Source organism: Neisseria zalophi, assembly GCF_008807015.1.
In the GTDB taxonomy this organism is placed as follows: Bacteria; Pseudomonadota; Gammaproteobacteria; order Burkholderiales; family Neisseriaceae; genus Neisseria; species Neisseria zalophi.
Genome location: NZ_CP031700.1, coordinates 2,248,401 through 2,306,071 on the forward strand (window position 1 = coordinate 2,248,401; position 57,671 = coordinate 2,306,071).

The 57,671-nt window shown below is 45.1% G+C and carries 56 protein-coding genes and 2 tRNA genes (1 of these 58 only partly in view); 22 read left to right on the forward strand and 36 right to left on the reverse strand.

The window, feature by feature from the left end; all coding sequences use genetic code 11:
- Positions 1-170: 170 nt before the first annotated feature.
- From D0T92_RS11775 to tfpZ, 3 genes are all read left to right on the forward strand, one after another.
- Positions 171-719, forward strand: coding sequence for a pilin (locus D0T92_RS11775; protein WP_151052629.1), 549 nt, complete (start codon positions 171-173; stop codon positions 717-719).
- Between the two features lie 88 nt (positions 720-807).
- Positions 808-1,368, forward strand: coding sequence for a pilin (locus D0T92_RS11780; RefSeq protein ID WP_318527721.1), 561 nt, complete (start codon positions 808-810; stop codon positions 1,366-1,368).
- 19 nt (positions 1,369-1,387) lie between these two features.
- On the forward strand, positions 1,388-2,161 hold the full coding sequence (gene tfpZ, locus D0T92_RS10405; RefSeq protein ID WP_318527722.1) for a TfpX/TfpZ family type IV pilin accessory protein: 774 nt from the start codon (positions 1,388-1,390) through the stop codon (positions 2,159-2,161).
- A 52-nt stretch (positions 2,162-2,213) separates the two neighbouring features.
- Here tfpZ and D0T92_RS10410 read toward each other — a convergent pair whose 3' ends face one another.
- Both D0T92_RS10410 and D0T92_RS10415 read right to left on the reverse strand, forming a co-directional pair.
- A complete protein-coding gene (locus D0T92_RS10410) occupies positions 2,214-2,657 on the reverse strand; it encodes a hypothetical protein (protein WP_151052633.1) in 444 nt (147 codons plus the stop codon).
- Positions 2,658-3,458 (reverse strand): NUDIX domain-containing protein, encoded by an 801-nt coding sequence (locus tag D0T92_RS10415; protein ID WP_151052635.1) that lies wholly within the window; start codon positions 3,456-3,458, stop codon positions 2,658-2,660. It lies immediately after the preceding gene.
- A 378-nt stretch (positions 3,459-3,836) separates the two neighbouring features.
- On the opposite strand from D0T92_RS10415, the gene D0T92_RS10420 reads away from it, so the two are divergent.
- Positions 3,837-5,666, forward strand: a complete 1,830-nt coding sequence (locus D0T92_RS10420) for a BCCT family transporter (RefSeq protein WP_225315111.1) — start codon at positions 3,837-3,839, stop codon at positions 5,664-5,666.
- Positions 5,667-5,885: 219 nt separating this feature from the next.
- Here D0T92_RS10420 and D0T92_RS10425 read toward each other — a convergent pair whose 3' ends face one another.
- From D0T92_RS10425 to D0T92_RS10445, 5 genes are all read right to left on the reverse strand, one after another.
- The gene (locus D0T92_RS10425; protein ID WP_151052637.1) at positions 5,886-6,893 is read right to left on the reverse strand and encodes an IS5 family transposase; all 1,008 of its coding nucleotides are present in this window, start codon (positions 6,891-6,893) and stop codon (positions 5,886-5,888) included.
- Between the two features lie 545 nt (positions 6,894-7,438).
- On the reverse strand, positions 7,439-7,651 hold the full coding sequence (locus D0T92_RS10430) for a cold-shock protein (protein WP_151052639.1): 213 nt from the start codon (positions 7,649-7,651) through the stop codon (positions 7,439-7,441).
- Between the two features lie 310 nt (positions 7,652-7,961).
- Positions 7,962-8,038 (reverse strand) — tRNA-Pro (locus D0T92_RS10435).
- 53 nt (positions 8,039-8,091) lie between these two features.
- Positions 8,092-8,802 carry an SAM-dependent methyltransferase gene (locus D0T92_RS10440; RefSeq protein WP_151053063.1) on the reverse strand — a complete coding sequence of 237 codons (711 nt, stop codon included), beginning with the start codon at positions 8,800-8,802 and terminating at the stop codon, positions 8,092-8,094.
- A 98-nt stretch (positions 8,803-8,900) separates the two neighbouring features.
- Positions 8,901-9,491: a Maf family protein gene (locus D0T92_RS10445; RefSeq protein ID WP_151052641.1), complete on the reverse strand. Its 591-nt coding sequence runs from the start codon at positions 9,489-9,491 to the stop codon at positions 8,901-8,903.
- Positions 9,492-9,542: 51 nt separating this feature from the next.
- On the opposite strand from D0T92_RS10445, the gene D0T92_RS10450 reads away from it, so the two are divergent.
- The 4 genes from D0T92_RS10450 (at position 9,543) to plsX (ending at position 12,301) form a co-directional block, all read left to right on the forward strand.
- A complete protein-coding gene (locus tag D0T92_RS10450; protein ID WP_151052643.1) occupies positions 9,543-10,046 on the forward strand; it encodes a YceD family protein in 504 nt (167 codons plus the stop codon).
- A gap of 42 nt (positions 10,047-10,088) precedes the next feature.
- Positions 10,089-10,268, forward strand: a complete 180-nt coding sequence (rpmF, locus tag D0T92_RS10455) for a 50S ribosomal protein L32 (protein ID WP_151052645.1) — start codon at positions 10,089-10,091, stop codon at positions 10,266-10,268.
- A 153-nt stretch (positions 10,269-10,421) separates the two neighbouring features.
- On the forward strand, positions 10,422-10,952 hold the full coding sequence (locus D0T92_RS10460; protein WP_151052647.1) for a phosphoribosyltransferase: 531 nt from the start codon (positions 10,422-10,424) through the stop codon (positions 10,950-10,952).
- 287 nt (positions 10,953-11,239) lie between these two features.
- Positions 11,240-12,301 carry a phosphate acyltransferase PlsX gene (gene plsX, locus D0T92_RS10465; RefSeq protein WP_151053064.1) on the forward strand — a complete coding sequence of 354 codons (1,062 nt, stop codon included), beginning with the start codon at positions 11,240-11,242 and terminating at the stop codon, positions 12,299-12,301.
- 178 nt (positions 12,302-12,479) lie between these two features.
- Here plsX and rpoH read toward each other — a convergent pair whose 3' ends face one another.
- The 4 genes from rpoH to D0T92_RS10485 form a co-directional block, all read right to left on the reverse strand.
- Complete coding sequence (gene rpoH / locus D0T92_RS10470) at positions 12,480-13,343, reverse strand: RNA polymerase sigma factor RpoH (RefSeq protein WP_404821652.1); 864 nt, start codon at positions 13,341-13,343, stop codon at positions 12,480-12,482.
- A gap of 347 nt (positions 13,344-13,690) precedes the next feature.
- Complete coding sequence (gene lnt / locus D0T92_RS10475) at positions 13,691-15,238, reverse strand: apolipoprotein N-acyltransferase (protein ID WP_151052649.1); 1,548 nt, start codon at positions 15,236-15,238, stop codon at positions 13,691-13,693.
- A 64-nt stretch (positions 15,239-15,302) separates the two neighbouring features.
- Positions 15,303-16,181 (reverse strand): DUF808 domain-containing protein, encoded by an 879-nt coding sequence (locus D0T92_RS10480; protein ID WP_151052651.1) that lies wholly within the window; start codon positions 16,179-16,181, stop codon positions 15,303-15,305.
- 179 nt (positions 16,182-16,360) lie between these two features.
- Positions 16,361-17,224 (reverse strand): DsbC family protein, encoded by an 864-nt coding sequence (locus D0T92_RS10485; RefSeq protein ID WP_151052654.1) that lies wholly within the window; start codon positions 17,222-17,224, stop codon positions 16,361-16,363.
- A 286-nt stretch (positions 17,225-17,510) separates the two neighbouring features.
- Here D0T92_RS10485 and D0T92_RS10490 point away from each other — a divergent pair, with 286 nt between their 5' ends.
- From D0T92_RS10490 to D0T92_RS10500, 3 genes are all read left to right on the forward strand, one after another.
- Positions 17,511-18,305 (forward strand): 3'-5' exonuclease, encoded by a 795-nt coding sequence (locus D0T92_RS10490; RefSeq protein ID WP_151052656.1) that lies wholly within the window; start codon positions 17,511-17,513, stop codon positions 18,303-18,305.
- A gap of 78 nt (positions 18,306-18,383) precedes the next feature.
- Complete coding sequence (locus D0T92_RS10495) at positions 18,384-19,160, forward strand: Rossmann-fold NAD(P)-binding domain-containing protein (RefSeq protein WP_191963643.1); 777 nt, start codon at positions 18,384-18,386, stop codon at positions 19,158-19,160.
- Between the two features lie 66 nt (positions 19,161-19,226).
- Positions 19,227-19,826 carry a ubiquinone biosynthesis accessory factor UbiJ gene (locus D0T92_RS10500; protein ID WP_151052658.1) on the forward strand — a complete coding sequence of 200 codons (600 nt, stop codon included), beginning with the start codon at positions 19,227-19,229 and terminating at the stop codon, positions 19,824-19,826.
- A gap of 103 nt (positions 19,827-19,929) precedes the next feature.
- On the opposite strand, the gene D0T92_RS10505 is transcribed toward D0T92_RS10500, so the two are convergent.
- Together D0T92_RS10505 and D0T92_RS10510 are read right to left on the reverse strand one after the other, a co-directional pair.
- A complete protein-coding gene (locus tag D0T92_RS10505) occupies positions 19,930-20,544 on the reverse strand; it encodes a riboflavin synthase subunit alpha (protein WP_151052660.1) in 615 nt (204 codons plus the stop codon).
- A 35-nt stretch (positions 20,545-20,579) separates the two neighbouring features.
- Entirely contained in the window at positions 20,580-21,857 is a 1,278-nt protein-coding gene (locus D0T92_RS10510) for a NupC/NupG family nucleoside CNT transporter (RefSeq protein ID WP_151052662.1), read from the reverse strand.
- 201 nt (positions 21,858-22,058) lie between these two features.
- On the opposite strand from D0T92_RS10510, the gene D0T92_RS10515 reads away from it, so the two are divergent.
- From D0T92_RS10515 to xerD, 4 genes are read left to right on the forward strand one after another with little or no spacing between them, the layout of a single operon-like run.
- Entirely contained in the window at positions 22,059-22,496 is a 438-nt protein-coding gene (locus D0T92_RS10515; RefSeq protein ID WP_151052664.1) for a peroxiredoxin, read from the forward strand.
- Positions 22,497-22,532: 36 nt separating this feature from the next.
- The gene (locus D0T92_RS10520; protein WP_151052666.1) at positions 22,533-23,120 is read left to right on the forward strand and encodes a GNAT family N-acetyltransferase; all 588 of its coding nucleotides are present in this window, start codon (positions 22,533-22,535) and stop codon (positions 23,118-23,120) included.
- A 14-nt stretch (positions 23,121-23,134) separates the two neighbouring features.
- Entirely contained in the window at positions 23,135-23,596 is a 462-nt protein-coding gene (locus D0T92_RS10525; RefSeq protein WP_225315112.1) for a methylated-DNA--[protein]-cysteine S-methyltransferase, read from the forward strand.
- A 20-nt stretch (positions 23,597-23,616) separates the two neighbouring features.
- Positions 23,617-24,492, forward strand: a complete 876-nt coding sequence (gene xerD / locus D0T92_RS10530; protein ID WP_151052668.1) for a site-specific tyrosine recombinase XerD — start codon at positions 23,617-23,619, stop codon at positions 24,490-24,492.
- Positions 24,493-24,598: 106 nt separating this feature from the next.
- Here the strand turns inward: xerD and D0T92_RS10535 are convergent, their stop codons facing one another.
- From D0T92_RS10535 to D0T92_RS10550, 4 genes are all read right to left on the reverse strand, one after another.
- Positions 24,599-25,654 carry an NAD(P)H-dependent flavin oxidoreductase gene (locus D0T92_RS10535; protein WP_151052670.1) on the reverse strand — a complete coding sequence of 352 codons (1,056 nt, stop codon included), beginning with the start codon at positions 25,652-25,654 and terminating at the stop codon, positions 24,599-24,601.
- Positions 25,655-25,907: 253 nt separating this feature from the next.
- A complete protein-coding gene (locus D0T92_RS10540; protein ID WP_151052672.1) occupies positions 25,908-26,789 on the reverse strand; it encodes an ABC transporter permease subunit in 882 nt (293 codons plus the stop codon).
- Complete coding sequence (locus D0T92_RS10545; protein ID WP_151052674.1) at positions 26,789-27,766, reverse strand: ABC transporter permease subunit; 978 nt, start codon at positions 27,764-27,766, stop codon at positions 26,789-26,791. The genes D0T92_RS10540 and D0T92_RS10545 overlap by 1 nt, the downstream gene beginning before the upstream one ends.
- Positions 27,767-27,783: 17 nt before the next feature.
- Complete coding sequence (locus D0T92_RS10550; protein ID WP_151053068.1) at positions 27,784-28,908, reverse strand: ABC transporter ATP-binding protein; 1,125 nt, start codon at positions 28,906-28,908, stop codon at positions 27,784-27,786.
- A gap of 582 nt (positions 28,909-29,490) precedes the next feature.
- Between D0T92_RS10550 and D0T92_RS10555 the strand changes: the two genes are divergently transcribed.
- Positions 29,491-30,444, forward strand: coding sequence for an MBL fold metallo-hydrolase (locus D0T92_RS10555; RefSeq protein WP_151052676.1), 954 nt, complete (start codon positions 29,491-29,493; stop codon positions 30,442-30,444).
- An 85-nt stretch (positions 30,445-30,529) separates the two neighbouring features.
- On the opposite strand, the gene yjgA is transcribed toward D0T92_RS10555, so the two are convergent.
- Complete coding sequence (gene yjgA, locus D0T92_RS10560) at positions 30,530-31,054, reverse strand: ribosome biogenesis factor YjgA (RefSeq protein WP_151052678.1); 525 nt, start codon at positions 31,052-31,054, stop codon at positions 30,530-30,532.
- Positions 31,055-31,182: 128 nt separating this feature from the next.
- Between yjgA and pmbA the strand changes: the two genes are divergently transcribed.
- The 3 genes from pmbA (at position 31,183) to D0T92_RS10575 (ending at position 35,488) form a co-directional block, all read left to right on the forward strand.
- Positions 31,183-32,511, forward strand: coding sequence for a metalloprotease PmbA (gene pmbA / locus D0T92_RS10565; RefSeq protein ID WP_151052680.1), 1,329 nt, complete (start codon positions 31,183-31,185; stop codon positions 32,509-32,511).
- A 534-nt stretch (positions 32,512-33,045) separates the two neighbouring features.
- Positions 33,046-33,714: an isochorismatase family protein gene (locus D0T92_RS10570; RefSeq protein WP_151052682.1), complete on the forward strand. Its 669-nt coding sequence runs from the start codon at positions 33,046-33,048 to the stop codon at positions 33,712-33,714.
- A 340-nt stretch (positions 33,715-34,054) separates the two neighbouring features.
- Entirely contained in the window at positions 34,055-35,488 is a 1,434-nt protein-coding gene (locus D0T92_RS10575) for an NAD-dependent succinate-semialdehyde dehydrogenase (protein WP_151052684.1), read from the forward strand.
- A 75-nt stretch (positions 35,489-35,563) separates the two neighbouring features.
- Here D0T92_RS10575 and D0T92_RS10580 read toward each other — a convergent pair whose 3' ends face one another.
- Entirely contained in the window at positions 35,564-36,367 is an 804-nt protein-coding gene (locus D0T92_RS10580) for a c-type cytochrome (protein ID WP_151052685.1), read from the reverse strand.
- A gap of 431 nt (positions 36,368-36,798) precedes the next feature.
- Between D0T92_RS10580 and D0T92_RS10585 the strand changes: the two genes are divergently transcribed.
- Positions 36,799-36,874: transfer RNA gene (locus D0T92_RS10585), tRNA-Arg, on the forward strand.
- A gap of 276 nt (positions 36,875-37,150) precedes the next feature.
- Here the strand turns inward: D0T92_RS10585 and D0T92_RS10590 are convergent.
- The 7 genes from D0T92_RS10590 to D0T92_RS10620 all read right to left on the reverse strand — a co-directional run bounded on the left by D0T92_RS10590 (position 37,151) and on the right by D0T92_RS10620 (position 44,106).
- Positions 37,151-39,976 carry a valine--tRNA ligase gene (locus tag D0T92_RS10590; RefSeq protein ID WP_151052687.1) on the reverse strand — a complete coding sequence of 942 codons (2,826 nt, stop codon included), beginning with the start codon at positions 39,974-39,976 and terminating at the stop codon, positions 37,151-37,153.
- Positions 39,977-40,234: 258 nt separating this feature from the next.
- On the reverse strand, positions 40,235-40,531 hold the full coding sequence (locus D0T92_RS10595; RefSeq protein WP_151052689.1) for a helix-turn-helix domain-containing protein: 297 nt from the start codon (positions 40,529-40,531) through the stop codon (positions 40,235-40,237).
- Positions 40,532-40,812: 281 nt separating this feature from the next.
- Positions 40,813-41,589 carry a type I methionyl aminopeptidase gene (gene map / locus D0T92_RS10600; protein ID WP_404821653.1) on the reverse strand — a complete coding sequence of 259 codons (777 nt, stop codon included), beginning with the start codon at positions 41,587-41,589 and terminating at the stop codon, positions 40,813-40,815.
- 97 nt (positions 41,590-41,686) lie between these two features.
- A complete protein-coding gene (locus D0T92_RS10605; protein WP_151052693.1) occupies positions 41,687-42,373 on the reverse strand; it encodes a hypothetical protein in 687 nt (228 codons plus the stop codon).
- A 97-nt stretch (positions 42,374-42,470) separates the two neighbouring features.
- A complete protein-coding gene (locus D0T92_RS10610) occupies positions 42,471-43,088 on the reverse strand; it encodes a BON domain-containing protein (RefSeq protein WP_151052700.1) in 618 nt (205 codons plus the stop codon).
- A gap of 73 nt (positions 43,089-43,161) precedes the next feature.
- Positions 43,162-43,755, reverse strand: coding sequence for a phosphoheptose isomerase (locus D0T92_RS10615; RefSeq protein WP_151052702.1), 594 nt, complete (start codon positions 43,753-43,755; stop codon positions 43,162-43,164).
- Between the two features lie 3 nt (positions 43,756-43,758).
- Positions 43,759-44,106, reverse strand: coding sequence for a YraN family protein (locus D0T92_RS10620; protein WP_151052704.1), 348 nt, complete (start codon positions 44,104-44,106; stop codon positions 43,759-43,761).
- A 50-nt stretch (positions 44,107-44,156) separates the two neighbouring features.
- Here D0T92_RS10620 and rsmI point away from each other — a divergent pair, with 50 nt between their 5' ends.
- Positions 44,157-45,026, forward strand: a complete 870-nt coding sequence (gene rsmI, locus D0T92_RS10625; protein ID WP_151052706.1) for a 16S rRNA (cytidine(1402)-2'-O)-methyltransferase — start codon at positions 44,157-44,159, stop codon at positions 45,024-45,026.
- A gap of 60 nt (positions 45,027-45,086) precedes the next feature.
- Here the strand turns inward: rsmI and D0T92_RS10630 are convergent, their stop codons facing one another.
- The 8 genes from D0T92_RS10630 to D0T92_RS10665 all read right to left on the reverse strand — a co-directional run bounded on the left by D0T92_RS10630 (position 45,087) and on the right by D0T92_RS10665 (position 53,977).
- Positions 45,087-46,499 carry an efflux transporter outer membrane subunit gene (locus tag D0T92_RS10630; protein WP_151052708.1) on the reverse strand — a complete coding sequence of 471 codons (1,413 nt, stop codon included), beginning with the start codon at positions 46,497-46,499 and terminating at the stop codon, positions 45,087-45,089.
- A gap of 50 nt (positions 46,500-46,549) precedes the next feature.
- The gene (locus tag D0T92_RS10635) at positions 46,550-47,041 is read right to left on the reverse strand and encodes a MarR family winged helix-turn-helix transcriptional regulator (RefSeq protein ID WP_151052710.1); all 492 of its coding nucleotides are present in this window, start codon (positions 47,039-47,041) and stop codon (positions 46,550-46,552) included.
- A gap of 699 nt (positions 47,042-47,740) precedes the next feature.
- Entirely contained in the window at positions 47,741-48,961 is a 1,221-nt protein-coding gene (gene argJ, locus D0T92_RS10640) for a bifunctional glutamate N-acetyltransferase/amino-acid acetyltransferase ArgJ (RefSeq protein WP_151052712.1), read from the reverse strand.
- On the reverse strand, positions 48,962-50,353 hold the full coding sequence (locus D0T92_RS10645) for a chloride channel protein (RefSeq protein WP_151052714.1): 1,392 nt from the start codon (positions 50,351-50,353) through the stop codon (positions 48,962-48,964).
- A 379-nt stretch (positions 50,354-50,732) separates the two neighbouring features.
- The gene (locus tag D0T92_RS10650) at positions 50,733-51,395 is read right to left on the reverse strand and encodes a hypothetical protein (RefSeq protein ID WP_225315113.1); all 663 of its coding nucleotides are present in this window, start codon (positions 51,393-51,395) and stop codon (positions 50,733-50,735) included.
- A gap of 432 nt (positions 51,396-51,827) precedes the next feature.
- Positions 51,828-52,166: an iron-sulfur cluster insertion protein ErpA gene (gene erpA, locus D0T92_RS10655; protein WP_151053070.1), complete on the reverse strand. Its 339-nt coding sequence runs from the start codon at positions 52,164-52,166 to the stop codon at positions 51,828-51,830.
- Between the two features lie 278 nt (positions 52,167-52,444).
- Positions 52,445-53,464, reverse strand: a complete 1,020-nt coding sequence (hemH, locus tag D0T92_RS10660; RefSeq protein WP_151052716.1) for a ferrochelatase — start codon at positions 53,462-53,464, stop codon at positions 52,445-52,447.
- Positions 53,465-53,566: 102 nt separating this feature from the next.
- Positions 53,567-53,977: a YqaA family protein gene (locus D0T92_RS10665; protein ID WP_151052719.1), complete on the reverse strand. Its 411-nt coding sequence runs from the start codon at positions 53,975-53,977 to the stop codon at positions 53,567-53,569.
- 1,022 nt (positions 53,978-54,999) lie between these two features.
- On the opposite strand from D0T92_RS10665, the gene D0T92_RS10675 reads away from it, so the two are divergent.
- Complete coding sequence (locus D0T92_RS10675) at positions 55,000-55,446, forward strand: hypothetical protein (RefSeq protein WP_151052723.1); 447 nt, start codon at positions 55,000-55,002, stop codon at positions 55,444-55,446.
- A gap of 71 nt (positions 55,447-55,517) precedes the next feature.
- Here the strand turns inward: D0T92_RS10675 and nfsA are convergent, their stop codons facing one another.
- Together nfsA and recG are read right to left on the reverse strand one after the other, a co-directional pair.
- Positions 55,518-56,249, reverse strand: a complete 732-nt coding sequence (nfsA, locus tag D0T92_RS10680) for an oxygen-insensitive NADPH nitroreductase (RefSeq protein WP_151052725.1) — start codon at positions 56,247-56,249, stop codon at positions 55,518-55,520.
- Positions 56,250-56,427: 178 nt separating this feature from the next.
- Positions 56,428-57,671: the 3' portion of an ATP-dependent DNA helicase RecG gene (gene recG / locus D0T92_RS10685; RefSeq protein ID WP_191963699.1), read on the reverse strand. Its footprint extends 799 nt past the window's final position; 1,244 of the gene's 2,043 nt are visible here — the last part of the coding sequence; its start codon lies off the right edge, out of view; it ends in the stop codon at positions 56,428-56,430.

The window sequence follows — 57,671 nt, forward strand, 5'->3', positions numbered from 1 at the left end:
TTAATACTTAGCAACCGCAACAGGCAACGCAACAGCAACGCTGAAAACGGTAAGCAGTATTCCTCTTCTTTTGATTAAAGCAGTACCCGCAGTAACAACGTGCCAAGCACATTACGGTTTACATAATACAAACATAATACTTTTTAAATTTTTTAACTGGAGTTTTAAACATGAAAGCAATGCAAAAAGGTTTTACATTAATCGAGTTGATGATCGTAGTAGCGATTATCGGTATTTTGGCAGCCATCGCCCTGCCGGCCTACCAAGACTACACCGTTCGCGCCAAAGTTTCCGAAGCTTTGCTAGCAGGATCTTCGCCTAAATCTGTTTTATCTGAAGCATTCCAAACAGACGGTATTTCAGGTATGACTGCTGCCGCTAAATCTTTCAATAAATCAGGTGGTACAAATGGTGCTAGCTATAACTCCAAATATGTTAATGCAGTTGAAATTGCTGAAGCAACTCCTTGGAAAATTACTGTATCATTAAAAGCTACCGAAGCAAACGGTATTCCGACTGGGTTAAATAATAAAAAATTATATTTGTATCCTCTTGTAAACAATGTAGCTCCAACAGCAACCTCTACTGGTTCTATTGACTGGGCATGTACCTCTGCTGCAGCTGAAACCGCAACAAAACGTTTTGGTTCTGGAGCCAAAGTAGCGGCTGATGCTACAAATGGGTTACCAGCTAAATATGCTCCGTCTGAGTGCAAATAATCTAAACTTTCTACCTTTATAAATATAAATAAAAGTTTACCCAAGAACTGTAGCATTGGTTCTTGGGTATTTATCTAAGGGAAACATAATGAATACAATATCTCCCCCTATGATCCCAACTAAATATAAAAATAGCCTAAACGGCTTTACTTTAATTGAGTTGATGATTGTGGTAGCCATAATCGGTATTTTAGCAGCCATTGCCATTCCTGCTTATAGCCAATATACCGTTAGGGCAAAACTGACGGAGGGAATTATTGCAGCTTCCCATTTAAAAACCTCAGTCATCGAATCTTATGTAAAAGGGGGCATGGTTGAAGTAAGCTCATTAGCCAAAGGACATAATGCCATACCGGCAGAAGAAAAAGGTTCCAAATATATTGCAGGCACATTTATTGATGAGAAAACAGGTGCCATTACGGTTCAACTATCTTCAGAAGATAAAGCCTCGTTACCGGGAGATGCACAAGGGCGTACATTGGTTTTTACACCATTTATGAACAAACAACCTTTATCTAATGCAATTGCCTATTCGGGTGTAGACTGGGCTTGTGCGTCTGATTCAGCAGAAACAGCCCAAAGCCGTGGTTTTACCAATATGAAAATGGGCACATTACCTGGAAAATACGCCCCTTCTGAATGCCGTTAAATCATACGGAATTTTTATCATGAACAATATAACTATAAGCCGCCGACATTTTGCCACTAAAGCATTTTTTACCCATTTAAGTATTAGCTTATTAATTGCCCTACTAATCAGTTTAATAGTATTTCAAATATGGTATCCCAACCCCTACTATAAAATGATTGGCAGCCTGAAGCTAATGGGACTGATAATGCTTGTAGATTTAGTATGCGGCCCCCTACTGACGCTAATTGTGGCAAACCCTGCCAAACCCAAAAAAGAACTCATTCGCGACTTCGGTTTAATCGGTATCATCCAATTGGCTGCATTATGCTACGGACTGTATGCTTTAGCACAATCCCGTCCGGTGGCATTGGCTTTTGATAAAGACCGTTTTTATGTTGCTACCGCCGTAGAAATCGAACCCGATCGCTTGGCCAAAGCCCCCGAAGCATTCCGCTCGCTACCCTTATTTGGCATATATCAGGTCGGCACACGGAATCCAACAAATCAAGAAGAATTTTTGGAGGGTATAAATCTCTCCATGGCAGGCATTCCCCCTGCCGCCCGCCCCGATTGGTGGATACCCCGTGCGCAAGTGGAAAAAAATATTACTAATGCCAGAATTCCGCTCAAAACACTGCTTGATCAATATCCCGACCGGGCAGCGGTTATCCGCCAATATTTAAGCAACACAGCAAAAACCGATAATTTGTATTACCTACCGCTCACATCGGAAAAAACACTGGATTGGATAATGGTATTCAACGATAAAAATGAAGCCGTTGCCTATGTTCCGGTAGATGGGTTTCAATAGCCAATAGGGCGGATAATTATATCCGCCCTATTTCAATAAAAACCTTGCTATCTCACGCCATTACAACCATCTGAAACACTTCCCCGCCGATATGAATATCGGCCAGATAGTCCCTACGGTCTTGTGTGCATATAGGCAGGCGGATATTCTTGGCTGCCCATTCGCCCCCCTCTTGGCGCACCAATTTATAGCGGTTAAAACCCATATCCATATCACGCATAGAAAAACTCACATAAACTTCTTGCGTTTCAGGCGGCACATTGTTTATCACAATATCAAACGGTGTTTGTGTCGAAACCTGTCCGACAAATTCAACCTCCGCACCATTGGGCAAATGGCAGCCTTTTTGAACATTACATTCGGCTTCTGCCATTACGCGGACATCGGGCTGGCTGTTTTTCCACCACAGCAGCCCGCCGATTTTCACTGCGGCAAAAAGCAGCAATAAAACAGCAATAAGAATTTTTTGTTTATTCGAACCAAGATTAACAGCCATTCAGACGGCCTCCGTTTCATCATCAATCAATACGGCATGCGCACCTGCTGCCAGCCATAATTTTTGATATTGCCGCACCAAACCGCTATCGGCCAACACCACCAGCGGCACCGCAACACCTTTTTCCAATAATGCACACACGGCCTCGGCAGCGGCCTGATGCCCAACCTGCCAAACCACCACATCAGCATCTTGCACACGCGGCCATTGGGCGGCATCGGAAATCACTACCCAAACGCTTTCGGCTTCAGGCATTTTACCGCGTTTGGCTAAGGCTTCTTCGCTAATCAAAATATTTTGATGCTGCGGTTCGGCCAACTCAAACGGTACAACACGGTATTCGCCCATATTATTTTCACCGTAGAATCCTGTTTTCAGACGGCCTTTTAATGTAGTCGGCACCGCCAATGCGGCCAACAATGGCCCGTTCGCCGGCAACATGGGGGATACATCGAAATCACCTGCCCGCTGCCAAGACCATGCCTGCCCTTCCCGCGCCTGAAGTTCGCCCGACCAATCGCCAGCTTCAACACGGTAAAATCTTAAATGCACGCGGGCGTGTTCATAATCGTGAATTTTGGTCAGCCACGGGCGGGCGCGGTGTATGTGAATACCCAATTCTTCTTCAAACTCGCGTTGCAAAGCCTGAAATTCGGTTTCCCCCGCTTCAACCTTGCCGCCGGCAAATTCCCAATAGCCTGCATAAGGCTTGCCCTCAGGCCGCGAACTGAGCAGATAACGGCCTTGCGCATCTAAAACCACACCCGCTACCACGCGGACTAAGGGTCGTGAAACATCCATAGTGTTAACTCTCTGATTTTTGTTAGCCGGAATATACAGAAACGAACCCTTACCGTCACCTCGACAACCGACAACCCTTCATCTAAAGGAACATATTTTGAAAGCGGAATTATATATCTAGCAATATAGAACTTAAATAAGGCTTACCTTATCAAAATATATTTGAACTTGTTCTAAACAATCGCCAAGGCCATCTGAAAATAAATTTCATTACATTAATAATATTAATATTTATTGTTAAAAATCATGAAAATACAAATATGCTATAATGTCGGGTGTTTATTTTTAATTACAAATTCTTTTCTTATTTGACATTATCTGACGAAATACAGTAAAAAATTTCATAACATACAAAAAAATTCATTCAAGGAGTTTACTTTGTCCAATCCAAAACAACCTGATAAAAATAAAAAAACAATCAGTTTCCGCTACAAACCTGCCCAAACCCGGTATTCATACCGCCACTTGGGCATGTTTGATTCCGATAAAAACTTCCAGCCCCGCAGTACTTCGGCAATACCGGATACCCGCATTGATAAATTTACTTTTTTCGGTGTGTTGGTAATTTTACTGGTTGTTACCTTGCCGTTGGTTGCCTTCCCTGAACAAGGTTCGGAATGGGTGGCTACTACCAAAGCTTTTGTTACCGATAAATTCGGTGTCGGCTATCTGGCTTTCGGTGTACTTGCCTTTATTTTTGTCATATACATTTCTTTTTCAGATATCGGCAGCATTAAATTAGGCAAACCGGAAGATGAAATAGAATTTAAAACCGGATCATGGGCTGCCATGATGTTTTGCGGCGGTATCGGTGCCAGTATTCTTTACTGGGGCACTTTAGAGTGGGTTTATTATTATCAAGGCCCACCTTTTGCTCTTGAACCCGGCTCTACCGCTGCCATTCAATGGGCCAGCACTTACGGCTTGTTTCACTGGGGGCCGATTGCATGGGCGATTTATTTGGTTCCGGCGATTGCCATTGCCTATTTTGCCCACGTGCGTAATTCGCCCGTATTAAAGGTAAGCCAAAGCCTGATGCCGCTTACCGGTGAAAAATTCGCCAAAAGCAACTGGGGGCGGACAATCGATATTTTCTTCGTTTTCGGTATGATTGGTGGTGGTGCCACTACTTTAGGCTTGGCTTCTCCACTAATTACCCACGGTTTATACGAACTTTTCGGCACCCCAAACAGCATCTATATGCAACTTGGCGTACTGTTGGTTACTACCATGATTTTCGCATATAGTGCTTATCAGGGTTTAAAAGGTGGTATTCAGTTTTTATCGAATATCAACTTTTATATGGCTATCGCATTCTTAATTTTTGTATTAGTTGCAGGCCCGACCGTGTTTATTTTAAATACCGGACTGGAAAGCCTCGGCCGCTCGCTCACACAAATGTTCACCATGATGACATGGACGGAATCCTTCGGCCAATTTGAACAGCACGGCTTTAAAAATACCGGTTTCCCCAAAGACTGGACTATTTTCTATTGGGCATGGTGGTTGGTATTCGCCCCCACTATCGGCTTGTTTATTGCCAAAATTTCTAAAGGCCGTACTATTCGTCAAATGGCGATTGGTTCGTTATTTTTCGGCTCTTTGGGCTGTGCCGTATTCTTTATCGTGTTAGGTAACTATGGCCTGTATCTGCAATTATCAGATACCTTGGATGTAGTGGCCGTATTAAGTGATAAAGGTGCAACAGCTACGATTTTTGCTATTCTGAACACGCTGCCTTTTGCCAAACTGGCGATCGCTGTATACACCGTTTTGGCCGTTATCTTTACCGCAACCACATTCGACAGTATTTCCTATATTCTTTCTTCTGTGGTGCAAAAAGAAGTGGATGGCGAACCTCATCGTTGGAACCGTTTATTCTGGGCGTTTACCTTGTGCTTTATGCCGGCCACATTGATGTTTATCGGCGGCTTGGATACCCTTCAAACGGCCTCTATTTTTGCCGGTGCACCATTGCTGATTATTATGAGTATGATGATGCTCTCTGTGATTAAAGCGGCAAAATACGACTTGTATTACCAGCCCGACTATTCGCTGAACACGATTCATATCGAAGAAATACCTTCCAATGCACCGTGGGAGCATGGCGAAACCTCGCAAGCACCGGAAGGTTCGGTATGGGCGCAACAAGCCGAATATGAAGAGATGCGCCATAGCAGCGACAGTGATACCGATACACAATCATAACGCATCAAACATAATAGGCTAAAAAGCCGTCTAACTTGCTATAAAAGGCCGTCTGAATACTATCTTTCAGACGGCCTTATCAATTAATAATTAGAGACCTTTGCGAAATAGCCCTTCACCCGACAGCCGAACTCCAAACACAGGATTTCGGCTGTTTTTGACTGCAATATCCCCTTTATTACTCCTCAGATGCCTAATTAATAGGCATCCGGCTGCCTTTTAGGCAGCAATAGGCGCACGTAGCCTGTTGGCCGCCTTCAACAGGTTCAGACATATCGCTTTCAGATGGCTTTGCGCCGCTACTTTATCCAGCCCGAAGTAGGCTGCCCGCGCATAGCGGAATTTACGGTGCAGCGTACCGAAACTCTGTTCCACTACATAACGGGTTTTCGATAAATGTTTGTTGCGGCGGGTTTGCGCTTCCGTCAGCGGACGGTTGCGATGGGATTTACTCATAATGCCGTCTTTCAGTTTATATTCTTCCAGATGCTTTCTGTTTTCCGCACTGTCGTAACCCTTATCCGCATAGACGGTGGTCTCTTTGGCAATGCCTGCCAATAAAGGCAACAGATGTTTGCACTCATGGGCATTGGCCGCTGTAATATGCAGCTTCTCAATGTAACCTTCCGCATCGGTACGGGTATGCTGCTTATAGCCTAATTGATGGTGACCGTTTTTCTTCACCCAATGGGCATCTTTGTCTTTGCTCGGTGTGGTTTGACCGGTTACCTCTCCTTCGCCATCAACCTCTATGGACTGACGTTGCTTACTGCCGGCCGTCTGAATAATCGTCGCATCAATAACGGCAGCCTGCGCCTTCTCTACTTTTAAGCCTTTCTCAGTCAGTTGGTGGTTAATCAAATCCAACAGTTCGGCCAAGGTATTGTCTTGTGCCAGCCAGTTGCGGTAACGGCAAAGGGTACTGTGATCGGGAATATTCATCTCGTCAAAATGACAAAACAGGTTGAAATCAATACGGGTAATAAGACTGTGTTCGAGTTCGGGGTCGGAAAGGCTATGCCATTGGCCGAGTAAAACGGCTTTAAACATAGCCAATAAGGGATAGGCGGGACGACCGCGGTGGTCTCTGATATAACGGGTTTTCTGACGATTCAGATACTGCTCTACCGGCTGCCAATCAATTACCTGTTCGAGCTTTAATAAAGGAAAGCGGTCAATGTGTTTGGCAATCATGGCTTGGGCGGTTTGCTGAAAGAACGTACTCATGAGAAATCCCTTAAATATCTTTGGTGGAGAATTTAAGGGATTTTTGGGGTTTTTGCAAAGGTCTCAATTAGTGTAAGTTGACCTCGCGAATACGACATTGATACATCATCACAATGATGAAACATTTCCATCATATCAACCGTTTTGTCAAATACAGGTATCCGACCTAAGCCTGCTAATAAAAAGCATTGGTAGCGACTGTGTCACTAACCCGTCGGCCAGCAACAACAAATACAATTAATCAAGCGTATTGCAGGCCTCATCAATCAATAACCAGTGTAGGTCGGTCGGACTTTCAAATCCGACATTAACACATTACCCTAATGATGAAACATTTCCATCATATCAACCGTTTTATAGGATATTTATCTTTTTAGCACCACTCTCTTTCATGCAGCACACCAAACAAAACCGCCTGTCCGATTATCTCGAACAGGCGGCTTACTTATCTTGTCCAACCATCACCTAAACAGGTTTGTTGGTTTCTTCTTTAAGTTTTTGCAACATATAGAATATACGGGTGCGTCTGCGTGATGCACTCATTCTTAGGCTGCTTTAACATTCAGTGCTTGCGGGCCTTTAGGGCCGTCACCTGAAGTGTAGCTGACACGTTGGTTTTCAGCTAAAGTGCGGAATCCGTCAGACTCAATGGCAGAGAAATGTACAAACAAATCTTTACCGCCTTCTTCCGGTGTAATAAAACCGAAACCTTTGCTCTCGTTAAACCATTTTACTGAACCAAATTGTTGGGTATTCATAATATATTTCCTTAAATAAAAATTAAACATAGCCAGAACTAAAGCCGGGGAACTGAAAACTAAGGAAACACAAATGAAATACTTATTAAGAATATCAAACGGAACGCAGAGAACTACAGAAACCTAAAATTAATACTAACCAAGCGATGCAGTATGGACGGCTTTATCGGCCGAGTCAAGCATTTTCTTTTTTAATTTACTCGGATTTTAAAAATATATTGCCGAAATCAAGCCGCCGCATCAGGGGAATGTGCCTGTCATCAAAATACAAAACAGGCAGCTTGGTAAACCAAAGCTGCCTGAATATATTTGGTCGGAATGAGAGGATTCGAACCTCCGACCCCTTCGTCCCGAACGAAGTGCGCTACCGGGCTGCGCTACATTCCGAAATTTAAGTGGCGTATTATAGGCGCAAGCCTCCTAATTTGGCAAGCAGCAAATCAAGCGGCATGCACCACAAAAATGGCCGGCCTTTTTTTCAAGTTGGGCAGTTCAGGCAGCTTGCGCCAATCCGCTACGGTTTTGCTGATAATCGTTTGTGTCGGCAGGGTTAAATCACAGGCAACACATAAACGCACCGCAGGGGAAAGCGTTGCCACCGCATCGGCCAGCAAAGCATCATTGCGATACGGCGTTTCGATAAAAATTTGGGTTTCATTTTGCCGTTGCGAATGCTGTTCCAATAATTTCAGCGCTTGGATACGTTCAGCCTTATCGGTTGGCAGATAGCCTTTAAAGGCAAAGCTCTGCCCGTTTGCACCCGAAGCCATTAATGCCAACAACACGCTGGACGGTCCCACAAGCGGACGCACTTCAAATCCGTGTTGATGTGCCAAGGCAACTAGGTTTGCACCCGGATCTGCCACCGCAGGGCAACCTGCTTCACTGAGAATGCCCATACTGCGCCCTTCTTTTAAAGGCTTAAGCAATTCCGCAATGGTTTTCGGGTCGGTATGCTCGTTAAGCGTTTGCAGGTTAAGCTCGCGAATCGGCGTGGTTACGCCCAAATGCTTTAAATGGGCGCGGGCGGTTTTTTCCGCTTCCACCACAAAGTCGGTCAGCCCGACAATCTGTTGTTGTTCGTGCGGCAACAAACAAGGCGTATCGGGTGCACCGAGCGGTGTGGGAATAAGATAAAGAATGGCCGGCATCATATTTTCCGTATTAAATAATGAAAAAGTTATATTGGCCGTCTGAAAAGCTTATCTTCAGACGGCCTGATGGTTTTACTTTCAGCAGCTTGTACCATTTAAAGCACTGCAACGCCTTCAAGCATTAGAAAATCAACCAGCCTGAAAATCGGTAAACCGATTAAGGCATTCGGGTCGCTGCTGTCAATCCGCTCTAATAATGCCGCCCCCAATCCTTCGCTTTTGGCGGCGCCGGCACAATAAACGGCATCCGGCTCGCGTGCCAGATACTGGCGGATTTGCTCGGGCATAAGCCTGCGCATGGTGACAACGGTTTTATCCACATGGGTATGCAGGCCGTCTGAAACCGTATTCAATAAGCAAACGGCGCTATAAAATTCAATCTGCTGTCCGCTTAATTCGGCAAGCATTTGTTGCGCTTTGGCTACGTTCATCGGTTTGCCGAGTTGACGCCCATTGCACCATGCCACTTGGTCGGCACCAATAATCAACGCCTGCGGAAATTTAGACGCCAATGAGCGTGCTTTGCCGACGGCAAGGCGTAGCGCGGTTTGTTCGGCGGTTTCATCCGGCTGCGGGGTTTCGTCATAATCGGGAGAGGCCGTCTGAAAAGGCAAGCCCAACCGTTGCAATTGTGCTTGGCGGAATACCGAACTAGAACCTAAAATAAGCGGCAAAGTGGTTTTCATACATGTAAAAACATTGACGTTAAACTGTTAAAATTATATCATACCCCGTTTATGTCAGACCTTAATTTGATTGATCCCGTCGCTTTCGCCACCGAAAAGCAAAGTCTGCAAGGCAGATTTTTGCTAAGCCAATTGGACGAACGCGTTTGGTCGCACGAATATTTTGCCGACAAACAAGCCGAAGTATCGTTTACACTGCAAAGCGGAACCGATAACTTACAGCGTTTGTTTTTAGATTTGAGCGTAAAAGGAACCCTAACGCTGGTTTGCCAGCGCTGCATGCTTCCCCTGCCGTTTGAATTAAACGAAACAAGCCGCATCGTTTTGTTTGAAGATGAAAAAAGCCTTGACGCTGCCATGCTCTCCGATGATGAATTGGAAGGGATGCTGATTGAAAAAGAGCTGGATGTGCGCACTTTGGTAGAAGACCAAATCTTGATGGCATTGCCGTTTTCACCCCGCCACGAAAATTGCGACAATGCGGTGCTGGAAAAAGCAAATCAAGACAAACCCAATCCGTTTGCCGTTTTGGCTGGGCTGAAAAGCAACCGCTAACCGGTTTTATAGTTTTACAGTTTTATATTTTAGGAGCTTGAAATGGCCGTTCAACAAAACAAAAAATCCACCTCTAAACGCGGTATGCACCGTTCACACGATGCCCTGACTGCGCCTTCTCTGTCTGTTGACAGCGCAACCGGCGAAGTACACCGCCCGCACCACATTTCCCCCAACGGTATGTACCGTGGTCGTAAAGTGGTTAAAGCCAAAGACGAGTAATTCACGTTTTATCAGATGAAAGCCAGAAGATTGCCTATTTAATGCAACTACTGGCTTTTTTGCATGATAATAACAGCCTCCTAAATTAAACCGAGGCCGTCTGAATCACGCCATGCTGGGTATGATTTTTCGGCCTTTTCCGGCACTAAAATCATGAAAAAGAAAATTTGGTATACCTATGATGACATACACCGTGTTATCAAACAGCTATCTATAAAAATCAAAAATTCCGGTGTTCACTATGACGCCATGATTGCCATCGGCGGTGGTGGGTTTATTCCGGCACGTATTCTGCGTTGCTTCTTAAATATCCCTATTTATGCCGTTACCACCGCTTATTATGATAATGATCATGCCGGACAAGTTACCGATAGCGTGAAAAAAATCCAATGGCTGGATCCGTTGCCGGAATCTTTACGCGGCAAAAATGTTTTGGTGGTTGATGAAGTAGACGACAGCCGGGTTACCCTTGAATTTTGTTTGAACGAATTAGCAAAAGAAGATTTTGCCAGTATCGGCGTAGCAGTCTTGCATGAAAAAATCAAAGAAAAAGCCGGGAAAATACCGGAAAATATGCCCTACTTCAGCGGCATTACCGTGCCGGACTGGTGGATTAATTATCCTTGGGATGCCGAAGATATTGATGAACACAATAGCTTGGCGGCACAATCCAAAATTGACTAATCTTACCGACTATAATACATAAACACCTGTACCGGCGGTTTACCGACAGTCCGTCTGAAAATATACCCAACGCCTGTATTCCGCCGATTTATTCTGATAATTTCTATTTATCCGGCCAAGTATGTCCAGCAGCCAAGGTGGCAGTAAATATCTATACGAATGTAAGACACACCAAATCTTAATGCCCGCATAAAGCAATCCTATATAAACTGTGCTGCAAACAAAACAAACCGGTATTTCAGACAGCCTTATACTGCTGAAATACAGATAGCAATATGGAGAAAACCATGATTACATTGGCAGTAGATGCCATGGGCGGCGACGCCGGCTTAAAAATAACCGTTCCCGGTGCCGTAGCCTTTCTCAAGCAACAAAGCAATGTGCATTTGATAATGGTTGGTGATGAAACACTGTTAAAAACCGCCCTCACCGAAGCTCATGCCCCCATGGATCGTATTACCATCCAACATTCCACTCAAATAGTGGAAATGGATGAAGCGCCGCAATTGGCATTAAAAAACAAAAAAGACTCCTCCCTGCGCGTGGCCATCAACCAAGTAAAAGAAGGTTTAGCGCAAGCCGCCGTATCGGCAGGCAATACCGGTGCCCTGATGGCAACGGCACGATTTGTATTGAAAACCATCCCGGGCATCGAACGGCCGGCGATTGCCAAGTTTATTCCTTCTGCCAATAACCACATGACTTTAATGTTGGATTTGGGTGCCAATGTCGATTGCACACCCGAACAATTGGCTCAGTTTGCCATTATCGGCAGCGAGCTTTATCAGGCACTGTATCCGGATAATGCCCCGCCCCGTGTCGGCTTATTGAATGTCGGCACCGAAGATATCAAAGGTACGGAAACCGTCAAACAGACTTTTAAATTATTAAAACAAACCCAATTGAATTTTATCGGCAATGTGGAAGGCACCAATATTTTCACCGGTACGGTTGATGTGATTGTGGCCGATGGTTTTGTTGGCAATATTGTCTTAAAAACCATGGAAGGCGTAGCCAAATTTATGGGCGGTGCCATTAAAGACGAGTTTAGCGCCAATCTGTTTACCAAAGCGGCCGCTTTGGTTGCCATGCCTGCTTTAAAAGGCTTTAAAGGCAAATTCGACCCCCGCCGTTTCAATGGCGCCATTTTCCTCGGTTTACGCGGTGTCGTGGTTAAAAGCCACGGCGGTACCGATGCACTCGGCTTTGCCTATGCATTGGAAGAGGCCTATCACGAAGCCCATGCCGACAGCTTGGCTAAAATCGAACAAGGTGTCGCCACACAGCTGGCGGTTTTGGCCGAAAACCAAATCGCCAACGAATCAGCGATAGCCGACAATATCGGCTAAAAGCCCCACCCCTAGACGGATTCATCTGCCTAGGGGATAACTTTTTCCATTATCGGCAGTTTTTTAATCAAAACCGTATCCGCTTAAATCATAAACAAATCATAAATAGGCACAACGAAAAAGCCGTCTGAAAATTTTCAGACGGCTTTTTGTTTCATGCATGATTCAAACTAAAAGCTTATACGGCATCAGCTTCCTCTGCCAAGAATCCACGCAGTTTTTGCATGGCTTTGGCTTCAATCTGACGGATACGCTCGGCAGATACGCCATACTCGGCAGCCAAATCATGCAGTGTCAGACCACCGTCATCTTGCAACCAACGGCTTTCGACAATGCGGCGGCTGCGGTCGTCCAATTGTGCCAATGCGTTTTGCAGGCCTTCTGTTTGCAATGCATAATGGGCTTTTTGGGCAATCTGACTGGTCGGCTCGGTATCGTTGTCGGCCAACCAATCAATCGGCGCAAAACTGTCTTCATTGTCGTTATTATCAGCCATAATACCGATATCGCGACCGGTCATACGCTGTTCCATTTCCATCACTTCCGAAAGTTTTACCCCCAAATCATCGGCAATCGATTGTGCTTCTTTGGGTGATAAAGCATTCAGATTTTTACGCATGCTGCGCAGATTGAAAAACAGTTTGCGTTGCGGTTTAGTGGTGGCAACACGAACCAAGCGCCAGTTGCGTAAAATAAATTCGTGGATTTCGGCTTTAATCCAATGCACGGCAAACGAAAACAAGCGTGCGCCACGGGTCGGCTCGAAGCGTTTCACCGCTTTCATCAGGCCGATATTGCCTTCTTGAATCAAGTCGGCTTGGTTCAAACCGTAGCCGTCATAACCGCGGGCAATCGATACGACCACGCGTAAATGTGAAAGAATCAGTTTTTTAGCGGCTTCTAAATCGCCTTTTTGTTGGCGTTCCGCCAGAGAAGTTTCTTCTTCGGCAGAAAGCATGGGAATATTGTTTACAGTATGAATGTATTGTTCCAAGCTACCATGACCGCTGGGGACGGGTAATGCAATGGCGTTCATTTTCATCTGTTGGCTTTCCTTATGTTTATGTGTTGAACTGTCGTTTATTAAGTATGACAGCCTTTGATTAAATATTATCAATATCGAATCTCTACTATATTAGACAAAAATTTTATGTATATTTTCTATACATGATAGGTAAATTTTTGTATTTTTAAGTTTTCGATTGATTTTAAATATTTGAGTGTTTTTATCAGGATTAGTTGCATTATAGCAAAGAATATATCCCTTGTGCTTTACCCACAGGAAAGACTCTATCATTATACGGTTAAGGTTCTATTTTACGCTTTATCTACCAAAACAATATTTTTTCAGACGGCCACTATGATTCATATCAAAGGCCGTCTGAAACATTATCTTCTGCGCCTGCCCGATAACCACAATGCGGCAGCTACAAAGGTTAATAATATCACCAACGGCCACGAGCCGCCCAATTTCATATAAGGGGTTTCCCCTTCATAGCCTTCGATAGTGCCTTCTAATACGGCATCAATATCCGGCTCTATGCTATCTACAACCCGCCCTTTGGGGTCGACAATGGCTGTTGCGCCGGTATTGGTGGCGCGCACCATATAACGCCCCAACTCCAATGCGCGCGCTTGTGATTGCTGCAAATGTTGAAACATCGCATTCGATTCGCCATACCAAGCCATATTGCTGGCATTGGCCAATAAGCTGGCCTGTTTGGCAGAAGCAATCAATTCGTCGCCGAAGCCGTCTTCATAGCAAATATTAAACGCCACTTTCTGATTGGCCATCTGAAATGGCTTTTGCGCACTGCCGCCACGTTGAAAATCGGATAACGGCATATTCATTAAGCGGTATAGCGGCTCGGTCAGCCACGGCAGCGGTTTGTATTCGCCAAACGGTACCAGATGGTTTTTCGCATAATAAGGCACATCATCGGGCGCGGCCGGATTGTATTCGGCCAGATTAATTACGGCGTTTTCATAGTTTTGGCCGTCTGAAGTATATTGGCTGATACCGACGGCCAGCGCGCTGCCGTTCAGCCGTGCCTGTGCGGCAAACTGGTCTATCAGCCCTAGCGGTAAATCCTGCCGCATCAGCGGAATGGCGGTTTCCGGCAAAATCACGATATCCGCCTGAGTCGCGGCAATTTGCCCGTAGTAGCGGTTAACCGTCGGGTAGAACTGTTCGGGACTCCATTTTAACGCTTGCGGAATATTGCCCTGAGCCAATGCCACGGTAGCGGTGCTGCCGTCCGGCCGGGTAAAGTCGGTTTGCCGTGCCACATAGCCGACTGCGAACAATACGATTAGGGCGACTGCGGCGGTGATACGTTCTTTCAGACGGCCTTGCGGTTGATCCGCCAACAACACCAGCCAAGCGCCGGCAAAAGCCGTTGCCAAGGTAACCAGATGAATGCCGCCCAAGGGCGCGAAGCCTGCCAACGGGCTGCTATCGGCAATCTGCGAATAACCGAGCGCACCCCATGCGAAACCGGTTAGCAGCCGTTCGCGGGCAAATTCGGTTAATGTCCATAATATCGGCAGTGCCAAACCGATACGCCAAGCGCGTGACAAAGTAAATTTTTTCAACAGCCAAAATGCGGCGGCAGGATACAGGGCAAGGAAAGCAGGCAATAGGAAGGTGAGCGGAACGGCATAAAGATTGGGCAAACCCGATACGGTATGCAAGGCGGTATAAATCCAATAAAACTGCGTGGTATAAGCAATTAGGCCGAACAAATAAGCCGTGCGGACGGTATATTGCGGGCGCAGTTCGGTAAGGCGGATAAGTGCGCCGAACAATAACGGCATCAGCCAAAAATGATAATACGGCGCGAATGTCAGCGGTGTGGCGGCGGCAATCACCACCACCAGCGGCCAATAAAACAACGGCTTTTGAAAAAGCGATTCGGTTTTCTGTATCAGATTCATAAATTAATCGTCCGCACCCGTAGGGTTAAGAGAGGCCGTCTGAAAACGGCCGGGGGTTCAATGATTAATGCGCCGCGTTCTTGCCCATCAGTTTCATAAGCGGCAATACCACGGCACATACCAACGCGCCGGACAACACGCCCACCACCAAATTGGCAATATGGCTGCGGATACCGGTATCCCAATGCAGCATATGCAAGAAGTGGTGCACAAAATCCAAATTGTGCACAATAATACCGCCCCCCACCAAAAACATCGCCAACATACCGATAACACTCAAAGCACGCATAAACCACGGCATAAACAAAATCATACCCTTGCCCAACGCCTGCACGGCAGCACTCGGTTTTTTCATCAACCACATACCGAAATCATCGGTTTTCACGATAACGGCTACCACGCCATATACCAGCACGGTCATGGCAATACCTATAATCGCCAACACCACTGCCTGACTGGCCACGCCATAATTCTCAACCACGCCCAAAGCAATAATAATGATTTCGGCGGAAAGAATAAAATCGGTACGAATCGCACCTTTGACTTTGGTTTTCTCATCAGTGAGTTCATCGCCGACGGCATGACGGGGTTCTTCGGCAGTCTCGCGGTTTAAATATTGGTGCAATAATTTTTCCACGCCTTCAAAGCAAAGAAAAGCACCACCCAACAATAACAACGGCTTAATCAATATCGGTATAAATACAGACAGCAATATGGCAACGGGCACTAAAATCGCCTTATTCACCAGCGAGCCTTTAGCCACCGCCCACACAATCGGCAATTCCCTATCGGCTTTCACGCCGGTAACCTGATTGGCATTCAAGGCTAAATCATCGCCCACCACGCCCGCGGTTTTCTTAGCGGCCATTTTGGTCATTAAGGCTACGTCGTCCAACACCGAAACAATATCATCGAGTAATGTAAATAAAGAGGCAAAAGCCATATTGCTTTCCTAAATAATTTATTTATCCAACCGCGTATTATAGCGGATTTCAGATGTACGCATGCTCTTTCAGACGGCCTGTCATAGGGATAAACCACTTCTATGATTCGATAGTGCCACCGAACACAAAGGCCGTCTGAAAAGTTTTCAGACGGCCTGTTTCATTCTGCCGACACCAATTATTGGTTGCCGGCAATAATTTGTAAAAGCTGCGGCAGCGGGCTGTATCCGCTTTGACTGCGGCCGTTCGGGAATACCAACGACGGCGTACCGTTAAAGCCGAGCTGTTCGCCCAATGAAGTGGTTTCAGCCACCGGATTATCACACGTTGCCACCTGCGGCGGTAATTTGCCCTCACGCATCCAAGTATTCCAAGCTGCGGTCGGATTAGGCTGACACCAGATTTGTTCCGCCTTACGCGCCGCATCGGGGTGCAGACTGGCAATCGGCATCATAAAGCTGTAAATCGTGATGTCGCTCATTTTGGCAAACTCATTCTCCAAGCGGCGGCAGAACGGGCAATCCGGATCGGAAAATACCGCCACTTTCAGTTTACCATTACCGCGCACTTCTTTAATCGCTTTATCCAACGGCAAAGAATTGAAATCGACCACATTCAATTCGGCCACACGCTCTTCAGTCAGGTCTTTGCGGTTTTTCACATCCAACAGGCTGCCTTGAATCAAATAGTTGGCATCGGCATCGGTATAGATAATCTGTTTGCCCGACACCACCACTTCATACAGGCTGCCCATCGGCGTACCCCGTACACTTTTGACTTTCAGGTTCTGGCTGGCATAAGCCTCTTCCAGCTTGGTTTTAATGGAAGCGGCCAAATCTTTATCAATATTAGTCATAAACTCAGCACTCGAACTGGTGCCTGCATCCGAACCTGTATTCGCAGCGACACTAGAAGCGGCAGAAGCGGATTGCGCCGCAGAAGCCGCCGGTGCGGACTCACTTTTTTGTACCGGCGTCTGTCCGCATGCCAATAAAGGCAGCAAGATGGCCGGCAAAGTAGCATATAAAAACTTTTTACTCATAGTATTTCCGTATTCATCAGGCCGTCTGAAAATCAGCCCGGCTTTTTGATGTTATGATTTCATAAACGGTTTGAAAGTTCGATTGTACCAAATCTTACGCAGTTGCCGTAAAAATAACATAACCATATTAATAGTAATTAATATTACCTTATATAAATACACCGGCTCCCCTCTTTATCCCGCAAACGTAAAACTATCCCCACCGCTATTCATGCGGCATTACCGCCACACTTGGCGCACCGCCCGCTTCATGCCACAATGCCATATCCCTCAACGGAGCGACGCCATGCACCCTATTTTAGCTTTCGATATCGAAACCGTACCCGATGTACAAGGCATACGCCTGTTAAACGATTTACCCGCAGATGTAGATGATGCCGATGTGGTTGCGTTTGCCCAACAGCAACGCCGCGCCCGCACCGGCAACGACTTTATGCAACACCACATGCACCAAGTGGTGGCCATTTCCTGCTGTATGCGCTGGGGGCAGGATAAAATCCACGTCGGCACCATTGGCGAAACCAGCGACAGCGAAGAAACCATGATTGCCAAGTTTTTCGACCTGATCGAAACCCACACCCCTCAACTGGTCAGCTGGAACGGCGGCGGTTTCGACCTGCCCGTATTGCACTACCGCGCACTCATCCACGGCATTCCCGCCGCCCGCTATTGGGATACCGGCGACGGCGATTTCGGCGACAGCCGCGATTTCAAATGGAACAACTACATCAGCCGCTATCACAACCGCCATTGCGATCTGATGGACTTACTCGCACTCTACCAGCCCCGCGCCAGCGTACCGCTCGACGACATGGCCAAGCTCTGCGGTTTTCCCGGCAAACTCGGCATGGACGGCAGCAAAGTTTGGGCAGCCTATCATGCAGGCCGTCTGAAAGACATCCGCGACTATTGCGAAACCGATGCCGCCAATACCTATCTGATGTATCTGCGCTTCCGCATGATGAGCGGCGCACTCGATGCCGACGAATACGAAATGGAAATCAAACGGCTGAAAAACTATCTGAAAACACTGGCCGAAGAGAAAACACACTGGGCGGAGTTTTGCAGCGAATGGAAATAACCCCTATCGGCAAGCCGCGCCGCCTTTGCGATACAATCCTTTTTTCACCACCGCAAACAGCTGAGGCCGTCTGAAAAAATGAACACACCCGATTGCGCCATTCTCGGCATGGGCTATTTAGGCCGGCCGTTGGCAGAAAAATTTTTTGAACAAGGCAGCCACGTATCGGCATTAAAACGACACATAACGTCTGACGACATCAATCTGCCGATTGACCTACACGCCGCCGATTTAAACCAAGCCGCCGCTTTTCAGGCAAACTTTTGGCCGACTTGGGCAGACAAACCCGTTTGGTTCTGCCTGTTGCCGCCCTCGGCCGTAAACCAATATGCCGACGCATTGGCCGCATGGCTTGCATTAGCCGAACAATACGGCATCGGCCATATTGTTTACAGCAGCAGTACCGGCGTTTATGGCAACGAAGTCAGGGAATGCAGCGAGCACAGCACACCAAACCCGCACACCGAAAGCACACGCAAAGTATGGCAGGCCGAACAGCTGTTTCTTAATAGCAGTATTGAAAATATTGACATTCTGCGCTTTGGCGGCCTCTATTCGATCGAGCGGCACCCACTCAACAGCTTATTGAAACGCCGCCAAATCGCCGGTGCCCACCAACCCGTCAACGTGATACACCAAAGCCGCGCCGTAGAAGCCCTACATTACGCCGCCTGTACACCCAACGGCAGGCGCATACGCAATATTGTTGAAAACCGACATCCGCCCAAACAGCAGTTCTATCAGCATGAAGCCGCCAAGCTCGGCCTACCCGAAGCCGATTTCGCCCCCGACGACGACAGCAGCGGTAAAATCGTGACCACGGTTTATCATGATTTTGCCCATTTTTTAGCCTAAACCCTGTTTACCCAACAAACAGGCCGTCTGAAACCTTTCAGACGGCCTGACAATGAAAGCACCAATATGAGCGCACTTCTTCCCGTTATTAACCATTTAATCGCCCAAAACCGCGAAACCCAAGCCGGCTTGGCCGAATTTTCAGGCAAATCGTTCAGCATGCAGGCCGCCGGCCTACATATTCACGGTATCTTAGACGATCAGGGTTTTCTCAAACCCGACAACGGACAAACCGACACCCAAATCACATTCCGCCCTACCGCCATACAAAAAATCCTACAAGGCCAAACACCGGGCATCGGCGACGTCGGCATCAGCGGCGACACCCGTTTGGGCATGGCCTTATTGCCGCTTATCGGCAGCCTGCGCTACTACGCACAAGATGACTTAAGCCGCCTGCTCGGCGACAACCTTGCCAGCAATATCGGCACACGCACGGCACACGCCAACCGCCTCTTCAAACAAATGGGGCAAAGCGTTTTGGAACAACTCGGCGAATTTGCCCGCGAACCGGAATCACCCGTGCCCGACCGCGAAACGCTGGCCGCATGGGCTGCCGAAGTCGATACCCTGCGCGACGACACCTCACGGCTGGAAGCGCGCTTGGCCAAGCTGGAAAAACAAGCCGCCGAACAAGCTGAAGCCACGCATCCGAATCACGAATGAAACCGATACCGGATATATTTTTCAGACGGCCTCACACACAAAAAAACGGGCGGATATTATCCGCCCGTTTTTTTATCAAGTCATTATCAAAGCGATATCCGTGTTAACGTTTTTCCGCCGCCAATACCTTAGCCACCGTATCCACCACCGCCTGCGTTTGCGGGTCTACTTCAATATTAACCACATCACCAACCTGACGGCTGCCGAATAAAGTGCGTTGTAAGGTTTCGGGAATCAGGTGCACATTAAATTCATTATCGGTCACGCTGCCGATGGTGAGGCTGCATCCGTCCAAACCGACAAAACCTTTGGTGAGGATATAGGGTTTTAATTCGGCCGGCAGCGCAAACCACAAAGTACGGTTGTGTTCGTTTTGTTCGATGCGGGTAATCTTGGTCGTTGCCATAATATGGCCGCTCATCAAATGGCCGCCGATTTCATCACCGAAACGGGCGGCGCGTTCCAAGTTCACCAAACCGCCCGCTTCCAAGCCGCCGAGATTGGTTTTGGCCAAGGTTTCCGCCATCAGGTCGAAATCAACCTGCCGCCCGTTAATGCGGGTAATGGTCAGGCAGCAGCCGTTGTTGGCCACCGAAGCGCCGGTTTGAAGATTGTCGGCCATATTTTCAGGCAGCTCGACCGTAAACGTGCAAAAATCAGCAGCAGGCATCTCTTTGGCAACGATTTTGCCCACGCCTTGTACAATACCGGTAAACATAAATAATTTTCCTAAATAAACAATATATTAAATTATCAGCCAAGCGGCGGCACGCCCGACAAACTAATAAACATGCCCGCAATCACCGCGCTCATCAAATTCGACAGCGAGCCGGCAATCATGGCCTTAAACCCCAAGCGCGCCACATCATGGCGGCGGTTCGGCGCCATAATACTCAAACCGCCCACCAGCACCGCAATCGAGCCCAGATTGGCAAACCCGCACAAAGCAAAAGAAATAATCGCCTGAGTATGGCTGCTTAATTGTACGGCAGATTCGGGGGTCAGATACTTCACAAATTCGGCATACGCCACAAACTCGTTCACCACCAACTTCTGCCCGATAAGCGAACCGGCAACGCCCGCTTCCTGCCACGGGATACCGATCACCCACGCCAGCGGCGCAAACAACACCCCTAAAATGCCTTGCAGGGTTACATCTTCATAGCCGAACCAACCCGCCACACCGCCTATCATGCCGTTAATCAACGCAATCAGCGCCACAAACGCCAGCAGCGAAGCGCCGACGGCAAACGCAATCTGCGCCCCGGTTACCGCACCGCCGGCCGCCGCGTCAATCACATTGGCCGGTTTTTCCGTTTCGGTATCTTCTTCCACCTCAGTGACTTCAGGCTTTTTTCCGGTTTCCGGCACCAACAACTTGGCAAACAGCAACCCGCCCGGCGCCGCCATAAACGACGCCGCAATCAGATAAGGCAGCGGCACCCCCATTTGGGCATAACCGGCCAACACCGACCCGGCCACCGAAGCCAAGCCGCCGCTCATAATAGCGAATAGTTCGGACTCGGTCATCGTGCGGATATACGGGCGCACCACCAGCGGCGCTTCGGTTTGGCCGACAAAAATATTGGCGGCCGCCGACATCGATTCCGTTTTCGACGTGCCCAGAATTTTTTGCAAAAAACCACCGATCAGCTTAATCAGCAGCTGCATCACGCCGATATAATACAGCACTGCCATCAACGACGAGAAAAACACAATCATCGGCAACACACGAAACGCAAACACAAAACCGCCGCCGCCAAACACTTCAAACATTTGATCGGACACCAAACCGCCAAACAGGAAAGCCACCCCGTCGTTACCATAGGCAATCACATTATCAACCGCTTCGGAAATACCCAGCAGGCCGTCGCGCCCCCACGGTACATAGAGCACCAGCGCGCCTAAAGCCACCTGAATCAGAAACGCCCCCGCAACGGTGCGTAAATTAATCGCTTTCCGGCTGCTGGAAAGCAATACGGCAATCGCGATTAAAACCGCCATACCGAGCAAGCTGTGCAATACGCCCATGAGCCTCTTCCTTTTCGGATAAATCGACCTCATTATAAATAAAACAAACTCGTTCAGGCCATCTGAAAACTGATAAGATAAAAAAACAGCCGTTGCCCCGCCGCAGCCGACCGCAAACACCGCACGGCCGGCCTGCCCGTAAAACAGGCCGTCTGAATATAAAAACATGCAATAAACCTAAAACTTAAGATAGGAAATACCATGTCTTCATACCGCTTTACCCTACCCTCGTCTTCCGGCCAAGATTTCGTTTCCGACGAACACCTGCCGCTGATTATCTATTTTTACCCCAAAGACAACACCCCCGGCTGCACCACCGAAGGGCTGGACTTCAACGCCCGTTTGGAACAATTCCAAGCACTCGGCTATACCGTGGTCGGCATTTCGCGCGACAGCGTCAAATCGCATCAAAACTTTTGCAACAAACAAGGTTTCCGCTTCGAACTTTTGAGCGACAAAGAAGAAACCGTGTGCAAAATGTTCGACGTCATCAAACTGAAAAAACTCTACGGCAAAGAATCATTGGGCATCGAACGCAGCACCTTTGTGCTCAACGAAAAAGGCGAAATCATCCACGAATGGCGCAAAGTCAAAGCTGCCGGACACGCCCAAGAAGTATTAGAAACCCTGAGCCGGTAAGCCGGCCGCCCTCTTTAAAAATTGAAAGCACACACCATGCAGACACCTCAAGCCGTTGTTTTACGCCTCAACGCCATCCGCCTGGAGCCGCTGGCAGCCGAGCATGCAGAAGCCCTAAGCCGTGCCACCGCCGACGGCGAAGTGTGGCGGCTGGTTTTTGCTTCCGCACCCGAGCCCGACAAAACCGAAGCCTATATTCAGACGGCCTTATCCACGCCCAACCGCTTGGCTTTCGCCGTGATAGACGAAACCTCCGGCGAAGTCATCGGCAGCACCAGTTATCACGATATCAATCAAGCGGCCGGCCGTGTGGAAATCGGCCATACTTGGTATGCAAAAAGCCGTTGGCGCAGCCATGTCAACACCACCTGCAAATACCTGCTGCTTTGTCATGCCTTTGAAACGCTCGGCTGCCAAACGGTAGGCTGGCGAACCGATATACTCAATACCCGTTCCCAACAGGCCATCGAACGTTTGGGCGCGAAGAAAGACGGCGTTATACGCGGCTTCCAAACCCGTCGCGACGGCAGTGTACGCGACACCGTGATGTACAGCATGACACGCGAAGAATGGCCCGAACACAAAGCGCGTTTACAAAGCAAACTCAACCTTTCCCCCACCTGATTTTCAGACGGCCTATGATGAATTATCCCTGCCTTTACGCCGCCCCGTTCGGCAATATCACCCTGATTTTCGACGGACAGGGCAACCTGCTCGAAGTGCACCTCTACGGCCATCCCGAGCACGCCCCCTATCCCTTGCCGGAAGCTTGGCGGCAAAAGCTCGATGACTACTTCTCAGGCCGTCTGAAAAACTTTAACCACCCTGCATCTACACACGGCACACCGTTTCAGCAGAAAGTCTGGCAGGCCATTGCCGAAATTCCGGCCGGCGAAGTGCAAACTTATCAAGATATCGCCCGCCGTATCGGCAGCCATCCCCGCGCCGTCGGCTCCGCCTGCGGGAAAAACCCGTTGGCGTTAGTGGTACCCTGCCACCGCGTGGTCGCCAAACAAGGCTTAGGCGGGTTTTCCTGCAAAGAAGGCGATGCCCTTTCCATCAAACGCTGGCTGTTAAAACACGAAGGCATCAACCTATAACCACCGCACCGATACCCGCCATGACCGATCCGCTTACCGACCGCCTGCTCGAACACCTTTGGCTAAGTAACAGACTCAGCCAAAACACCCTCGACGGCTACCGCCGCGATCTGCAAAAAATTGCCGCCCGCCTAGCCGAACAAGGTTTGAACTGGCAAACCGCCCAAAGCACCGACTTGGCTGCCGCCATTTATCACCCAAACGAAAAACCCCGTTCGCAAGCCCGCGCCCTATCCGCCTGCAAACGGCTCTACGGCTGGCTGAGCGAAACCGAACAACGGCCCGACAACCCGACCCGACACCTCACCGCCCCCAAGCAGGTTAAAACCCTACCCCAACTGATTACCGAAGCCCAAATCGACCGCCTGCTCGACGCCCCCGACACCGACACCCCGCACGGTTTACGCGATAAAGCCCTGCTCGAACTGCTCTACGCCACCGGCTTGCGCGTCAGCGAAGCGGTCAAACTCAAAATCAACGAAATCAACCTGCAAAAAGGCATTATCAACACCATCGGCAAAGGCAACAAACAGCGTATCGTCCCCCTAGGGCAGGAAGCAGCCTACTGGATAGAACGCTACGCCGCCGAAGCCCGCCCGCAACTGCTCAAACACAAAGCCTGCGATGAAATGTTTGTCAGCCAAAAGCGCACCGGTATTTCACGGCAACTGGCTTGGATGATTGTCGAAAAATATGCCGAAGCCGCCGGCATCAGCCAACTCAGCCCGCACGGCCTGCGCCATGCGTTTGCCACCCATCTGGTGAACCATGGTGCCGACCTCCGAGTCGTGCAAATGCTGCTCGGCCATGCCGATATCAGCACCACCCAGATTTATACCCATGTTGCCAACGAACGCTTAAAAAATATTGTGCAAACACACCACCCGCGCGGGTAAATGGTTCAATCAATAAAGGGCTGATACACGCTAGGTATCAGCCCTTTATTTAGGCTTTTCAGACGGCCTGCCAAGCCTTAGCTAAAATATTAGTGCTATTTATTCATTAACCGGCAAATGCCGCCGCCAATCGCATGATAATATCAGCAGCACTGCCCGCTTGTGCCAACACCGCATTCTGCCCTGCCCACAACGGTGAAAATTCATCCGTTCCCTGTGCTTCTGCTGCCGCCCTTAGCGGTGCCGATGCCGACTGCGCCAAAGGAAACGGCGGTGCAGCCGGATTAACAGGCCCTGCTTCGCGGATAAAACGATTGCGAATACCCCGTGCCAAACCGCCGCTAAACACATTGGTCAACACCGTATCCGCAGCACGCGGGCTTTGCAGAGCGGCACGGTGCCGCTCGGAAGTATCGGCCTCATCGGCCGACAACAGCGCCGTACCGATTTGAATCCCGGCCGCCCCCAATGCCCTTGCGGCACGAGCGGTTGCTTCATTACTAATGCCTCCTGCCGCGACTACCGGCAATGCCACCGCTTCGCACACTTGCGGTAGCAAACTGAACAATCCGGCCTGATGTGCTTGCGCTTCGTCCATAAATGTCCCCCTATGCCCGCCCGCTTCCAAACCTTGTGCAATCACAATATCGGCACCCTTGTCGGCCAACAGACATGCTTCTGCAACCGTTGTTGCCGTCGACATCACCACCGCACCGCTGCTTTTCACTTTGTCCAATAAAGGCTGGTCGGGTAGCCCGAAATGAAAACTCACTACCGGCGGCTTATAGGCCATTACAATTTCCGCCTGTTCATTGCTAAAAGGCTGCCTGCCGCCACCCGATTTAATATCGTGTTCGGTCAAGCCGAACGCCCGATAAAAAGGTGCCAATACGGCCAACCATTCCGCTTGTTGTTGCGGTTGATATTCCGGCTGTTTGTGTGCAAAGAAATTAATATTGAAGGGTTGGTCGGTGTGGCGGCGTATGGTTTCGATTTCGGCGCATAATTTTTCAGGCGGCAACATCGCCGCAGGCAACGACCCCAAGGCTCCGGCATGGCAGGCAGCCAACGTCAGTCGGCTGCTTTGCACCCCTGCCATCGGTGCCTGAATCAGCGGCAGTTTAGTGCCGAGTAGTTTTAATAATGTTGTTGTCCGGTTCATTTTACCTCCTCTGTTTCTTTGTATCTTAATCCGTTTCAAGCCGGTATGCTTTTATAGTTAGTTATCTTATCAGGCTTTGCTTGGCTTTTTCACTACGATTATCCTTTTTCATTTCAGGCCGTCTGAAATCATTTTTCAGACGGCCTAAATCTTTATCTTTATATTCGCCGCACCCCACTATTTTTCACCCGCCGTACAACGGCAATAAGAAAAGCTGCCGTTTTCAGGCAGCTTCTATGATTATCACCATCTATTAAGCGTCTAATGCTATTTTTTCCTGACGGTAGGCTTCGGCGGCTTCCCGTTCGCGTTTGGTTGTCTGGCGCATCATATAATAATTAATGGCAATTACCAGCGTGCCGACAATGGTAATCATAATGGTCGCCAATACGTTCATTTGCGGATCCAGACCCAGTTTGATTTTTGAGAAAATCACTTGCGGCAGGGTTGAAGAGCCGGGGCCGGATAAGAACGATGTAATCACCAAGTCATCCAACGATAAAGTGATGCCGAGCAGGAAGCCCGAAGCAATCGCCGGTGCAATCAGCGGCAGGGTAATCACAAAGAAGATTTTCAGCGGGCGCGCGCCCAAGTCCATCGCGGCTTCTTCCAGAGATTGGTCCAGCTCGACCAAACGCGACCGGATCACCACCGTGATATAAGCCATACACAATGTGGTATGCCCTAAGAAAATGGTGAAAAAACCGCGGTCGAAATACAGCCACCCTAACAGCTCGCTGTTTTGCAAAAATATCTGAACCTGAATAATCAGCAACAGCATGGATAAGCCGGTAATCACATCCGGCATCACCATCGGCGCGGATACCATACCGGCAAACAATGTGCTGCCGCGGAAACGTTTGATACGCGCCAAGGCATAGCCTGCCAGTGTGCCGAGAATCACGGCCGCCAGAGAAGACACCACGGCAATCCGCAGCGATAACCATGCCGCTTCAAGAATGGTGCTGTTGCTAGCCAATTCGCCATACCATTTGGTTGAAAACCCGCCCCAAACCGTCACCAATTTGGATTCGTTAAACGAATAAATCACCAAAACCACTAGCGGTATATAAAGAAAGGCCAAGCCTAAACCCAACATCAGCTTCAGGAACCAAGAAAGCTTATATTTAGACATTATCTTGCTCCTTCTTCGATTTCACGGTTTTCATAATGGTGGAACAAGGCAATCGGAATCACCAGCAAAATCACCATAATCACGGCAATGGCGGAAGCCAGCGGCCAGTTGTTTTGGTCGAAAAACGCCTGCCACAATACTTTACCAATCATCAGGTTTTCGGAACCGCCCACCAATTCGGGAATCACAAATTCACCGACAGCCGGCACAAACACCAGCATGGAGCCGGCAATAATTCCGGTTTTCGACAACGGCAGTGTAATAGCAAAAAACGCCTTAATCGGCCCTGCGCCCAAATCGGAAGCCGCTTCGAGCAACCGGTCGTCCATTTTCACCAACTGCGTATACAGCGGCAGAATCATAAACGGCAGATAGGCATAAACCATCACCAAATTCAGTGAAAAAGCGTTATAAAACAAATCTAAGGGCTGGCTGATAATCCCGTATTCCATCAGATAGTTATTGATAATACCGTTGTGTCCGAGCAGCCCCATCCAAGCGTAAACACGCAATAGGAATGACGTCCAAAAAGGCAGCATAATCGCCAACAATAAACCGTTGCGGATAGACGGATTGGCCCGTGAAATGGCATAAGCAATCGGATAACCGAGTAGCAGGCAGATAAACGTGGTGGTCAGCGCGGTTTTAATCGACAGCCAATAAGTCAGCAGATAAATATTGTTGCCGTTGCTGTCTGAAAACGGATTGAGCATACTGCTCAGGCTGCTCCAGAAATTTTGGAAAATATCGGCATAATTTTGATAATTCAAAGCGATATTTAAACGTCCGAAATCGGGATCGGTCGTAATCAGCGGCGAATAAGGCGGAATGGCCAGCTCTTGTTCGGCAAAGCTGATTTTCAACACAATCACAAACGGAATCAGAAACAACACCAGCAGCCAGAGATAAGGCACGGCAATTACTGCTCTCTGCCCCGGTCGGCGTGTCAGTTTGCGTTTCAACATGGTTAATGTCATTGCAGTATCCTTACAGCTTAGCTAAACAACGGCGTCGGTTGGTTTGCCGGCCAGCTGACATACACGGTTTCTTCCCAAGTCGGTGGTGTAACATTACGCACATACCAATAAGGTGCCGGTACTTGGCTCTTAATGCGGCGGCCGTTAGCCAATTCCACATGATAAATGGCAAAGCTGCCCAAATAAGCGATTTCTTTGACCGTACCTTTTTCCCAGTTGTAGTCACCCAAGTTATCCGGTTTTTCTTTATGCAGGTCGATATCTTCCGGGCGGATACTGATCCATAGTTTTTGCTCGGCAGGCCCGCCTAATCCATGGTCGATACGCACTTTATTTTCCAATTCAGGTAATTCGATAATTGAATAATCAGCATGATCTTCAAAAACCGTACCCTCGAAAATATTGGTTTCACCGATAAATTCGGCGGTAAAGCGGCTGTTGGGGAAGTCGTACACATCGCTCGGTGTGCCTACCTGCTCCAACTTCCCTTCCGACATAATCGCCACACGGGTCGCCATGGTCATGGCTTCTTCCTGATCGTGGGTCACCATAATGCAGGTGACACCGACTTGTTCTAAGGTATTAACCAATTCCAGTTGGGTTTGCTGGCGGAGTTTTTTATCCAATGCGCCCAAAGGTTCATCCAGCAATAGGATTTTTGGGCGTTTCGCCAAGCTGCGTGCCAAAGCAACACGTTGCTGTTGGCCGCCTGAAAGCTGATGCGGTTTACGTTTGGCGTATTTGCTCATTTGCACCAAGCGCAACATTTCTTCCACTCGTTCGGCAATTTTGGCTTTCGGCATCTTGTCTTGCTTGAGACCGAAAGCAATATTTTGTTCTACCGTCATGTGCGGAAACAAAGCATAGCTTTGAAACATCATATTAATCGGGCGTTCATACGGAGCAAGTTTGGTAATATCTTGGCCATCTAAAATAATTTTGCCCTGATTCGGCGTTTCCATACCCGCCAACATGCGCAGCAATGTTGATTTACCACTGCCCGAACTGCCCAAAAGGGCAAAAATTTCATGCTTTTCAATACTCAGGTCGATGTGATCGACAGCATAGTTGTCACCAAATTTTTTAACCAAGCCTTGTATTTGCAAATAAGGTTGGGCGGAAGACGCTACGGAGGCGTTCATAATGGCAATACTCCAATCAATAACGAGTACCGGCAAAACGGATTTTCGCGTGGGTGATAAAAAGCTGTTTGATTGCTGGTTAAGAGCGCACGCTCAGCAAGGAAAAATTTCTAAGGGCTGCAGAAACCCTAATATACTTAAGGTTGCCGACAGCCCTATTTTTTGAACCCGTGATTATAGTAGCCTATGCCTTGACGGGGCAATATAAAATCAAATTTTTTATAAATTTTGTAAAGCACTTCCCTTTCTTCGCAACAAACAGAAAAGATATCCGTACTATCATCAACATACCAACAAAACATAAATTTACATAAAATAACTAAAATTAATTAAAGCACAGTTTATTTAATGCTTCAGACGGCCTAAATAATAAGGCATCCACAAAGAAAAACAAATAAAATGCAAAGCTCGAAGAATATCCATTTAATGAAACAAATTGTAAAGAACATTTAATTTATATTGTTTTATTGATAAAGTCAGTCTGTCTCAAAATTAATTATAGACACTTCACCTTCTCTTTCCATTCAGTTCAATATCATTAAACTGTCAACCAAACATACACAACAAAACTATAGGAAACTAATGAATTTATTTAAAAAAACTTTATTTGCCGCTTTCGGACTCAGCTTATCGCTTGCCGCAACGGCTGCATCTGATACCGGCGTCACGGTCGACCAATCCAAATACGCCAACCGCCAAGTGTTGCCGGACTTTACCGCCGGCATGTGCGATAACGCAGCCCCCACTTTAGTCCATTTAAAAGATAATTTATATCGCCATACCAATGGTGCCGGCTTGGCCGTCCATAGCGGTATTGTGATGATTACCAAAGAAGGTGCTTTAGTTGTCGACGGCGGTGCCACTTGTGCTTCCGAATGGCTGAATGCGGAAATTAAAAGACGTTTTAATGTTCCGGTGAAATACGTTGTTTTAACCCACGCCCACGCCGACCATATGGCCGGCAGCCAAGTATTCCAAAAAGCCGGTGCAACGATTGTTGCCAACAAAAGAGCGATTGAGCCTATTGTCGGCGAAAAAATCCCTTACGCCATCCCCAATCGTGTATTTGATAAAGACATGACCATCAGCTTAGGCGGGGAAACAGTGAAATTACACCATGTCAGCCCGAGCCATTCCGACAGCATGACCATGGTTTTATTCCCCAGACAAAAAGCCTTGCAATGTACCGACGTATGCCAAAATAAAACTATGCCGTACAATGATTTCTTAGACTTCTACTATCCCGGCTGGATTGCCACTTTAGATTGGATTTTGGATCAAGACGTCGATATTATCGACATCGGCCACTACACTCCGGCCACCAAAGCCGACCAAGCCGCATTGCGTAACTATATGGTTGATTTGCATCAGCAGGTGCTCGACTTATCGCGCGCCGGCCAATCATGGGATCAGCTATACCGTAATGTTAAGTTCAGCCCTGAAGTACAAAAATGGACCAACTTCAACAATATGAAAACCCTCAATATTATGGGCATGTATCGTTGGGTGAATAACCATCGCCGCGGTATGTGGTAAGAACAGTATGATTCTTTAGTATTGAAAGATAAAAAAGCTGACTCAATAGTCAGCTTTTTTCTTGTTTCCAAATCAACAAAGTTCGCTATTCGTCCGCTCCGTCATCCGTTTGATTTTGTTGTTCATCCATAATAGTACGAATTTCTTGGAAAAGCGCACGGAAATTTTTCGGCGGTTTATTCAACTCTTGTTCTTTACGGGTATTGCGGATTAACGTCCGTAACTTACCGGCATCGGCCTGCGGGTAATCAGCAATAAATGCAGTTAAGGCATCATCCGCCGCGATAAGCCGCTCGCGGGTTTGTTCCACACGCTGTAAAAAGGCATTGTGTGCGGCATTATCACCACGCAACTTCGCCAAATAACGCTCAATCGGTTCCGGATCGGCATCTCGCATCAAACGGCCGATATATTGCGCCTGACGTTTGCGCGCTCCGTTTGAGGTGATTTTCTTATATTCCGCTACCGCTTCATATAAATCTTCCGGCAAACCGATTTTTTTCAGCGCGTCCGTTGAGAGTTTGGTCAGCTGCATCCCTAAATCTTGCAAGCTGTCCATCTGCTTTTTCATTTGGGTTTTACTTACCCATTCTTGCTCATGATTACTCATTATTTATCTCTTTCAATAGTCGCCGCATTTTAGCACAAGCGGCCACCCTATTCCGACTATCGTCACAATTTTGCCGAGGCCGTCTGAAAGCGGTTAAAATAACACCAACCCTTTCTATCGGACAATTCATGTTTAACCACAACAAAGACGAACTACTGCAATTATGCGGGCAGGTTTTAACCTTAGCCAAACAACACGGTGCAACCTCTGCCGAAGCCGACTTAAGCGAAGCAATCGGCCAAAGTGTGAATGTCCGCCTCAATGAAATCGAACAGATTGAATACCAGCAAGACAAATCGCTCGACATTACCGTCTATGTCGGGCAGCGCAAAGGCAGGGCGAGTACGGCCGACTTTTCACCCCAAGCATTAAGCGATACGGCAAAAGCAGCGGTCAATATTGCCAAATATACAGCGGAAGACGATTGTGCCGGCTTGGCCGATGCGGCATTAATGGCCGAACATATCGGCGATTTAGATAAATACCATGAGTGGGATTTATCTACCGAAGCCGCCGTAGAACTGGCCAAACAATGCGAACAAGCGGCACGGGATACCGACAGCCGCATCAGCAATTCAGACGGCGCAGGCGTACAGACCGGTCACTATCAATATGTATATGGTAATTCCCACGGTTTTGCCGCACACCAGCAAGGCACGCGCCACAGTATTTCATGCAGTGTCGTTGCATCCGACGCAAACGGCATGCAACGTGACTACTGGTTTGATGCCGCCTGCCGACACAATGATTTATCTTCAGCGGAAAATATCGGCCGTACCGCCGCCGAACGCACCGTAAGCCGTTTAGGCGGCCGCAGCCTGCCGACCGGCAGCTATCCCGTTGTGTTTGATGCTGCCGTAGCCGGCAGCCTAATCGGCCATCTTGTCGGCGGATTAAGCGGCGGTGCTTTATATCGGCAAAGCAGTTTTCTTATCGACAGCTTGGGTAAACAGGTTTTACCCGATTTTCTTCATTTACGGGAAGAACCTCATATTCCCAGAACTTTCGGCAGCACTTATTTCGACAGCGAAGGCGTGGCGACCCAACCGCGTTTTGTGATTGAAAACGGCATAATTCAAGGCTATTTTTTAAGCAGTTATAGCGCCAGAAAACTAGGTATGCAAACCACGGCCAATGCGGGTGGCGCACATAACCTCTGCTTAAACCACACCCATCCCAACCAAGCCGCACTCCTTAAAGAAATGGGCAACGGCCTGCTGATTACCGAACTGATGGGGCAAGGCATCAATATGCTGACCGGCGACTATTCCCGTGGCGCGGCAGGCTATTGGGTTGAAAACGGGGTAATTGCCCACCCCGTACAAGAAATCACCATTGCCGGACGTTTGCAGGATATGTATCGCCAAATTATCGGCGTGGCCGATGATGCCCTCAAACGCTCCTCCAACAAAATCGGCTCGATATTGATTAGCGAAATGACCATAGCCGGCACTTAAATCCCACAAACAATCCAATAGTATCGCAACAGAGCAGTTTGCCACTTCTATAAAACAGCCGAACCCAATTTAATCGGTTTCGGCTGTTTCACCCACTGGTTTTATAATTAGAGTTTATCATTATCTATTGATAAGGCCGTCTGAAAGATCTCAATGCATTAATAAAGTCTATTAAAAAATATTCTATAAAATACTTATTTTCCCAACTTACCTTTCATATCTACTGCTTTATACATAAAAACAACAAAATCAAATCAACCCGCCATTGTTTCTATTTATAATCCCACAAAAATAAAAATATATTAAAATCAAATATGTAATTCAAATATTCCAAATAAATACCGAATATCTGGTATACTAATTAGTAACCTAATAAATATTTTTAAATAAAATTATATGAATAGTTAAAAATAATTACTGGAGAAAATACGTTTATCTTGATAATATACCGAATATCAAAAAATAAGCCGAATATCTAAAAAAATATCCGCTTATCCAAACACATTAGAAAGTAATACTTAAAGGGGCCACATCATGACCATTATTGCTATTGACCTTCAGCCGCAATGCCGTTTTTCCTGTTTTGCTGCGAACGATCAACAATGCGTTCATCAACCGGAAAGTATTGTTCCGGAGTTGAACCGTCAGGCACGTTTGGCTCACAAGCGAGTATTAGTTGAAAATGTTTCTAATCCTAAAGATACATTATGTGCAAGCTTATGCGGTGGTGTAGATAACCTACTGCCTAACAGCTTTACATTTAGCCGTGAAACCCATTTTACCATCCAAGCAGAAGCTTGCCGTGGTAAACATCTATTAAAAGGCCTCCCCTCCGGAGCAGATTATGATCATGCGATCGAGGTAGATGGGGAAGAAACAGGCAGCGCTTGTTTTCATGATACCAAAGAAAAGCACAGCACCGGTTTAATTGAATGGTTGCATACCCAACAAGCCGATACCATTATTCTTGGCGGTTTGGCTACCGAATATGCCGTATTGGAAACAGCTTTACATTTAGATTGGTATAACGATAATTGGCATATTATTGTCAATCTTTCAGCCTGCCGTGGTTATACGCCCGAGGCAACATTAAAAACAGTTTCTTTATTACGGCAAGCCGGTATTACCGTAGTTTTTGATACTGAAGATTTACCTGCCGCTATTGCTGCTGGTAGCACACGTTTAATGTCACAAGCCTCTTAACTCAAGAGATAATTGCTTGCTTTTAAACAATTTTCCAGTTAAATATTAAAAATCTCTTCACAGACACTCCCATCTGTAAGAGTTCTTCAAGGCCGTTTTCAAACGGCCTCTTTTTTATTCAAAAAAATATCAAGTACCTTTTAAATCCCCCCTATCCCAATATAACCTATCATAATTACGATTAATTAAATATTGATTTTCTCTTCAAACCGTTAGAATTCAATAAGCTCACATATGCTGCTTGAAACAGCAGCTCAGTAACCAATATACTAAATACACCATAAAATCCTATTCATCAGTATAACGTGTCTTATACTTCCGATATCAGAAAGGTTTTATCATGAAATCTATCGAACAATTATTAAACCATCCCAATGTGCAATTTACCCCTTTTTCAGACGGCCTACCGGTTGATAATCCGGCTACTGGCGATATTATTGCTTATGTCAAACACTCCTCAACCCAAGAGATAACACATCAAATCGAACAAGCCCAATCCGCCCAACGGGAATGGGCATCAAAAACAGCGCTTGAGCGTGCCGATATATTATGGGAATGGTATCGCCTCTTAAAGGAAAACAAAGAAAACCTTGCCCGAATTATGACCATGGAACAAGGCAAAAGCATCACCGAGTCACGTGGCGAAATTGATTATGCCGCCGGTTTTATCAGATGGTATGCAGAAGAAGCCCGCCGTATCGATGGCGATATCTTAACTAGCTTGAAAAATACCCAAAAACTGATGGTGATTAAGCAGCCTGTAGGTGTCACTGCGGCTATTACTCCTTGGAACTTCCCTGCTTCAATGATTACCCGTAAAGCCGCGCCTGCACTGGCTGCCGGATGCGCCATGATTGTCAAACCGGCATCCCAAACCCCATTAAGCGCTTATGCACAAGCAGTATTGGCTTATGAAGCAGGTATTCCGCCTGAATTATTTGCTATCGTCTGTGGCAATGCACAAGAAATCAGCAACACCTTTACCCAAACTCCGATTATCCGGAAAATCAGCTTTACCGGCTCAACAGATGTCGGTATAAAAATTTATGGCAGCAGCGCTAATCAGATTAAAAAAATCAGTTTGGAGTTAGGTGGGAATGCACCCTGTATTGTGTTTGACGATGCCGATATGGATAAAGCCGTTCAAGGTGTGATGCAAAGTAAATTCCGTAATGGCGGCCAAACCTGTGTATGCAGCAACCGTGTTTATGTTCAGGCCGGAATATATGATGAATTCTGCCGCCGTATTACCGAAGAAACAAGCCGTCTGAAATTGGGTAACGGCTTAGATGAAGATACGCAAATCGGCCCATTGATCGATAAAAAAGCTATTGTTAAAGTAGAAGAACATATTAGCGATGCACTCAATAAAGGAGCGCGCTGTCTAACCGGAGGTAAAAGGAGTTCGTTAGGCAGTACTTTCTTCGAGCCTACTGTTTTAAGCCATATGACTTCTAATATGCGGATAGCTCGTGAGGAGACATTCGGTCCGGTATGCCCACTATTTCGCTTTGAAACCGAAAGCGAAGTTATTACCCAAGCCAATGATACCGAATACGGCTTGGCTTCTTATCTGTTTACTGAGGATACAGCACGCCAATGGCGCGTATCCGAAGCTTTGGAATATGGAATGGTCGGTATTAATACGGGGTTAATCAGTAATGAAGTTGCACCATTTGGTGGTATTAAAATGAGTGGACTCGGACGTGAAGGTGGTAAATACGGTATAGAGGAATATTTGGAATTAAAATATTTATGTTCGGATATTGGCTAAAAGCCAATAAAAAAAGCGTACTATGAACAGTACGCTTTTTTTCATCAATCCTTTTTCATTAATCTACGTAAGAGATTAGATACTACCACCTGATTGATTTACCATATAAGTAACTGCAGCTTTTACTTCATCATCACTCAAGCCTAAGTTACCACCTTTAGCCGGCATTACACCGCCATCAGGACCATTAAAGCCTTCAATAGCATGCTTAAATAAGACTTCTTTACCTTGTTTAATACGTGGTGCCCACTCATCATTATGAGTAATTTTTGGTGAAAGTGGAATAGCGGAATCTGCAGCGTGACAAGCCATACAGATACTTTCAAAAACTTTTTGCCCGTCTGCCTCTGTTACCGGACTAGCAACAGCAGTATCTTCCGCACCAGACGCATCAGCGTTCACTTCAGGTGCTACCAAACTACCACCTGATTGGTTTGCCATATGAGCAATCGCACGCTTCAATTCATCATCAGTTAAATCAGCTTGTCCGCCTTTGGCCGGCATCGCATTAAAACCATTCAACGCATTATTAAATAATGCATCAAGACCTTTGGCAATACGTGGCGCCCATTCATTGTTGTGGGTAACTTTAGGTGCATCCGGAACGCTGCTGTCTGCCGCATGACACTGAATACATACCTTGCTGAAAATCTGTTCCCCTGTACGCTGGCCGATAGGCGTACCATCCCCCATTGTAATATTACCGGCCGGCATAATGCGGGTTTCAGTTGCAGATTGGGTAGTTTCCTCTACAGTGCTGTAATAATTACTGCCTGCCAATTTCACCAGAAAAAACAATACTGCAATCAAAATAACGATACCGCCCAACAGGGTGGTAAGTGCAGAGCCGCTGGCTTTATGGTTGCTCAATGAATTCATTTGATATGGCCTCGCCGTTTTTGGTAGGTTGTGACGAATAGAGAGTTATATATTTTTGATTTTGTTAATTCGGATTAACAATATTTTGCTGGATTATACTGAATTAATGGCAGCTTTCCAATCTTTAAGTTTAACTTTCCTCAAATAAAGTGTGGATATACCAAGTATATCGTTTCAACCGCCACACTAAAAATAGTTTGATAAAATGCTTTCAAGTTAATCATTCGCTGATATATACGGCCTGAAAGATTTCGATTTTTTCTATTTATTGTATTCAGACGGCCTGGCAGATGGTAAGGTTTTAAAGAACTTTCAATACCATACCGACACATCTATAGTATTTTTATACTATCTGACCATTATATCAAACAAGAAATAAAACAAATATTTTTGCCAATTTTAGATTTTTGCGCTAATCTTACGTCCTTTCTGCACCCATAGCTCAGTTGGAAGAGCGTCAGTTTCCGAAGCTGGAGGTCACAGGTTCGATCCCTGTTGGGTGCGCCAAACTATTTTTGGGCGGTTCCTATTTTTATTGGGAACCGCCTAATTTTTTAAATTTTACCCAATACCACAATGTTCGCTTGGCATGGAAAACATCGCAGCCATATGCAGCCATATAACGGTTTCTCACAAAATAAATTAACCGACATCATGTTGCATACTTTATTTGATAACGCACTATACAACTCAAAACATTAAGAATAACAAAAACAGCAAGTAAAACATATTTTATTATCAAAATATATCAACCTGCTGTTTTACATAGACTAGTACTGATAATTAATCTTTAAACTTAGCCAACTGAGTTTGTACTTTAGCCATTTTATCCTGCAGATCAGCCAACTCTGCTTGGTCTTTTTCAACTAAATGAGCCGGAGCCTTTTCGGTATATCCGGGCTTACTCAGTTTTGCCGTTAACTTATCAATATTTTTTTGCAGCTTTTCCGCTTCCTTATTCAAACGGGCAGTTTCTGCCGCTTTATCGACTTCCACTTTCAACATCAGGCGGGCATTTTGACACACAGCTACCGGCGCATCTTCACTTTCAGGCAGCTTATCCACCAGCTTGGCTTCGGTCAGACGCGCCATCATAGGTAGATATTTCAATAAATCTTCCACACTATTGCCGCCTTCCACGAATAATGGTGCTTTCACACTGGGCGCTAACCCCATTTCACCGCGTAAATTACGTACGGCACCGATTAAATCTTGTAAAGCTGCCATTTTTTCAAAAGCAGCCGGAACGATTTTCTCATTATCGGCTTGCGGCCAATCGGCCATCATAATACTTTCCGTGTGTTTGGCGTTGGCCAGCGGGGCAACGGTTTGCCATAACTCTTCAGTAATAAACGGCATAATCGGATGCATAATCCGCAAGATAACTTCTAATACACGCACTAAGGTACGGCGGGTCGTACGTTGCGTTGTCGGACAACCGGTTTGCAATTGGACTTTCGCCAATTCAATATACCAGTCGCAATATTCGTTCCACACAAATTCATATAATGTTTGTGCTGCCAAATCAAAGCGGTAGGTATCAAACGCCTCTGCCACGGCTGCTTCCACCTGTTGTAAACGGCCGATAATCCATTGGTCGACAAAAGTATAAGCCAAAGGCTGGGTTTCATCTTGCCCGCAATCTTGCTCTTCGGTATTCATCAACACGAAATTGGTCGCATTCCACAATTTATTGCAGAAATTGCGGTAACCTTCGGCACGTTTGAAGTCGAAATTAATGCTGCGTCCCAAGCTGGCATAGCTGGCCATAGTGAAACGCAATGCATCAGTGCCGAATATAGGAATCCCTTCGGGAAAAAGCTTTTCCGTTGCTTTTTTCACTTGCGGCGCTTTTTCCGGGCGACGCAAGCCGGTGGTACGTTTTACCAACAAGCTTTCCAGATCAATGCCATCGATTAAATCGACAGGATCAATAACATTGCCCTCTGATTTAGACATCTTCTTGCCTTCATGGTCGCGTACCATGCCGTGAATATAAACGTCTTTAAAGGGCACTTTGCCGGTGAAATGGGTCGTCATCATAATCATACGTGCCACCCAGAAGAAGATAATTTCATAACCGGTAACCAATACCGAAGAAGGTAGGAATGCTTTCAAATCAGGGGTTTCAGACGGCCATCCTAATGTAGAAAACGGTACCAATGCGGATGAGAACCATGTATCCAATACATCTTCATCACGGGTTAAGCCTTCAGTTCCTGCCAATTTTTCCGCTTCGGCCTGATTGCGTGCCACATAAACTTTGCCCTCTGCATCATACCAAGCCGGGATTTGATGCCCCCACCACAGTTGGCGGGAAATACACCAGTCTTGGATATTGTTCATCCATTGGTTATAGGTGTTCACCCAGTTTTCGGGAATGAATTTCACTTGGCCGGAATCAACAGCATACTTGGCCTTTTGTGCCAAGCTCATGCCTTTAAATTCGCTTTCCGGTTCGCCTCCATTCGGCTGTGCACTCATAGCCACAAACCATTGGCTGGTCAACATCGGTTCGATAACGCTGCCGGTACGGTCGCCCTTCGGAGTCATCAAGGTATGCGGTTTTACTTCCACCAACAAGCCTTGTGCTTCCAAATCGGCTACCATTTGTTTACGGGCGGCAAAACGATCTAATCCCGCATAGTATTCAGGCAATGCAAAGCCCTGCTGCTCTTCACCTTTAAAATTAAACACTTCGGCATCGGCCAAAATTTTGGCTTCTAAATCCAAGACATTGATTAAAACGGTATCGTGGCGCTTGCCCACTTCATAGTCGTTAAAATCATGTGCCGGCGTAATTTTCACGCAACCCGTACCAAAATCTTTTTCAACATACTCATCGGCAATAATCGGAATTTCACGCCCTGAAAGAGGCAATGTCACAGTTTTACCAATCAGCCCTTGATAGCGTTCATCATCCGGATGCACGGCAACAGCCACATCGCCCAACAGGGTTTCAGGGCGGGTTGTCGCAACCGTCAGGCTACCTGATCCGTCGGTTAACGGATAGCGGATATGCCACATAGAACCTTGTTCTTCAACGCTTTCCACTTCCAAATCGGAAACCGCCGTGCCCAATACCGGATCCCAGTTAACCAAACGCTTACCGCGATAAATCAAACCCTGTTCGAACAAACGGACGAATACTTCCGTTACCACTTCGGCGCGAACCTTATCCATTGTAAAGTATTCGCGCGACCAGTCTGCCGAACAACCTATGCGGCGCATTTGTTGAGTGATGGTGCCGCCGGATATATTTTTCCACTCCCATACTTTTTCTAAAAAAGCTTCCCGCCCTAAATCATGCCGGGAAACACCTTGTTCGGCGAGTTGGCGCTCAACGACAATTTGAGTCGCAATACCGGCATGGTCGGCACCGGGAATCCAACAGGTATTGTAGCCTTTCATACGATAATAGCGGGTAAGTCCGTCCATAATCGTTTGGTTAAAAGCATGTCCCATGTGCAGCGTACCGGTTACATTAGGTGGCGGTAGTTGGATAGCAAATGATTTATCTGAAGACATATTAGGCTGGAAATAGCCTTTTGTTTCCCAATTTTGATAATGTTTGGCTTCAATTTCGGCAGGTTGGTATTTATTTAACATAGTAATATTCGATTTAACTAAAAATAATATTGAATCGAAAGATTATAACGCAAAAGGCCGTCTGAAACCTATTAAAAGGCTTTTCAGACGGCCTAAAACTTAGATGAGAACTGCTTCAAAACCTATCTATTATATATTTTTCATTTTACTTGGGCCGGCTTTATTAAGAAGCGTTTTATCATGCTTTTTTACTTTAAATAAATTCATATAAAATAAAACTGCCCGTTATTATCTAACGGGCAGTTGTCGGGTCTCGGCTCATTTATTTTTCGATTCGGCTTTGGCTTCCTTTTTCAAAGAAGCATATAAGTCGGGTTGGCGACTTTTCAGCAACGAAGCAATCGCGAGGTCATCGCGATTTACTTTGGCCAAATCAATTTTTTCGATGTGTACCAAACGAAGTAGCTCGCGCACGGGTTTCGGCATATTTCGGCCTGACTCATAGCGGGAACCGCCTGATTGGGTAACACCTATACGACTCCAAAAGTCCATCTGGTTTAAGCCGAGTTTTTTACGGATATCGCGGATATTTTCAATTTTCTCGAACGACTTCATGAAATTTCCTTCTTTTTTTCTGTTTAAAGCTTGAATCTGTCAAACCACTTACCCGAATATAATACCGAAAATAAATATACCCGAAGTAAGAATATTATATTCAAATAAGTATAAATGCTTAGACAATGAATTCAGGATAAGTTTAATTTTTTTTTATATCAAGCGGTCGAAAAAAGCGATAAGCGTATACCTTTATTTATATTTTAATTAAAAAACAAATAGTTATTTTTTAAAGTAAAGATTCTAACCCGAAATAATTTACATAAAAAAACGTAAAAAAATCAAGGTTTACCTGTTTGAGGGCTGATTGTCAGAATTTCATAGCCCGTTTCGGTCACTAAAACTTCATGCTCCCATTGTGCTGATAAAGAGCGGTCTTTGGTTACAACCGTCCATCCGTCTGCCAAAATCCGCAAATGGCGTTTACCTTGGTTAATCATCGGCTCAATTGTAAAAATCATACCGGGCTTCAAAACCAAACCCTGCCCTTTTTTACCATAATGTAAAACCTGCGGGTCTTCGTGAAATACCCTGCCTATACCGTGCCCGCAAAATTCTTGCACCACAGAATAGCCGGCATTTTCTGCAACCTGTTGACAGGCATATCCGACATCGCCCAATGTCGCCCCGGGTTTTACTGCCTCAATACCCGCCATCATACTGGCATGAGTAACATCGATCAGGCGCTTGGCCTGCGGGCTGATTTGCCCTACGGCAAACATACGGCTGGAATCGCCATGAAAGCCATCTTTTTTGATGGTGACATCAATATTAATAATATCGCCGTTTTTCAATGGTTTATCATTTGGAATCCCGTGGCAGATAACATTATTGACCGATGTACAGCACGATTTCGGATAAGGTGGATTACCATAATTCAACGGAGCCGGATAACCGCCCTGAACTTCTGTATGATAGTCATAAATCAACTTATCCAGTTCGTTTGTTGTCACACCGGGCTTCACAAATTGTCCGATATAGTCGAGTGCTTCAGCAGCCAATCTGCCTAACTCACGCATTTTTTCAATTTCTTCAGGTGTTTTAATCACAACAGCCATTATTTTTTCCTTTTCTTGATGAGCTCAGACGGCCTATCGGTGTGACCCGAGAGGCCGTCTGAATCATTATTTGTATCGATACTAAAATATAGTTTTTTTAAAAAAGATTATCGGTAATCGGGCCTGATTCATTCGATCCGACCGGTTTAGGAGGAGAAGTTTGGGGAGCCTTTGCTGCCGGGCGTTCTTGCGGAGCCTGGGGCGTAGAAGGTGTTTCAGCTACCGGAGTGCGTGCTCTATTTTGAGAAGGCGAAGGCTCTGATCTCGTTGGTCTGGCCGATCCGACGCTAGAATTGGTATTCCCTCTTCGTGGCGTTTCAGCTACCTGTCTCTGTGTAGTAGTCTGTTCTTGTTCAGATTCAGATTTGACTGCTGAGTTTCCTACCTTCTGGGCTTCCTCAACCACCCTTCTTCTCTGTGAATGGCGCACAGCGGGCTTCTCAACTTCTTTATTTACAACCTTAGCTTCGGTACTTTCATGATTGATGCCCTCGGGCTCAGAAGCTTGTACTACTTTTTCCTCATCAATGGTTTCAGAGCTCACAACTTCTGTCACCACGCTATCAGAGACTGAAGTCCCTTGAGGTGCCCATACTTCAACTTGACTAGCAGCATTTGAAGGCAAAGACTCTTCCTCTACCTGTGTTTGTGTGGAAGTATGCATAATACCGATCACCACGCCACCGACAGCAACGACGGCAATGGCAAATAAAGCGGCCAGCAAATGTTTGGGTTTTAAAAGAAACCTTTGTTTGCTGCTTTCGGTGGGTCGATTTGTTTTCATTGGTTTCTCTGTAAACCATCTGAATGTTTCAGACGGCCTTATTGATTGAGTCTTAAAAATCCTGCTTGCTTACCAATCCCATGGTAAAACAGATGATTTATGGTTGCCGGGGCGTGTAAGTTTGGTAAAGTGTCACCACTCTTTGAACGCCCGACGTTGTGCTGACTTTTTCAGTTACCGCAGCTTGTTCGGCAGGTGTGAGAATACCCATCACATAAGTCGTACCATCATAAGTGACTATTTTAACTCTGCTGGGAATGACACCTTGAATACCGAGCAAGGTCGTCCGTACTTTTGAAGTATTCCAAGTGTCAGCACTTACATTACCGAATGTGCGCGGTTGTGAAGTAACGGTAATGTAGTTATAAACCTCTTGAGCTGCCGATTCGGAACGTGCTACCTGCTCGACAAAGGCTTTTTCGCCTTCAGTTGCCACCTGCCCCAATAACAAAATATGACGGTTATAGCTAACCACAGATAAAGTCGGCTCAAACCCATTTGTTGTTGTCGCATTTTGGCGCAAATAAGTCATTGCCGTATTTTTAATACGGACTTCCATCAGATTATCGTCTGCCTGTGTACCGGTGGTACGACGGTCGATGGCAGATGCACCACCAACTGCGGCACCGCCCAAAACAGCACCGACACAACCGCTTAATAAAATAGAAGTTACCGTAGCAACAGCCAGCGGACGAATATAAAGTTTGATATTCATTAACAAGTATCCTTTTCTAAGGGGTTTCAGACGGCCTTTCAGTCGTCTGAAAACAAATTAATCTGTTCGCTTCTCACATACCTTCAAACAACATAGTATCAATACAATCACATAATGCATGTATCAAAAGAATATGGATTTCTTGAATACGTGCTGTGCGCTGATTGGGTACATTTAACAAAATATCGCTGTCTTTCAACATAGCAGCAATTTTTCCACCATCTCTGCCGGTAAGCGCAATCACATTCATATCACGCTCATGTGCCGCTTTGATAGCTTCTATTACATTGGCAGAATTTCCCGATGTAGAAATACCGATTAAAACATCTCCTGCACGACCCAAAGCGCGAACCTGCTTACTAAACACATGGTCGAATCCATAGTCGTTACCAATGGCGGTTAATGCGGAAGTATCCGTGGTGAGGGCAACAGCAGCCAACTCCATTCTTTCTTTTTCAAAACGCCCGGTCATTTCCGCCGCAAAATGCTGTGCATCGGCAGCCGAACCACCGTTGCCGCAAGCTAAGATTTTCCCATCCGCCATCAAACACTGCAACATCAGCTCGGCAGCCTGAGCAGTCGGTTCTTTTAAAACATCAACAGCCTGTTGTTTAGCCTCGATACTTTGGGCGAAATGGGCAGCAACGCGCTCTTCTAAAGCAGTCATATTTTAACCTGTAATATTTTGCACCCACTTAGGTGCTTCGTTTCCTTCGATGAATATAGCATCCAAGCGGCATGGTGCGTGACTCAGACCATGCTTCTGTAGATAATGTTCCGCGCTTTTCTGAAGCTTCATCAGCTTAGCCGGCGTAATGCTGTATGCAGCTCCGCCAAAACGACGATTGTTCCGGTATTTTACTTCAACAAACACCGTCATATTACTGTTTTTAACTATTAAGTCAATTTCGCCAAACGGACAGTGCCAATTGCGCGCAATCAATACACAACCCTGTGCTTTTAAAAATGACCATGCAGCATCTTCCCCCGCTACACCTTGTCGATGATTCAAACGCATTTTGTTTATCCCCGTTATAATGAAAGTTTTCAGACGGCTTGTTTATTATTATGATGCAAAAACACTATCAAAAAGCACTCGACAGCATTGCAACGCAAACATTATACGTTGTCGCCACACCTATCGGCAATTTGGCCGATATTACACTGCATGCGTTGGCTGTACTACAACGTGCCGATATGATTTGTGCCGAAGATACCCGTGTTACCGCGCAATTGCTGAGCGCATATGGTATACAGGCAAAATTGGTTAGTGTCCGCGAGCACAACGAACAAAATATGGCGGGGAAAATTATTGATGCACTTTCAGACGGCCTGATTGTTGCCCAAGTTTCCGATGCCGGCACTCCCGCAGTTTGCGATCCCGGTGCCAAACTGGCCGAGCGGGTAAAATCGGCAGGCTTTAAAGTTAGTCCCATTGTCGGCGCTAGTGCCGTTATAGGTGCATTAAGCGTGGCCGGTATTACCGAACCGAATTTTTATTTTCACGGTTTTCTTCCAGCCAAGCCAGGGGAGCGCCGTAAACTACTCGAAACATGGGCCAATAGTGATTACGCAATTGCCATGTTTGAAACACCCCACCGCATTGCCGCCACATTGGCCGATATGACCACCCTTTATCCGGAACGGAAACTGATGTTGGCACGGGAAATTTCCAAAACATTTGAAACATTCTTAAATGGTACAGTCACCGAAATCCAAACCATATTACAAAATGATACTAATCAAAACCGCGGCGAGATGGTACTCATACTACATCCCGATCCGCCGGAAAAACATACCAATTTACCTGAAACGGCGCAACATATTATGAAAATCTTGTCGGAAGAGCTGCCTACCAAACAGGCTGCAGGATTAGCGGCAAAAATTACCGGGGAAAGCAAAAAAGCATTATATGATTTAGCCTTAACGTGGAAATAAAACAAACCTAATATATTTCAGACGGCCTATTTGATATAGGCCGTCTGAAATATTATCTTATTATTTGATTTTCGTTTGCGTATTGAATCCACCACCAAGCTGTACATGCAGATTACTCCACGCTGCCAATAAATCGGCACGACCTTGTACAAGCAATATCTGACGTTGCAAAGTTTCATCCTGTTTTCGCAGAGAATCGATGCCATTTTCCAAACCGGCACGCATACGACGGGCAGATGCTGCTTCCGATTTTTTAGCCGTACCAACCATGCGTTGTTGCAAATCCACCTGTTTGTGCAAGCTTTGATATGCCGACACCGCGTCTGCAGCAGAGCGCATGGCATTCAAAACAGTTTGATCATAAATAGCCACCTGCTCGTTAAATTGACTGTTACGGGCAGCCAAGTTCGATTGCAAAGCCCCCGATGTAAACAAAGGCAGGTGTATCGCCGGCAGCACAGTTAATGCACCACCGTTCTTTCCTCTTACAATATCAAAAGCATCAATATGACTAAGCCCTGCCAAGGCCCTCAATTCGATATTTGGATAAAATTCGGCTTTGGCTTCACGAATATCTTGCTCTCTAGCCTGTAGTAATGCTTTTTGTGCGGCAATATCCGGCCGCCGTGCCAATAAATCGGCACGAATCTTATTCACTGCCAATACCGGTGCATCTTTTTGAGCAGAAGGTTTCCAGTTATCCAGTTCATTAGGGCTTCTGCCGATAGCAGCCGCCAGACTATGGCGCACCTGTTGAATCTGGCGAGATAATTCTAACTTCTCCATTTCTAACAGTTGTTTGGCAGATTCCGTCTGATAAAGTGCGGAAGGTGCCAAAATATTGGCATTAACCCGTCGTCCAAGTAGCTTTTCATTCTCTCCGACAAGCTCGATCCGTTGTTCAACTAATTGCGACCTTGCCTCTAGTGCCTGCCAAACAAAATATTGAACTGCAACAGCATGAGCCACTTCCAAACGTGCCTGAATAGCTTCATAAGCAATCGCCCGACGACGACCTAACGCAGATTGAATACGCGCCTGATTCTTTCCCCAAAAATCGAAAGACCAACTTCCTTCCACTGCCGTATTGGCCAGCAAAAGAAGATGGTTTGTATCGAATTGTGGTACAGATGGTTTGGGGGTAACGTATGTACCGAGACCTTGCACAGACAAACCGACCTGTGTTTTCCCTGTAGCTTGAACCACACCCAATTGCGCTTGCGCCTGTTCAAATCGGGCTTTGATTATTCTCAAATTTGGGGCATTTTGTAATGCCTGAGCAATCAGTGTATTGAGCTTGGTATCTTTTAAACTTGTCCACCAAGCACCCTGAATTTCCTGTGTTGAATGACCTTCAGGCAGCAAATACGCCGTTGGATACTCCAACGGCGTCTGTTTGCCAAACGGCGCACACGCAGTAACAAATACTAAACCTGCCACTGCCCAACTGCGTACGATAGCATCAAATTTCATAAAATCAGTGTCCGCTTGCGTTAAAGCCTCAGCACAACACCGTCGAACCATTAACCCAATTTGGCTAAAAGTTTGCTCAACAAATGTTGAAGCTGGGCATAATCCTCATTGGTAAAATCTTCCCACGCCTCTCCACTTTTACTGGAAATTTGCGGCCAGATTTTTTGAATAAAAGCTTCACCCTCAGGTGTTAATTTTAACACGATTTGGCGGCGGTCTTGTTGATTGATATGACGCTCAACCCAACCACGCTCAACCATTTCATCAGAAAGACGGGTAGCGCTGGTGCGCGTTAAGTCCATCAAGTCACTCAAGCGTGAAGGCAGAATCTCGCTGTTTGGGCTAACATAAACAGCCATCATAGCAAACCATAGGTTTTCATTAATCCCAAACTCTTTCAAGCTTTCATTAAGATGGCTGCTCAAGCGTTCTGTAACCACACGCAACAATCGACCCGCCTGAGTTTGCTGTTCGGAAAACTCAGGCAATCGACCTGAAAGTAAGCGCAGTGCATTAACCAATTCGGCTTGTGAAAAACTCATTGTATTCTCTTCTCTGTGATGATTAGTCATTCAGCAGCATATACTTTACATATCATTACACGAATATGAGCATCTACTGCCATTTTACTTAATTAAACAGCATAATAATTTGCCGTTTAAAATAGTTACCATTAACTCCGATATAGCTATTTTAATATATTCGTATATAATTTCTCAAAAAACAGACAATCGGCTTACTCTTCTAACAGGCGGTGTAGCATCTGTTATAAAATGATAAAAAACAACCTTTTAAGAAAAAAAATAACCGATTATCATTTTTTCATCCATACCAATATAATCTTCAACATCAGGTATGCTATAACAATTTTTATACAATATTATCCATCTCATTCGAACTGGTACTTTTAGAGTAGGTACTTTGTAATATAGTTCGGATGCACAACATATCTTTACGCATAATGCATGATACTTAAAGATAATATAAAATTATTTATAGACGATCGTTTTAGGTATTTTTGCCCTAATGCAATTACTCAAAAGCTTTCCCAACATCAAAAATACATGATTTTAAAATGCCTGATCTATTTAAATATATGGTATATAAATAACTATTTAAAATAAAATCTGGTACTCCTTACAGTCAATTTTAAAACTGCAAACAGTACCAGATTTATCCCAAATAAATCATGCCAAACGATAATTTATCACTATCTATCACACGACAAATATCATAGCGGCTTAACTTCGATAATCAGCATTAATGGACACATACTCATGTGATAAATCACAAGTATAAACCGTTGCCTTATGCTTACCACGCTGCAAGTCGACACGAACAGCAATCTCCGATTGACTCATCACCGCTTGCCCCATTTCTTCCGTATAGCTTTCTGCTCTGCCACCATTTTCGGCCACCAAAGCAGTTCCTAGCCACAACCGTACTTTATCAGTATCAAAATTCTCTAGTCCCGAATAGCCAATAGCTGCCAGCAAGCGCCCTAAATTAGGATCCGAAGCGAAGAAAGCGGTTTTTACCAATGGTGAATGGGCAATAGCATAAGCAACTTTTTTCGCTTCTTTCTGATCAGCTGCATTCTCTACCGTAATAGAAATAAATTTAGTAGCACCTTCTCCGTCACGCACAATTGCTTGAGCCAACTCCAAGGCCAAGTCACCAAGTAGATTTTTTAGTTCGTCATAACGTGGATCAGCGATATTATCGATTTCATTCTGACCGGATTTACCTGTCGCAACGATTACAAAACTGTCATTTGTACTCATATCTCCGTCAACAGTAATACAATTAAACGACATATCGGCAATTTCTTGCGTCATCAATTGCAAAACCGGTTGGGAAACATGGGCATCACACACAATAAAGCCCAACATGGTCGCCATATTAGGACAGATCATACCGGCTCCCTTGGCAATACCGGTGGCACGTACTGTATGGTTTTTCCCCACTTTACCTTCACGGCTGGCCGCTTTAGGAATAGTATCAGTCGTCATAATGGCACGAGCTGCCTCATTCCAGTGAACAGGTTTAACCTTAGGCAGCGCCGTAATAATTTTTTCATAAGGTAGCGGCTCAAGAATCACACCGGTAGAAAATGGCAACACTTGAGTCGACTTACAGCCAACCTGACTTGCCACAGCCTCACAAATCGTCAGTGCCCGAGAACGACCCTCTGCACCTGTACCGGCATTGGCATTTCCCGTATTAATCACCAATGCACGTACTCCGTCTTCATCGAATAAATGTTCTTGAGCAAGATAAACCGGAGCGGCACAAAATCGGTTTTGTGTGAATACGGCACCTGTTGTATTGTTGTGATTCAATACAATCAAGGTTAAATCATTATGTTCTACTTTTTTAATACCGGCCTGGCCTACGAAAACCTGAACACCATCAATGATCAATAAATCTTCCGGTTTTTTTTCTGTTAAATTAACTGCCATTTATGAACTCTCCTTTGTTTCCGCCTGTTTGGCGGCATGCTCTTCTTGAACGCGCTGTCTGAAACGTGCGCCTGCTGCATGATAAAACGGTTTAGGTGAAAACTGCCGTGATACCTGAGATGCAAAAATAGCACCAATCAACAGCCAAAACAATAAATTCTGCCCTCCTGTCATTTCCATCACTACCACACTGGAGGTTAAAGGTGCCTGTGTTGCTGCTGCAAGGAAAGCAGCCATACAAATTAATACCACCACGTTTACACCAGTTTGCAGATTGGCAAAATCAGCCATATGCTGACCTATCATGGCACCAACAGCCAAAGACGGAGTAAAAATTCCACCCGGAATACCTGCCCAATAAGACAATATAGTGGCCGCCCACTTCGCTATCGCAACACCTTGTGGTGCATCATATAAACGACGCAAAGCTTCCGATGCTTCCTGATACCCCGTGCCAAAGGTCTGGCCTTGATAAATCGTACCCAAAGCCGCCAATACAATACCAATCAAGCCCGCCAATAAAATGGGATGTTGGCGAACCCATCCTCTATATTTTTCCGGAGACACAGACGCCACCCCCTTGTATAACAAACGGGCAAACAATCCGCCGGCCAACCCACAAATCAGGCCACAAACCAACACCCAAATCAACATATCATCTAATTCTGTACCGTGAAAGCCTGAAAAATAAGGGTTGTTACCCTGTATGGCTACCTGAATGAAACCTGCTGCTAATACACCGATAAAAATTTGCCGCTCCCAGCGCAACAATACGCCCCGCCCCAATTCTTCAATAGCGAATACCACTCCAGCAAGCGGAGCATTAAACGCAGCAGCCAAGCCACCAGCCGCACCTGCAGCAATCAAATCATTTTCCTGCATGCCTTTAAAAGCCAAATTATGCTTTTTACACCACGCCCCCCAAGCCGCCATGACTGCTGCACCAACCTGCACAGACGGTCCTTCACGTCCGATAGACGCACCGGCAAGCATGCCTAAAAAGGTAAGTGGAATTTTTAATATTGTCTGCATAAAAGCAATCGGCCGTATTTTTTGTGCACCATAAGGTAATGACAATGATGCCAATACTTGGGGAATACCGCTACCCGACGTATAAGGAGCAAAACGTCTGGTCAACCAGACAATCAAAGGCAGCCCTAATGGCAGCACAACCCATGCAAACCACGGATATTCCTGAACCAACCGTGCATTTTCCTCTAATGCCCAATCGGCAGCCTCTGCAAAAGCCAGTGATACAAGAGCAACAAATGCAGCGCCGACCAATAAAAAAATAAAAGCCAGCGTTTTTCTTGAAAGTCGTTGTGTTTGTTTCAGTTTATGTAGAATTTTGCGTTTGAGTTTATGAAAATGAGTAGATAGAAAGACGTTCATGAATGATAACCTGTGTCATATAGTTTTCAGACGGCCTACCAACTTTAAATAAGGAGTCTGCATTATTTTCAATATAATGTCTTTATTATAATCTGCTTTGCTTTATCGTTTACAACTTTTCAAATAATCTGTTTCAAATACTAAAAACACAATAAAAATATCATGCATTAAATATTATGAATATTTATTCTGGCTAGCAGAAATCAACAGCATACTGCATAAAAGAGGAATTAAAAAATTTATAAAAACCTTATATATTAAACAGGCCGTCTGAAATCTCTTCAGACGGCCTGTTTAATCATCAAAGAATATTCTATTCGGTTCCTAAAATTTTCTTTTTTATTTTCCAGCTAATTCAATAGTTATACAAATAAATATATCACTTCATAAAAGAAGCCAGCAAATAACCGATTGCAATTAAAATAAAGACCACCAATAAAATAATTCCAATTGAAATTAGTGCTTTAGTTCCTTTAAACCAAGAGCGCCAATTAAATCCCCCTCTTTCCTGTATTAATTTTTGCTCCAACTCTGCACGAATTTGTTTACGCAACCGCTTTTCTTCTTCTTGCTTTTCTAATTGTAATTTTAAAGCGATTTCTTGTTGCTTCTTACGCTCAAACGCAACTTTCTCTTCCCACTCAATTCGCTTACGCTCAATCACTGTATCAGTGGCTGTTGCAAAATGTAAATGACACGTAGGACATTCTTCTATTGCATCAGGATCGTCAATAATAGTGCGGCAAACCGGACACTGATCAATAATTTTCTTAACATCTTCCTCTTGATTCTCTTCTGGAATCAATTCCAAAGAATGCCTGATAATAACATCCAGCCCCAAATAGCTGAAATAATGCTGCGCATTTTCCCGCTCTTCTTTGGAGCAATTCTCTGCAATAATCGCCTGTGGTCGCTCTGCCAACGCTTGAATCAAGTCATCCGCTTGATTTTCCGGAAGATTATCTCGGAGACAGGCATTAATACGTTCCTTATCAACACTAGGCGGATAAGAGACATAAACATCGTAGTATTTTTCTTTCATGATTATTCCGTACAATAGCCAGTATTAGACTTTATGTTACTTCCTAAACAGCTATATCGCTTTGTTAAGATCGATAGAGTATTTTATTATCTGTCTCTTGTCAGTCCACGCATACAAACGGCATATATTTACGATAATTTACTTAATAGGCTGATGCTTTAAATAAAAAATAGCCGATATATAACAATGGAATATTTTCAAAACACTTGTGATTATAAATTAATCGTGAATAATTGTAAAAATTATACTTTTAAAAGTACAAATATAATCATAATTTAAAGAATTTGAGAAATAGTGACATTTTTTAAGACATCATAATTTCAATCACCCAGTTATTAGTTCAAACTTTCAAATAGAATTTAAATTAAAACAATAACCGGGTGAATCAAAATATAGATTACGGTGACCCTGATCTATTTTGCCAGATAGTCATCATACTGAAAAAGAAGACCCACAACCACAAGTGGTTGTTGCGTTAGGATTACGAATCACAAATTGAGAGCCATGTAAACTTTCCGTATAATCAATTTCCGCACCAACCAAATATTGGTAGCTCATTGGATCTACCAAAAAGGTTAAACCATTCTTTTCAATTTCAAAGTCATCATCATTTTTGATTTCATCAAAAGTAAACCCATATTGAAAACCTGAACACCCTCCTCCATTAACAAAGACACGCAGCTTCAAATCGGGGTTATTTTCTTCTGCAATCAGATCCGCCACTTTAGCGCAGCAGCTTTCTGTAAAAACAATAGGGGTTTCTTCAACAATTGCTGTTTCTTCTGACATGATGTGTTTCCTTCTTACTTATATTGAAAAATATTTCAACCCAGTTTACGCTAAAATTAATCTAATATCTATTATTTTAGGGCTTTTATACCGAATTTCAATAGTTTATCAAATATAGATTTTTAAGATATTTTAATAATATTGTACTTTTATTGCGATAAGCACCATTATTACACAGTACATAATACTTCTAGCCTAATTCTCAAGCCCATTACAAAAAGTTACACCCGAAATTTTCAAATTCGACAAACTGAAAAACTTTAAGTAGGCTCACACCAACCTTGTAAATGGCGTATTGCCAAGCTAGCTAATGTTTCAATCCAGTCCGGCTGAGTATTTAAACAAGGAATATATCGGAATTGCCGCCCCCCTGCTGCATAAAATTGCTCTCGCCCTTCAATAGCCAATTCTTCCATAGTCTCCAAACAGTCACTAACGAATCCCGGACAAAATACATCTAACTCAGCTACGCCACGCCCAGGCAACTCATCAAATAATACTTGTGTGCTTGGCTTGATCCATTTGGCTTTACCAAATTGACTCTGAAACGAAACAATGTAATCATTTTCTTTCAAAGACAATGCTTCTGCCAATAATTCGGCAGTACGATAACACTCATCAGGGTATGGATCCCCTTCATCATGATTTTTTTGGGGAATTCCATGAAAACTCAACATCAGCCGTTGTCCTCTACCATTTTGCGACCAAAATGCTTCAATATGATTTTTCATAGCAGTGATGTAGCGTTCATCATCATAAAAACGGGCAACCGTACGGACACTCATTTGATTACGTTGTTTTAATATCTGCTCAAATACTTTATCTAAAGCCGCTCCACTACTTGAAGCAGCATATTGCGGATAGAGAGGAATTACCAATAGCTGGGCAACTCCTTCATTTTTCAATTCTGCTAATACATTGGCAACAGAAGGCTGTCCATAAGTCATTGCATAGCGCACTATCAAATTAGGTAGTCTGTCTGCAAGTAAAGCAGCTTGTCGTTCTGTATAAACTGCCAGCGGTGAACCTTCATTTAGCCAAACTTTCTGATAAGCATGGGCACTCTTTTTAGGTCTCAACGTTAACACCAAGCCATGCAATATGGGCTGCCATAATAATTTAGGCAATTCAACAACACGGGTATCAGACAGAAACTCACGCAAATAGGGCTTAACCGCCTCTGCAGTAGGAGCTTCAGGCGTACCTAAGTTGAGCAGTAATACTGCTGTTTTATTCTGACGGGTATAAGGCAAACTAGGTTCTGGGAGGAAGCGAGACATAATAAAGTCGATATCCTAAAATTTTTTCATGGAATATTCTACGGTATTTTGCCAAATATGGAACATTAATAAATATTATGCTTTTCAATCCATTACATTAATTTATACAAAGGTTCCCATTCCAAGCAATAAAACTGTATAGCGCAGCATTTTACCTATAATTAACATCATAATACATTTACCGATATTTAACTTTAACCATCCTGCTGCAATGGGTAAGCCGTCGCCCACAATCGGAACCCATGCTAACAATAAAGCCCACACACCATAACGGTTAAGTATCTTATGTGTTTTTTGAGGTATTCTTTTTATACCAGGCAAAAATCTACCTATTCCATAGGAAAAAATACTACCCAAGCTATTAAACAATCCGACAACCAACAAAGCAGTTAAACCCTTTTCAGGGTAACTTTGCACAAATAAAGCAAAAGAAACCTCCGATGTTCCGGGCAAAATGGTTGCCGATGTAAATGCCGAAAAAGCGAGTGCAATATAGAGGCTGAATAATGCCATGATATCGGTCGATGTATATATAATGATTACCATTGTAATACATACAGATATCGAATGTACTTTAATAACTAACCAGTATAGCCAAACACCGCTGAACTGTTTTCACGGCCATCCATATATTTCCTATTGACTAAAAATAGCATTTTGTGAAAATAGATTGGATTTTTTGTAAAAATTTGTTTTTCATTTTGCCAAGCAACTCCAGCATCAAAATATTACAATATCATGCAAAACGCTAAAAAATATACAAATAAAAATTATTACACCAAAGCAAAATACAAATAAAATTTTATAAAATCAATATATTAAAATCTAAACTGCTATTACTCGATTTTAACCAAAACAAAAAAATTTCTTGATTTTAAATTTCACTTAAAGTCAATTTAAGTAAATTTGTTGTAAATTTGTATCAAATTAATTTATTAGGCATACTAAAGGAGCGTCTTTTAATTTTTTATTTATATTTTACCTATCTGATTTTTTTATATTTTATCTAAAAAATTACTGAAAGAAAAATTTCATACCACATAAAAAATTTAATTCTAGAAGCCTATTTAATACATGATGTTTTATTCATATTCTTAAAAATAGCATTCATTTAATTTATTTGGCATAATACCATTTGTTAAATTATGTTTTTTTAAGATAACTTATGAAACGGCCGACTTTTGTTACGGTGCTCGCTTGGTTTTTAATTATGACATCTGTGATATCGACAGCAACTATCCTGATGCACCCACATAGCTACACAATACGGGAAATTTCTTTTTCTATGGGGATTCATATCGCCTTATGTTTCAATTCTGCTATAAATGCCATAGCGGGATTTGCCATGCTCAAAGCCAAAAACTGGGGCCGCTGGTTATATGTATTATGCAATACAATAAGCATTCTGGCAGAATTCATTATTTCACCTGACCGCCCGATGATACTTTATGGTATTGTATTATTTATTTGTGTCGTATATTTTTTATTCCACTCACAAACACATTGTTATTTTCAAACTTCCGGCGGTGTAAGTAATGCGTAATTTCTTCAGTATAGTATTTTGCCTAGTTGTTATAATTTGTTTTTATATGTTGGGACTAACTTCATTCATCTCAACGCAAACTACAGTTGATAAATGGTCTGCATTATTGTTTTTTGCAGCAATCGGCTTAGTGTTTTTATTTATCAGTTTAGCATTAAAGCGCTTCAAAAACTGGCGTTTGAATACGGCTCTAACTCTATTGACAGCCTGCTTAGTGGTTTGCGGTGTTTTGTTTACCATTATGGCAATGCCCGACATCTTAGTGATTGCAGGGAATGGTAGCGTTATGTCTTTAAAAGACTTTGGAGACTATATAACGGGGGGCAGTATTTTAACGGCCTTCTTGATTATCTCCGGCTTTTTATCAATAAGGCATTACAAAGTAACCGAATTAAATGACAAAATTAGTGCACTCAAACAAAGAATACAGCGTTTATAAAATGCCTTAAATTAAAACAGGCCGTCTGAAAAACTCTTTCAGACGGCCTGTTTGCTACAACCCGACATAACTTATCGTTTCGCAAAGCCTTTACGTTGTAAAAACGGCAGAATATCAGGGCGGACTTCATGGCAAAGCGTGGCACGCACCTGCTTGGTATAATTTAAATCTAAATTACTACGGCGCTTGTAGTAATCGCTGATAAGTTCATCGTATTCTTCATATACTTTTTCATCCAACGGTTTATAACCATTTTCCGATACCACACATGTGAGCGGCCAACGTGGTCGCATAATAGGATCTTGGGCGGGATGACCCAAACACATACCGAATAACGGCACAACATGATCCGGTAAATCCAAAACACGGTCAAAGGCATTAATATCGTCACGCAAAGCACCGATATATACGCCGCCCAAACCCAAAGACTCGGCTGTCAACAATACATTTTGTGCCATAATGCCGGCATCAATTGCACCCATCAATGTCAATTCTGTCCAATCTACTTGTGCATCTTCTGCAATTTTTTTGTGTTTGGCAAAATCAATACAGAACACCAAAAGTTCGGCGCTGGTTTCAATATAATGTTGGTTGGCACCTACAGCACGCAACTGTTTGCGCTTTTCGACATCGGTTACACGAATAATATGAATAGGTTGCATGAAGCTTGAAGTCGAAGCTGCCTGACCGGCTTTTAAAACTGCTTCTAACATTTCAGCTGAAATCGGCTCTTCAGTGAATTTACGAATAGAACGGTGGCTTAACGCTGTTTCCAACGCGGGTTTGCTTGGTAAAACGGACATGAATATTCTCCTGTTATCGTGATTCACAATCCAGCACATCAATTAACCAACTTAATGGCAATAATATTGATTTAAGATAGCCGGAAATTTACATCACTTGCTACTATACTACCCGAAGCAGTTCGGATACAACCTAAGCACAGCTATAACCCAAAACAATACTTTAGCCGATACATCGCTATACCCCCAAATAATTTTCCCTACTCGCCAACCATCGTGCCAAATGTGCTTCGACGATATCCGGCCGCTCGGCAATTAAACGGGGGGCTATTTCGCGGGCATGCTCAAGTAAATATAAATCTTCTTCAAGATTAGCGAAGCGTAACATGGGCACACCGCTTTGACGGGCACCGAGAAACTCGCCCGGCCCGCGGATATTCAAATCTTGGCGTGCGATTTCAAAACCGTCGGTATGCTCATAAATAACTTTTAAACGTGCCTTAGCCAAATCACTTAACGGTTCCGAAAACAGCAATACGCAAGTGCTGACTGCCGCACCACGCCCCACTCTGCCGCGTAACTGATGCAGCTGAGCCAAGCCCATACGTTCGGCATGTTCGATCACCATCAGACTGGCATTAGGCACATCCACACCGACTTCAATCACCGTAGTCGCCACCAAAACATTCAGACGGCCTGAGGAAAACTCATCCATAACCGCTGCTTTTTCAGCCGCCTTCATCCGCCCATGTACCAACCCGACGGTTAATTCAGGTAAGGCCGTCTGAAGCTCGGCCAGCGTATCAACAGCCGTCTGAAGCTGTAATACTTCACTTTCTTCAATTAGCGGGCAAACCCAATACACCTGCTGCCCTTTGCGGCAGGTATTCAATACAAAACCTTCCACTTCGGCACGGCGTGCGCTATTCACCAAACGAGTTTTCACCGGTGTCCGATTGGGCGGCAGCTCGTCAATCACCGAAACATCCAAATCGGCAAAAAAGCTCATGGCCAATGTGCGTGGAATCGGCGTCGCCGACATCATCAGTTGGTGAACATCGCTGCCTTTGTTTTTCAATGCCAATCGTTGAGCAACCCCGAAACGGTGCTGTTCATCTACAATCACCAATCCCAAACGCTGAAACTGAACATCATCTTGAAACAAAGCATGCGTACCGACGGCAATCGGTGCCAGGCCGTCTGAAATAGCCGCTTTATTTTGTTCTTTCGCCTTTTTGCGTTGGCTACCGGAAAGCCTTGCCACCGCCAAGCCCAAAGGCTCGAACCATTGTTTAAACTTAAGATAATGTTGTTCGGCCAGAATTTCAGTCGGCGCCATCACCGCCACTTGAAAACCGGCTTCCACCGCCGTCAGCGCCGCCAATGCAGCCACAATGGTTTTGCCACTGCCGACATCACCTTGCAATAAACGGTGCATAGGATGGGTTTGTGCCATATCAACCCGAATTTCAGACAATACGC

Excerpts from the sequence above, each read along its gene's own strand:
- D0T92_RS10650 (WP_225315113.1), bottom strand. The coding sequence starts at position 51,395 with ATGAAAGAAAAATACTACGATGTTTATGTCTCTTATCCGCCTAGTGTT.
- D0T92_RS10635 (WP_151052710.1), bottom strand. The coding sequence starts at position 47,041 with ATGAGTTTTTCACAAGCCGAATTGGTTAATGCACTGCGCTTACTTTCA.
- D0T92_RS10575 (WP_151052684.1), top strand. The coding sequence starts at position 34,055 with ATGAAATCTATCGAACAATTATTAAACCATCCCAATGTGCAATTTACC.
- D0T92_RS10410 (WP_151052633.1), bottom strand. The coding sequence starts at position 2,657 with ATGGCTGTTAATCTTGGTTCGAATAAACAAAAAATTCTTATTGCTGTT.
- D0T92_RS10550 (WP_151053068.1), bottom strand. The coding sequence starts at position 28,908 with ATGAACGCCTCCGTAGCGTCTTCCGCCCAACCTTATTTGCAAATACAA.
- D0T92_RS10440 (WP_151053063.1), bottom strand. The coding sequence starts at position 8,802 with ATGCCGGCCATTCTTTATCTTATTCCCACACCGCTCGGTGCACCCGAT.
- nfsA (WP_151052725.1), bottom strand. The coding sequence starts at position 56,249 with ATGTCCGTTTTACCAAGCAAACCCGCGTTGGAAACAGCGTTAAGCCAC.
- D0T92_RS10645 (WP_151052714.1), bottom strand. The coding sequence starts at position 50,353 with ATGAACGTCTTTCTATCTACTCATTTTCATAAACTCAAACGCAAAATT.
- D0T92_RS11780 (WP_318527721.1), top strand. The coding sequence starts at position 808 with ATGAATACAATATCTCCCCCTATGATCCCAACTAAATATAAAAATAGC.
- D0T92_RS10555 (WP_151052676.1), top strand. The coding sequence starts at position 29,491 with ATGAATTTATTTAAAAAAACTTTATTTGCCGCTTTCGGACTCAGCTTA.
- D0T92_RS10615 (WP_151052702.1), bottom strand. The coding sequence starts at position 43,755 with ATGACTGCTTTAGAAGAGCGCGTTGCTGCCCATTTCGCCCAAAGTATC.
- lnt (WP_151052649.1), bottom strand. The coding sequence starts at position 15,238 with ATGAATCTGATACAGAAAACCGAATCGCTTTTTCAAAAGCCGTTGTTT.
- D0T92_RS10425 (WP_151052637.1), bottom strand. The coding sequence starts at position 6,893 with ATGAGTACGTTCTTTCAGCAAACCGCCCAAGCCATGATTGCCAAACAC.
- D0T92_RS10525 (WP_225315112.1), top strand. The coding sequence starts at position 23,135 with ATGATGAATTATCCCTGCCTTTACGCCGCCCCGTTCGGCAATATCACC.
- D0T92_RS10415 (WP_151052635.1), bottom strand. The coding sequence starts at position 3,458 with ATGGATGTTTCACGACCCTTAGTCCGCGTGGTAGCGGGTGTGGTTTTA.
- D0T92_RS10485 (WP_151052654.1), bottom strand. The coding sequence starts at position 17,224 with ATGAGTAAAAAGTTTTTATATGCTACTTTGCCGGCCATCTTGCTGCCT.
- D0T92_RS10545 (WP_151052674.1), bottom strand. The coding sequence starts at position 27,766 with ATGACATTAACCATGTTGAAACGCAAACTGACACGCCGACCGGGGCAG.
- D0T92_RS10520 (WP_151052666.1), top strand. The coding sequence starts at position 22,533 with ATGCAGACACCTCAAGCCGTTGTTTTACGCCTCAACGCCATCCGCCTG.
- D0T92_RS10510 (WP_151052662.1), bottom strand. The coding sequence starts at position 21,857 with ATGGGCGTATTGCACAGCTTGCTCGGTATGGCGGTTTTAATCGCGATT.
- rpmF (WP_151052645.1), top strand. The coding sequence starts at position 10,089 with ATGGCCGTTCAACAAAACAAAAAATCCACCTCTAAACGCGGTATGCAC.
- D0T92_RS10610 (WP_151052700.1), bottom strand. The coding sequence starts at position 43,088 with ATGAATATCAAACTTTATATTCGTCCGCTGGCTGTTGCTACGGTAACT.
- plsX (WP_151053064.1), top strand. The coding sequence starts at position 11,240 with ATGATTACATTGGCAGTAGATGCCATGGGCGGCGACGCCGGCTTAAAA.
- D0T92_RS10480 (WP_151052651.1), bottom strand. The coding sequence starts at position 16,181 with ATGGCTTTTGCCTCTTTATTTACATTACTCGATGATATTGTTTCGGTG.
- D0T92_RS10535 (WP_151052670.1), bottom strand. The coding sequence starts at position 25,654 with ATGAACCGGACAACAACATTATTAAAACTACTCGGCACTAAACTGCCG.
- argJ (WP_151052712.1), bottom strand. The coding sequence starts at position 48,961 with ATGGCAGTTAATTTAACAGAAAAAAAACCGGAAGATTTATTGATCATT.
- rpoH (WP_404821652.1), bottom strand. The coding sequence starts at position 13,343 with ATGAAAATGAACGCCATTGCATTACCCGTCCCCAGCGGTCATGGTAGC.
- hemH (WP_151052716.1), bottom strand. The coding sequence starts at position 53,464 with ATGTCTCGCTTCCTCCCAGAACCTAGTTTGCCTTATACCCGTCAGAAT.
- D0T92_RS10505 (WP_151052660.1), bottom strand. The coding sequence starts at position 20,544 with ATGTTTACCGGTATTGTACAAGGCGTGGGCAAAATCGTTGCCAAAGAG.
- D0T92_RS11775 (WP_151052629.1), top strand. The coding sequence starts at position 171 with ATGAAAGCAATGCAAAAAGGTTTTACATTAATCGAGTTGATGATCGTA.
- tfpZ (WP_318527722.1), top strand. The coding sequence starts at position 1,388 with ATGAACAATATAACTATAAGCCGCCGACATTTTGCCACTAAAGCATTT.
- D0T92_RS10590 (WP_151052687.1), bottom strand. The coding sequence starts at position 39,976 with ATGTTAAATAAATACCAACCTGCCGAAATTGAAGCCAAACATTATCAA.
- D0T92_RS10490 (WP_151052656.1), top strand. The coding sequence starts at position 17,511 with ATGCACCCTATTTTAGCTTTCGATATCGAAACCGTACCCGATGTACAA.
- D0T92_RS10630 (WP_151052708.1), bottom strand. The coding sequence starts at position 46,499 with ATGAAATTTGATGCTATCGTACGCAGTTGGGCAGTGGCAGGTTTAGTA.
- xerD (WP_151052668.1), top strand. The coding sequence starts at position 23,617 with ATGACCGATCCGCTTACCGACCGCCTGCTCGAACACCTTTGGCTAAGT.
- D0T92_RS10540 (WP_151052672.1), bottom strand. The coding sequence starts at position 26,789 with ATGTCTAAATATAAGCTTTCTTGGTTCCTGAAGCTGATGTTGGGTTTA.
- D0T92_RS10515 (WP_151052664.1), top strand. The coding sequence starts at position 22,059 with ATGTCTTCATACCGCTTTACCCTACCCTCGTCTTCCGGCCAAGATTTC.
- D0T92_RS10495 (WP_191963643.1), top strand. The coding sequence starts at position 18,384 with ATGAACACACCCGATTGCGCCATTCTCGGCATGGGCTATTTAGGCCGG.
- D0T92_RS10450 (WP_151052643.1), top strand. The coding sequence starts at position 9,543 with ATGTCAGACCTTAATTTGATTGATCCCGTCGCTTTCGCCACCGAAAAG.
- D0T92_RS10445 (WP_151052641.1), bottom strand. The coding sequence starts at position 9,491 with ATGAAAACCACTTTGCCGCTTATTTTAGGTTCTAGTTCGGTATTCCGC.
- D0T92_RS10605 (WP_151052693.1), bottom strand. The coding sequence starts at position 42,373 with ATGAAAACAAATCGACCCACCGAAAGCAGCAAACAAAGGTTTCTTTTA.
- D0T92_RS10430 (WP_151052639.1), bottom strand. The coding sequence starts at position 7,651 with ATGAATACCCAACAATTTGGTTCAGTAAAATGGTTTAACGAGAGCAAA.
- pmbA (WP_151052680.1), top strand. The coding sequence starts at position 31,183 with ATGTTTAACCACAACAAAGACGAACTACTGCAATTATGCGGGCAGGTT.
- D0T92_RS10460 (WP_151052647.1), top strand. The coding sequence starts at position 10,422 with ATGAAAAAGAAAATTTGGTATACCTATGATGACATACACCGTGTTATC.
- rsmI (WP_151052706.1), top strand. The coding sequence starts at position 44,157 with ATGATGCAAAAACACTATCAAAAAGCACTCGACAGCATTGCAACGCAA.
- D0T92_RS10665 (WP_151052719.1), bottom strand. The coding sequence starts at position 53,977 with ATGGCATTATTCAGCCTCTATATTGCACTCGCTTTTTCGGCATTTACA.
- D0T92_RS10570 (WP_151052682.1), top strand. The coding sequence starts at position 33,046 with ATGACCATTATTGCTATTGACCTTCAGCCGCAATGCCGTTTTTCCTGT.
- yjgA (WP_151052678.1), bottom strand. The coding sequence starts at position 31,054 with ATGAGTAATCATGAGCAAGAATGGGTAAGTAAAACCCAAATGAAAAAG.
- D0T92_RS10595 (WP_151052689.1), bottom strand. The coding sequence starts at position 40,531 with ATGAAGTCGTTCGAGAAAATTGAAAATATCCGCGATATCCGTAAAAAA.
- D0T92_RS10580 (WP_151052685.1), bottom strand. The coding sequence starts at position 36,367 with ATGAATTCATTGAGCAACCATAAAGCCAGCGGCTCTGCACTTACCACC.
- D0T92_RS10620 (WP_151052704.1), bottom strand. The coding sequence starts at position 44,106 with ATGCGTTTGAATCATCGACAAGGTGTAGCGGGGGAAGATGCTGCATGG.
- D0T92_RS10675 (WP_151052723.1), top strand. The coding sequence starts at position 55,000 with ATGCGTAATTTCTTCAGTATAGTATTTTGCCTAGTTGTTATAATTTGT.
- D0T92_RS10500 (WP_151052658.1), top strand. The coding sequence starts at position 19,227 with ATGAGCGCACTTCTTCCCGTTATTAACCATTTAATCGCCCAAAACCGC.
- map (WP_404821653.1), bottom strand. The coding sequence starts at position 41,589 with ATGGCTGTTGTGATTAAAACACCTGAAGAAATTGAAAAAATGCGTGAG.